The sequence below is a fragment of the Pseudomonas sp. PDM24 genome, assembly GCF_019218905.1.
GTDB lineage: Bacteria > Pseudomonadota > Gammaproteobacteria > Pseudomonadales > Pseudomonadaceae > Aquipseudomonas.
Genome location: NZ_JAHUWR010000005.1, coordinates 344,044 through 398,806 on the forward strand (window position 1 = coordinate 344,044; position 54,763 = coordinate 398,806).

The 54,763-nt window shown below is 58.8% G+C and carries 59 protein-coding genes (2 of these 59 running past the window's edge); 25 read left to right on the forward strand and 34 right to left on the reverse strand.

Features of this window, described 5'->3' with window-relative positions; translation table 11 throughout:
• Nucleotides 1-306: the end of an MBL fold metallo-hydrolase gene (locus tag KW837_RS18605; RefSeq protein ID WP_218397825.1), read on the forward strand. The gene continues 420 nt to the left of window position 1, outside the view; the window shows 306 of its 726 coding nt (coding positions 421-726); the start codon falls outside the window, past its left edge; the stop codon is at nucleotides 304-306.
• Between the two features lie 55 nt (nucleotides 307-361).
• Nucleotides 362-613, forward strand: a complete 252-nt coding sequence (locus KW837_RS18610) for an acyl carrier protein (protein ID WP_218397827.1) — start codon at nucleotides 362-364, stop codon at nucleotides 611-613.
• Nucleotides 614-799: 186 nt separating this feature from the next.
• On the opposite strand, the gene KW837_RS28830 is transcribed toward KW837_RS18610, so the two are convergent.
• Both KW837_RS28830 and KW837_RS18615 read right to left on the reverse strand, forming a co-directional pair.
• On the reverse strand, nucleotides 800-931 hold the full coding sequence (locus KW837_RS28830; protein ID WP_256348862.1) for a PA1414 family protein: 132 nt from the start codon (nucleotides 929-931) through the stop codon (nucleotides 800-802).
• A 139-nt stretch (nucleotides 932-1,070) separates the two neighbouring features.
• Complete coding sequence (locus KW837_RS18615) at nucleotides 1,071-1,964, reverse strand: LysR family transcriptional regulator (RefSeq protein ID WP_192343938.1); 894 nt, start codon at nucleotides 1,962-1,964, stop codon at nucleotides 1,071-1,073.
• Between the two features lie 104 nt (nucleotides 1,965-2,068).
• Between KW837_RS18615 and KW837_RS18620 the strand changes: the two genes are divergently transcribed.
• Entirely contained in the window at nucleotides 2,069-3,259 is a 1,191-nt protein-coding gene (locus tag KW837_RS18620; protein WP_218397829.1) for an MFS transporter, read from the forward strand.
• Here KW837_RS18620 and KW837_RS18625 read toward each other — a convergent pair.
• Nucleotides 3,195-4,127 (reverse strand): DMT family transporter, encoded by a 933-nt coding sequence (locus tag KW837_RS18625; RefSeq protein WP_063341262.1) that lies wholly within the window; start codon nucleotides 4,125-4,127, stop codon nucleotides 3,195-3,197. The genes KW837_RS18620 and KW837_RS18625 overlap by 65 nt on opposite strands.
• A gap of 280 nt (nucleotides 4,128-4,407) precedes the next feature.
• Nucleotides 4,408-5,244 carry a S1 RNA-binding domain-containing protein gene (locus KW837_RS18630; protein WP_030131899.1) on the reverse strand — a complete coding sequence of 279 codons (837 nt, stop codon included), beginning with the start codon at nucleotides 5,242-5,244 and terminating at the stop codon, nucleotides 4,408-4,410.
• Between the two features lie 351 nt (nucleotides 5,245-5,595).
• Here KW837_RS18630 and KW837_RS18635 point away from each other — a divergent pair, with 351 nt between their 5' ends.
• The 3 genes from KW837_RS18635 (at nucleotide 5,596) to KW837_RS18645 (ending at nucleotide 7,657) form a co-directional block, all read left to right on the forward strand.
• Nucleotides 5,596-5,784: a hypothetical protein gene (locus tag KW837_RS18635; RefSeq protein WP_017337097.1), complete on the forward strand. Its 189-nt coding sequence runs from the start codon at nucleotides 5,596-5,598 to the stop codon at nucleotides 5,782-5,784.
• Nucleotides 5,785-5,994: 210 nt separating this feature from the next.
• Nucleotides 5,995-6,711 carry a TorF family putative porin gene (locus KW837_RS18640; protein ID WP_123494648.1) on the forward strand — a complete coding sequence of 239 codons (717 nt, stop codon included), beginning with the start codon at nucleotides 5,995-5,997 and terminating at the stop codon, nucleotides 6,709-6,711.
• Nucleotides 6,712-6,787: 76 nt separating this feature from the next.
• Nucleotides 6,788-7,657, forward strand: a complete 870-nt coding sequence (locus KW837_RS18645; protein WP_218397831.1) for a DUF6279 family lipoprotein — start codon at nucleotides 6,788-6,790, stop codon at nucleotides 7,655-7,657.
• 125 nt (nucleotides 7,658-7,782) lie between these two features.
• Here KW837_RS18645 and KW837_RS18650 read toward each other — a convergent pair whose 3' ends face one another.
• On the reverse strand, nucleotides 7,783-8,175 hold the full coding sequence (locus tag KW837_RS18650; RefSeq protein WP_218397834.1) for a transcriptional regulator: 393 nt from the start codon (nucleotides 8,173-8,175) through the stop codon (nucleotides 7,783-7,785).
• Between the two features lie 201 nt (nucleotides 8,176-8,376).
• Here KW837_RS18650 and KW837_RS18655 point away from each other — a divergent pair, with 201 nt between their 5' ends.
• The 3 genes from KW837_RS18655 (at nucleotide 8,377) to KW837_RS18665 (ending at nucleotide 10,282) form a co-directional block, all read left to right on the forward strand.
• A complete protein-coding gene (locus KW837_RS18655; RefSeq protein WP_218397836.1) occupies nucleotides 8,377-9,111 on the forward strand; it encodes a thioredoxin family protein in 735 nt (244 codons plus the stop codon).
• Nucleotides 9,112-9,627: 516 nt separating this feature from the next.
• On the forward strand, nucleotides 9,628-9,900 hold the full coding sequence (locus KW837_RS18660) for a hypothetical protein (protein WP_008076699.1): 273 nt from the start codon (nucleotides 9,628-9,630) through the stop codon (nucleotides 9,898-9,900).
• Between the two features lie 106 nt (nucleotides 9,901-10,006).
• Nucleotides 10,007-10,282, forward strand: coding sequence for a hypothetical protein (locus tag KW837_RS18665; RefSeq protein WP_218397838.1), 276 nt, complete (start codon nucleotides 10,007-10,009; stop codon nucleotides 10,280-10,282).
• Nucleotides 10,283-10,412: 130 nt separating this feature from the next.
• On the opposite strand, the gene KW837_RS18670 is transcribed toward KW837_RS18665, so the two are convergent.
• Nucleotides 10,413-11,759, reverse strand: coding sequence for a DEAD/DEAH box helicase (locus KW837_RS18670; RefSeq protein ID WP_008153197.1), 1,347 nt, complete (start codon nucleotides 11,757-11,759; stop codon nucleotides 10,413-10,415).
• A gap of 193 nt (nucleotides 11,760-11,952) precedes the next feature.
• On the opposite strand from KW837_RS18670, the gene KW837_RS18675 reads away from it, so the two are divergent.
• The gene (locus KW837_RS18675; protein WP_218397840.1) at nucleotides 11,953-13,251 is read left to right on the forward strand and encodes a mechanosensitive ion channel family protein; all 1,299 of its coding nucleotides are present in this window, start codon (nucleotides 11,953-11,955) and stop codon (nucleotides 13,249-13,251) included.
• 101 nt (nucleotides 13,252-13,352) lie between these two features.
• On the opposite strand, the gene KW837_RS18680 is transcribed toward KW837_RS18675, so the two are convergent.
• The 3 genes from KW837_RS18680 to KW837_RS18690 all read right to left on the reverse strand — a co-directional run bounded on the left by KW837_RS18680 (nucleotide 13,353) and on the right by KW837_RS18690 (nucleotide 15,726).
• Entirely contained in the window at nucleotides 13,353-14,222 is an 870-nt protein-coding gene (locus KW837_RS18680; protein WP_218397842.1) for a carboxylate/amino acid/amine transporter, read from the reverse strand.
• 345 nt (nucleotides 14,223-14,567) lie between these two features.
• The gene (locus KW837_RS18685; RefSeq protein WP_218397843.1) at nucleotides 14,568-15,167 is read right to left on the reverse strand and encodes an FMN-dependent NADH-azoreductase; all 600 of its coding nucleotides are present in this window, start codon (nucleotides 15,165-15,167) and stop codon (nucleotides 14,568-14,570) included.
• A 229-nt stretch (nucleotides 15,168-15,396) separates the two neighbouring features.
• Nucleotides 15,397-15,726 (reverse strand): 3-phosphoglycerate kinase, encoded by a 330-nt coding sequence (locus KW837_RS18690; RefSeq protein WP_218397845.1) that lies wholly within the window; start codon nucleotides 15,724-15,726, stop codon nucleotides 15,397-15,399.
• Between the two features lie 49 nt (nucleotides 15,727-15,775).
• Here KW837_RS18690 and KW837_RS18695 point away from each other — a divergent pair, with 49 nt between their 5' ends.
• From KW837_RS18695 to KW837_RS18710, 4 genes are all read left to right on the forward strand, one after another.
• Complete coding sequence (locus KW837_RS18695) at nucleotides 15,776-16,699, forward strand: LysR family transcriptional regulator (RefSeq protein WP_192343917.1); 924 nt, start codon at nucleotides 15,776-15,778, stop codon at nucleotides 16,697-16,699.
• 14 nt (nucleotides 16,700-16,713) lie between these two features.
• Nucleotides 16,714-17,517 carry an alpha/beta fold hydrolase gene (locus KW837_RS18700; RefSeq protein ID WP_218397847.1) on the forward strand — a complete coding sequence of 268 codons (804 nt, stop codon included), beginning with the start codon at nucleotides 16,714-16,716 and terminating at the stop codon, nucleotides 17,515-17,517.
• 3 nt (nucleotides 17,518-17,520) lie between these two features.
• A complete protein-coding gene (locus tag KW837_RS18705) occupies nucleotides 17,521-18,078 on the forward strand; it encodes a peptidylprolyl isomerase (RefSeq protein ID WP_218397849.1) in 558 nt (185 codons plus the stop codon).
• An 85-nt stretch (nucleotides 18,079-18,163) separates the two neighbouring features.
• Nucleotides 18,164-19,996: an ABC transporter ATP-binding protein gene (locus KW837_RS18710; protein ID WP_218397851.1), complete on the forward strand. Its 1,833-nt coding sequence runs from the start codon at nucleotides 18,164-18,166 to the stop codon at nucleotides 19,994-19,996.
• A gap of 45 nt (nucleotides 19,997-20,041) precedes the next feature.
• Here KW837_RS18710 and KW837_RS18715 read toward each other — a convergent pair whose 3' ends face one another.
• The 3 genes from KW837_RS18715 to KW837_RS18725 form a co-directional block, all read right to left on the reverse strand.
• Nucleotides 20,042-20,530 (reverse strand): GNAT family N-acetyltransferase, encoded by a 489-nt coding sequence (locus tag KW837_RS18715; protein ID WP_218397853.1) that lies wholly within the window; start codon nucleotides 20,528-20,530, stop codon nucleotides 20,042-20,044.
• Nucleotides 20,531-20,626: 96 nt separating this feature from the next.
• A complete protein-coding gene (locus tag KW837_RS18720) occupies nucleotides 20,627-21,112 on the reverse strand; it encodes a GyrI-like domain-containing protein (RefSeq protein WP_218397855.1) in 486 nt (161 codons plus the stop codon).
• A gap of 66 nt (nucleotides 21,113-21,178) precedes the next feature.
• On the reverse strand, nucleotides 21,179-21,841 hold the full coding sequence (locus KW837_RS18725) for a LysE family translocator (RefSeq protein WP_218397857.1): 663 nt from the start codon (nucleotides 21,839-21,841) through the stop codon (nucleotides 21,179-21,181).
• A gap of 138 nt (nucleotides 21,842-21,979) precedes the next feature.
• On the opposite strand from KW837_RS18725, the gene alaC reads away from it, so the two are divergent.
• A complete protein-coding gene (alaC, locus tag KW837_RS18730) occupies nucleotides 21,980-23,200 on the forward strand; it encodes an alanine transaminase (protein ID WP_218397859.1) in 1,221 nt (406 codons plus the stop codon).
• A gap of 75 nt (nucleotides 23,201-23,275) precedes the next feature.
• Here alaC and KW837_RS18735 read toward each other — a convergent pair whose 3' ends face one another.
• Nucleotides 23,276-24,628, reverse strand: a complete 1,353-nt coding sequence (locus tag KW837_RS18735) for a GntP family permease (protein WP_218397862.1) — start codon at nucleotides 24,626-24,628, stop codon at nucleotides 23,276-23,278.
• 83 nt (nucleotides 24,629-24,711) lie between these two features.
• A complete protein-coding gene (locus tag KW837_RS18740) occupies nucleotides 24,712-25,245 on the reverse strand; it encodes a gluconokinase (RefSeq protein ID WP_007902444.1) in 534 nt (177 codons plus the stop codon).
• A 215-nt stretch (nucleotides 25,246-25,460) separates the two neighbouring features.
• Between KW837_RS18740 and KW837_RS18745 the strand changes: the two genes are divergently transcribed.
• From KW837_RS18745 to KW837_RS18755, 3 genes are all read left to right on the forward strand, one after another.
• A complete protein-coding gene (locus KW837_RS18745; RefSeq protein WP_218397864.1) occupies nucleotides 25,461-26,492 on the forward strand; it encodes a LacI family DNA-binding transcriptional regulator in 1,032 nt (343 codons plus the stop codon).
• A gap of 67 nt (nucleotides 26,493-26,559) precedes the next feature.
• Nucleotides 26,560-27,192, forward strand: coding sequence for a glutathione S-transferase family protein (locus KW837_RS18750; RefSeq protein WP_192343907.1), 633 nt, complete (start codon nucleotides 26,560-26,562; stop codon nucleotides 27,190-27,192).
• 43 nt (nucleotides 27,193-27,235) lie between these two features.
• Nucleotides 27,236-27,979 carry an NAD(P)-dependent oxidoreductase gene (locus tag KW837_RS18755; RefSeq protein WP_218397866.1) on the forward strand — a complete coding sequence of 248 codons (744 nt, stop codon included), beginning with the start codon at nucleotides 27,236-27,238 and terminating at the stop codon, nucleotides 27,977-27,979.
• Between the two features lie 251 nt (nucleotides 27,980-28,230).
• On the opposite strand, the gene KW837_RS18760 is transcribed toward KW837_RS18755, so the two are convergent.
• The 4 genes from KW837_RS18760 to KW837_RS18775 form a co-directional block, all read right to left on the reverse strand.
• A complete protein-coding gene (locus tag KW837_RS18760; RefSeq protein WP_218397867.1) occupies nucleotides 28,231-29,244 on the reverse strand; it encodes an ABC transporter substrate-binding protein in 1,014 nt (337 codons plus the stop codon).
• Nucleotides 29,241-29,789, reverse strand: a complete 549-nt coding sequence (locus tag KW837_RS18765; RefSeq protein ID WP_218397869.1) for a sigma-70 family RNA polymerase sigma factor — start codon at nucleotides 29,787-29,789, stop codon at nucleotides 29,241-29,243. Before KW837_RS18765 ends, KW837_RS18760 begins: the two co-directional genes overlap by 4 nt.
• 239 nt (nucleotides 29,790-30,028) lie before the next feature.
• Nucleotides 30,029-30,820 carry a phosphate/phosphite/phosphonate ABC transporter substrate-binding protein gene (locus tag KW837_RS18770; RefSeq protein WP_218397871.1) on the reverse strand — a complete coding sequence of 264 codons (792 nt, stop codon included), beginning with the start codon at nucleotides 30,818-30,820 and terminating at the stop codon, nucleotides 30,029-30,031.
• Nucleotides 30,821-30,956: 136 nt separating this feature from the next.
• Nucleotides 30,957-31,898, reverse strand: a complete 942-nt coding sequence (locus KW837_RS18775; RefSeq protein ID WP_218397873.1) for a fatty acid desaturase — start codon at nucleotides 31,896-31,898, stop codon at nucleotides 30,957-30,959.
• A gap of 342 nt (nucleotides 31,899-32,240) precedes the next feature.
• On the opposite strand from KW837_RS18775, the gene KW837_RS18780 reads away from it, so the two are divergent.
• The gene (locus KW837_RS18780; protein ID WP_218397876.1) at nucleotides 32,241-32,657 is read left to right on the forward strand and encodes a GNAT family N-acetyltransferase; all 417 of its coding nucleotides are present in this window, start codon (nucleotides 32,241-32,243) and stop codon (nucleotides 32,655-32,657) included.
• A 138-nt stretch (nucleotides 32,658-32,795) separates the two neighbouring features.
• Here KW837_RS18780 and def read toward each other — a convergent pair whose 3' ends face one another.
• The 3 genes from def to KW837_RS18795 form a co-directional block, all read right to left on the reverse strand.
• Nucleotides 32,796-33,335, reverse strand: coding sequence for a peptide deformylase (def, locus tag KW837_RS18785; protein ID WP_008069131.1), 540 nt, complete (start codon nucleotides 33,333-33,335; stop codon nucleotides 32,796-32,798).
• A complete protein-coding gene (locus KW837_RS18790) occupies nucleotides 33,332-34,276 on the reverse strand; it encodes a YihY/virulence factor BrkB family protein (protein ID WP_218397878.1) in 945 nt (314 codons plus the stop codon). Before KW837_RS18790 ends, def begins: the two co-directional genes overlap by 4 nt.
• Before the next feature lie 172 nt (nucleotides 34,277-34,448).
• A complete protein-coding gene (locus tag KW837_RS18795) occupies nucleotides 34,449-34,640 on the reverse strand; it encodes a CsbD family protein (protein WP_192343900.1) in 192 nt (63 codons plus the stop codon).
• Between the two features lie 191 nt (nucleotides 34,641-34,831).
• Here KW837_RS18795 and KW837_RS18800 point away from each other — a divergent pair, with 191 nt between their 5' ends.
• Nucleotides 34,832-35,209, forward strand: coding sequence for a hypothetical protein (locus KW837_RS18800; protein ID WP_192343899.1), 378 nt, complete (start codon nucleotides 34,832-34,834; stop codon nucleotides 35,207-35,209).
• Between the two features lie 171 nt (nucleotides 35,210-35,380).
• Here the strand turns inward: KW837_RS18800 and fadD1 are convergent, their stop codons facing one another.
• Together fadD1 and fadD2 are read right to left on the reverse strand one after the other, a co-directional pair.
• On the reverse strand, nucleotides 35,381-37,081 hold the full coding sequence (fadD1, locus tag KW837_RS18805) for a long-chain-fatty-acid--CoA ligase FadD1 (protein WP_218397880.1): 1,701 nt from the start codon (nucleotides 37,079-37,081) through the stop codon (nucleotides 35,381-35,383).
• 370 nt (nucleotides 37,082-37,451) lie between these two features.
• Nucleotides 37,452-39,140, reverse strand: a complete 1,689-nt coding sequence (fadD2, locus tag KW837_RS18810; protein ID WP_218397882.1) for a long-chain-fatty-acid--CoA ligase FadD2 — start codon at nucleotides 39,138-39,140, stop codon at nucleotides 37,452-37,454.
• A 257-nt stretch (nucleotides 39,141-39,397) separates the two neighbouring features.
• On the opposite strand from fadD2, the gene KW837_RS18815 reads away from it, so the two are divergent.
• Both KW837_RS18815 and KW837_RS18820 read left to right on the forward strand, forming a co-directional pair.
• Entirely contained in the window at nucleotides 39,398-40,342 is a 945-nt protein-coding gene (locus KW837_RS18815) for an alpha/beta hydrolase (protein ID WP_218397884.1), read from the forward strand.
• Between the two features lie 45 nt (nucleotides 40,343-40,387).
• Nucleotides 40,388-40,858, forward strand: coding sequence for a MaoC family dehydratase (locus KW837_RS18820; protein WP_071553717.1), 471 nt, complete (start codon nucleotides 40,388-40,390; stop codon nucleotides 40,856-40,858).
• A gap of 201 nt (nucleotides 40,859-41,059) precedes the next feature.
• On the opposite strand, the gene KW837_RS18825 is transcribed toward KW837_RS18820, so the two are convergent.
• The 4 genes from KW837_RS18825 to KW837_RS18840 all read right to left on the reverse strand — a co-directional run bounded on the left by KW837_RS18825 (nucleotide 41,060) and on the right by KW837_RS18840 (nucleotide 44,741).
• Nucleotides 41,060-41,923, reverse strand: a complete 864-nt coding sequence (locus KW837_RS18825) for an HlyD family secretion protein (protein ID WP_008069141.1) — start codon at nucleotides 41,921-41,923, stop codon at nucleotides 41,060-41,062.
• An 11-nt stretch (nucleotides 41,924-41,934) separates the two neighbouring features.
• Nucleotides 41,935-42,141 carry a DUF1656 domain-containing protein gene (locus KW837_RS18830; protein ID WP_008069143.1) on the reverse strand — a complete coding sequence of 69 codons (207 nt, stop codon included), beginning with the start codon at nucleotides 42,139-42,141 and terminating at the stop codon, nucleotides 41,935-41,937.
• Nucleotides 42,128-44,116 (reverse strand): FUSC family protein, encoded by a 1,989-nt coding sequence (locus KW837_RS18835; protein ID WP_192343895.1) that lies wholly within the window; start codon nucleotides 44,114-44,116, stop codon nucleotides 42,128-42,130. The genes KW837_RS18830 and KW837_RS18835 overlap by 14 nt, the downstream gene beginning before the upstream one ends.
• Nucleotides 44,117-44,273: 157 nt before the next feature.
• Nucleotides 44,274-44,741 (reverse strand): PA2169 family four-helix-bundle protein, encoded by a 468-nt coding sequence (locus tag KW837_RS18840; RefSeq protein ID WP_192343894.1) that lies wholly within the window; start codon nucleotides 44,739-44,741, stop codon nucleotides 44,274-44,276.
• A gap of 204 nt (nucleotides 44,742-44,945) precedes the next feature.
• On the opposite strand from KW837_RS18840, the gene KW837_RS18845 reads away from it, so the two are divergent.
• Complete coding sequence (locus KW837_RS18845; protein WP_007949456.1) at nucleotides 44,946-45,182, forward strand: DUF3820 family protein; 237 nt, start codon at nucleotides 44,946-44,948, stop codon at nucleotides 45,180-45,182.
• Between the two features lie 25 nt (nucleotides 45,183-45,207).
• Nucleotides 45,208-46,389, forward strand: coding sequence for an aminotransferase class V-fold PLP-dependent enzyme (locus tag KW837_RS18850; RefSeq protein ID WP_218397885.1), 1,182 nt, complete (start codon nucleotides 45,208-45,210; stop codon nucleotides 46,387-46,389).
• Nucleotides 46,390-46,391: 2 nt separating this feature from the next.
• Here KW837_RS18850 and KW837_RS18855 read toward each other — a convergent pair whose 3' ends face one another.
• The 4 genes from KW837_RS18855 to zwf form a co-directional block, all read right to left on the reverse strand.
• Nucleotides 46,392-47,117: an intradiol ring-cleavage dioxygenase gene (locus KW837_RS18855; protein WP_218397886.1), complete on the reverse strand. Its 726-nt coding sequence runs from the start codon at nucleotides 47,115-47,117 to the stop codon at nucleotides 46,392-46,394.
• Between the two features lie 306 nt (nucleotides 47,118-47,423).
• Complete coding sequence (locus tag KW837_RS18860) at nucleotides 47,424-48,089, reverse strand: bifunctional 4-hydroxy-2-oxoglutarate aldolase/2-dehydro-3-deoxy-phosphogluconate aldolase (protein WP_008072964.1); 666 nt, start codon at nucleotides 48,087-48,089, stop codon at nucleotides 47,424-47,426.
• Nucleotides 48,090-48,106: 17 nt separating this feature from the next.
• Entirely contained in the window at nucleotides 48,107-48,820 is a 714-nt protein-coding gene (pgl, locus tag KW837_RS18865) for a 6-phosphogluconolactonase (protein WP_218397888.1), read from the reverse strand.
• Complete coding sequence (zwf, locus tag KW837_RS18870; RefSeq protein ID WP_008072962.1) at nucleotides 48,807-50,276, reverse strand: glucose-6-phosphate dehydrogenase; 1,470 nt, start codon at nucleotides 50,274-50,276, stop codon at nucleotides 48,807-48,809. The genes pgl and zwf overlap by 14 nt, the downstream gene beginning before the upstream one ends.
• Before the next feature lie 228 nt (nucleotides 50,277-50,504).
• On the opposite strand from zwf, the gene KW837_RS18875 reads away from it, so the two are divergent.
• Complete coding sequence (locus KW837_RS18875) at nucleotides 50,505-51,365, forward strand: MurR/RpiR family transcriptional regulator (RefSeq protein ID WP_173667542.1); 861 nt, start codon at nucleotides 50,505-50,507, stop codon at nucleotides 51,363-51,365.
• A 160-nt stretch (nucleotides 51,366-51,525) separates the two neighbouring features.
• Here the strand turns inward: KW837_RS18875 and KW837_RS18880 are convergent, their stop codons facing one another.
• The 3 genes from KW837_RS18880 to KW837_RS18890 all read right to left on the reverse strand — a co-directional run.
• Entirely contained in the window at nucleotides 51,526-52,380 is an 855-nt protein-coding gene (locus tag KW837_RS18880; RefSeq protein ID WP_008009461.1) for a D-hexose-6-phosphate mutarotase, read from the reverse strand.
• A 311-nt stretch (nucleotides 52,381-52,691) separates the two neighbouring features.
• A complete protein-coding gene (locus KW837_RS18885) occupies nucleotides 52,692-54,038 on the reverse strand; it encodes a carbohydrate porin (protein ID WP_218397890.1) in 1,347 nt (448 codons plus the stop codon).
• Between the two features lie 191 nt (nucleotides 54,039-54,229).
• Nucleotides 54,230-54,763 carry the end of an ABC transporter ATP-binding protein gene (locus tag KW837_RS18890; protein WP_218397892.1) on the reverse strand. The gene runs 627 nt beyond the window's last position, so the window shows 534 of its 1,161 coding nt (coding positions 628-1,161); its start codon lies off the right edge, out of view — the gene reads right to left on this strand; the stop codon is at nucleotides 54,230-54,232.

Genomic DNA, 54,763 nt, shown 5'->3' on the forward strand with positions numbered 1-54,763 from the left:
TTGATTGAAGAAGGTGACGTGCTCGATCTCGGTGATCGGGTCTTGCAAGTGCTGCACACACCGGGTCATTCACCGGGCGGCATCAGCCTGTTTGAAGCGGCGACCGAAACCCTGTTCAGCGGCGACATCATTTACGACGGGCCACTGATCGAAGACGCCTATCACTCCAACCTCGACGACTACGCCCGCAGCCTGCAACGCTTGCGTGCGCTGCCGATCCGCACCGTGCATGGCGGGCATTTCGGGAGTTTTTCCGGGGAGTATTTGCGCACGATGATTGACGAGTGGCAGCGCCGACACGCCTGAAGCCTGCTGTACTCAGCACCAGGGACAACAACAATAACGCCCTCGAAGAACAATCATGACAAGAGACGCCGTTCATACAGCCGTGCACCGCTTCATCAGCCGCCTGCTCGAGGGCCGGGATGACTTCGACGACAACACCCCTCTGGTGCAGTTGGGACTGGATAAAGAAGACATTGAAGATCTGATTTTCCATCTGGAAGATCAGCTGGGACTGACAGCGTTTACCGCCGAAGAAGACCGGATGCTCAAGACTGCGACGACCGTCGACGACTTGAGCCGGTTTTTGATTGAGATCGGGCGGTATTGAGACGGGTTGTCAGATACCACCGATATGACGAATGAACCTCTGTGGCGAGGGAGCTTGCTCCCGCTCGATTGCGCAGCAATCGCAAGCTGCATCCGTGCTCGACCTGATCCACCTCTGTGGCGATGAATGGGGCCGCTGCGCGCCCCAGCGGGAGCAAGCTCCCTCGCCACAGGTGATTTGCCAGAATTACCGGCGGCGCTGCTGCTGGCGGCGACGTTGTTCGTCGTCAGTGCGAATGGGTATGGGTTGCAGAGGCGGTTCGATCAAACCGAGTGCGACACCCAGGTCATGCAGCCAGTTTTGGATTTTCTCTTTCATGGTGCCCCCTTCAGGGTAGTGCCGAGCGGCTGAAGTTCTGTAGCCCCTTCGCACTGATAATAGTCCGAAGTCCTACGCAATGCTCGCCCAAGATCGCAATGATCTGTTACTAAATTGATCCAAATCCCAGACCGCCCGTTCAAGCAATTGCCTGGGTCTGAATCGCTGCCGACGGATACACCGCCTGCTGCTGCTCGATCCATGCATTCAGGTTGGCCCCGACCATGCCTTTGCGCCACATCAGCCACGTGGTCGCGCTGGCGAACGGCTCGGCCAACGGGTGCACCGCCACACTTTCGCGCCCCGGCAGACTAGCGAGCATCGACTCCGACATCAGCGCTACGCCGGAGCCGGCAATCACGCAGGCAAGCATTCCCGGATAAGACTCGATCTCCATCGCCCGGCCCATGGCTGCATGGTCATGGGCAAACCAGGCTTCCAGACGCATCCGATAGGAACAGCCCTGCCGAAACGTGAACACCGAACGTCCTTCGACATCCAGTGCACTGCGTACCGGCGGATGATCGGCCTCGCTGATCAATACCAGCCGTTCGTGGCATAACGGCACGCCGTCGAGCCCGGCCAGTTCCAGCGGACCGTCCACCAGCGCCGCATCGAGGCGCCCGGTGAGCAGACCTTCGAGCAATTCGCCGCTGGGGCCCGATTGCACTTGCAGGTTCACCGCCGGATAGCTGCGGTGATAACGCGCCAACAGCTCTGGCAGGTGAATTGCGGCGGTGCTGTACATGGTGCCCAGTACGAAGTCCCCGGCCGGTTGCCCGCCCTGCACTGCCGCGTGGGCTTCGTCGTGCAAGGCGAACAGCTTGGCGGTGTAGTCCAAGAGGACTTTTCCCGCAGGTGACAACTGCAAACGCTGACGCTCACGTACGAACAGTTCGACACCGAGTTGCTCTTCGAGCTGCTTGAGCCGGGTCGACAGGTTGGACGGCACGCGATGCAATCGTTCAGCAGCGCGGGTAATGGAGCCCTCCTGCGCCACCGCCTGGAAAATCCGCAATTGGCTGAATTCCACGCAATTCTCCAAATCAGAACAAGTTTCTCACTATTATTCATTTTTAAAGAAAGTCAATCAGTCCTAGCCTGACGGTCATTGATCCTCGAAACGGAACTCAGACCATGTCCCCTCTGATTCGCTTAACCGCCAGCTTCATCGCCCTGATGATGGCCATGGGCATCGGGCGTTTCGCCCTGACCCCGCAACTGCCGCACTTGCTCAGCGAAGGCCAGATCGACCTGACTGCCGCCGGTCTGATTGCCGCCGCCAACTACCTCGGCTACTTCGTCGGCGCGGTGGACACGATGTTCGCTAGTCGCCCCGACCAGGTTCGTCGACGCCTGCTCGGCGGTTTGTGGCTCTGTGTGCTGCTGACTCTGGCCTCGTTCTGGGCCAACGGGTTCTGGTCGCATCTGGCATTGCGTTTCGGCACAGGCGTGGCCAGTGCGTGGGTGTTAGTGATGATTACTGCATTGAGTCAACCGTTGGCAGCGGCGGCCGGTCGTCCGCGGCTTGGCGCCTTGGTCTTTGCCGGGCCGGGTCTGGGGATTTTTCTGACAGGGTTGTTGGCCTTGGGCTCGAACCTGCTGGGGCAGACGTCCGCAGTCTTGTGGCTGGTGTATGCCGGAGTCGGGGTGGTGATGCTGTTGGGGATTCTGCCGTTCCTGCCGCAACCGGCCGCTCTTTCTACGGCGTCCCCATCTGCCGTCACATCGGGTGCCCAAGGTGTCGGACGTTTACCGGTGATCTATGGGTTATACGGTTTGGGCTACATCATCCCGGCCACTTTCCTCTCGCAAATGGCCAGCGCACAGTTCCATGGGCAATGGCAAGCCGATCTGTTCTGGCCATGCTTCGGTCTGGCGGCGGCAATCGGGGTGGTGTTGGTGAGCCTGCGTCGGCACAACCCGAATGCCACTCGCCATTGGCTGATGGCAACATTGTGGTTGCAAGCGGCCGGGGTCTTCGCCTGCCTGTTGGGTAGCGGTGCCGGCCTGGCGTTGGGGGTGATCTTGTGTGGCGGGCCGTTCCTGGCCTGCATGCAACTGGTGATGCAGCGCTCCCGGGAACTGGCGCCCCATGCCACCCAGCGCAACGCCGGGCTGCTGACCGCGTGCTTCGCCGTGGGTCAGCTCAGCGGGCCGTTGCTGGCCGCGCTGAGCAGTCATTTCAGCGGTGGATTGCAACCCGCGCTGGTGATCGCCGGCAGCGGTTTGCTCATCGCAGGAGGTTTGTTGCTGCGCCCGGTCAGGGTTGCCCAAGTGCTTTGCGCAAACGACGGCGGACCCACTGCTCTGCGCTCACAAAAGTGATCCCGAGCAGCACCAGCACCGCGCCGATCACAAAGTTCAGGCTCAGTTCTTCGCCCAGCAGCACCACGCCGAATGTGACGCCGAACAGCGGCGTCATGAACGAAAACACCGCCAGGTTCGCCGCCAGATAACGACGCAGCAGCCAGAACCAGGTCAGGTAACTGAAGAACGACACCACCAACCCTTGGAATAACACACTGGCCACGGCAACAGTGGTCAGGCTGACATGAGTGACCTGCCCGCTGAGGATCGCGATCAACAGCAGGCCGACGAAGCCGACGATCAGTTGATAAAACAGCGTCAGCGTCACCGGCGCTTCCGACAGGCGCGAGGCGCGCACCACCACGGTGGTCGCGCCCCACGACGCGCCAGCCAGCACGCCCAACGCATCGCCCATCAGCATGCGGTGGTCGAGGTTGTCCCACGACACGCCACCGGCAAACGCAATGGCAATGCCGATGAAGGCGAGAACAATCCCCAGCCACTGCACCGGTCTTAAACGTTCACTGGGCAGCAGCCAATGCACGCCCAATGCGGTGAAGATCGGCGCGGTATAAAGGAACACCGACATGTGCGCGGCCGTGGTCAATTGCAGGCCTTCGGAAATGAAGAAAAACTCCAGGCCAAACAACGCACCCGCCAGCAAGCCGCCGCGCCAGGTAGTGCCAACCTGATCCCAACCGCCCTTCCAGCAGATCAACAATCCTACGAGCAATGCGGAAATACCCGACCGCCCCGCCGCTTGCATGACCGGCGCGATGTCGGGCGCGGCCCACTTGATCATCACCTGCTGCACGCCCCAGATCAGACACAACCCGACCATCACTTGCAGGGCAAATCCATCGGCGCTACGCCGGGTGGCGCTCACCGGAACACCTCGACAACACAATCCATGGCAGTGACTCGACAGTAAAAGCAAAGCCCCGACCTTCTGGCTGAGCAGAGTGCCGGGGCGAAAAATTATGCCGTCGATTATTAACCAGATGGACAGAAAAAGGTGTCTGCAAAAGACCTTTAAATCGTTGCTTGCGTCATATGGCGGTCGCGGCCTCCCTGTAGGAGCTACCGCAGGCTGCGATCTTTTGATCTTGATCTTTTACAGTCAAAAGATCGCAGCCTGCGGCAGCTCCTACGGGGGCGGCGTTGGGTCAGCTGAGTTCGATACGATCAGCGTGAATGACGATCTGGCCGTTCTTGTACAACGCACCAATGGCCTTTTTGAAGTTGCCCTTGCTGACGCCGAACATACTGCTGATCAGCGTCGGGTCGCTCTTGTCGCTGACTGGCAGAGTGCCGTTGTTGTCGCGCAACTTGGCAAGAATCTTCGAGTTCAGGCTAGTGGCAGCTTCCTCGCCCACCGGTTGCAGGCTCAGGCTGATCTTGCCGTCAGCGCGGACTTCTTTGATAAAGCCCTTCTCTTCTTTACCGGCGCGCATGAACTTGAAGATTTCGTTCTTGTGGATCAGGCCCCAGTGCTTGTTGTTGATGATTGCCTTGAAGCCCATATCGGTCGCTTCGGCCACCAGCAAATCAACTTCCTGACCCGGGGTGTAATTGGCCGGGGTCTTGTCCAGGTAGCGGTCCAGACGCGCCGTCGCGGTGATGCGGCGCGTGTGTTTGTCGAGATAAACGTGCACCACGACATACTCGCCGGCCGTCATCTGGCGCTTTTCTTCGGAATACGGCAGCAGCAGGTCCTTCGGCAAACCCCAATCCAGGAACACACCGATGCTGTTGACTTCAACAACTTTCAAACTGGCGAATTCACCGACTTGAACTTTCGGCTTTTCGGTCGTTGCGATAAGTTTGTCATCGCTGTCCAGATAAATAAAAACGTTGAGCCAGTCTTCATCTTCGCTGGGAATATCTTTGGGGATATAACGGTTAGGCAGAAGGATTTCGCCATCCGCGCCACCGTCCAGATATAAACCGAAGTTAGTGTGTTTAACCACTTGCAAACTGTTGTAGCGCCCGACTAAAGCCATGTCCAATACCCTCATTGCGTGGGCGGCATTCTACCCGGTTTTGCGGGCCGCGTTCGGCGGCCGGTCCGGTGGCACAAGAAAATCCGTCGAAGGCCTTAATTTTCCTGGGTTTTACCCGGTGCGCTTGCCCGCTCGTCAGACCATTTGGGTGCCTCGCTCCCTGGTCTGCCCATCCGAAAAACGCTTTTTCTTCACTTGGGTTCTTAGTTAAAACAGCAGCTTACGGGAACATTGCGAATAATAACTTGCGATAAATTGCGTTGCTCCAAGGTGTATTTCGGGAGGATATTTACCAAGCAATTGTCAAGTATTTCCTGTACGATGCCTGGCCAAGTTAATTTCTACAGGTTAATGGCCGCCATGCGTGTAAAAGCATCCAACAGCAAAGCAAAGCCAGCTCCAGCCGTTGAAACCAGCGAATCGATCAACAACCAGATCGCTGCGTTCCTCAAGTCCGGCGGAGAGATCCAGCAAATTGCCAAAGGCGTCAGCGGCCAGACGTTCGGCCCGTCCAAGCAGATCACGCTGGGCAAGAAGTAATTTCCCCCGCGTTAACTGGTCCCTAAGCGCTTTGAGCTTCGAAGCGCTTGGACTGGAACCCTCCCGCAATACCCCATAAAACAAATCAATATTTCAAAAATCGACGAACGGCCCTCGATGCCGAACATTCGCCGGTATGCTTGCACGTGTCTGGATCAAGCGTTTCAGCAGGTTTTCAGGACCTGCTCCTCGCTGTTCATGGAGTGACGCATGCTCAAGCCCTCTCTTTTTCTGCTCGGCAGCCTGCTGTGGTATTCGGTCGCCCAAGCACAAGTCTTCCAACGCGAACTGGGCGATTTCGATCTCAAACTCGCGACCACCCCCAGCCGCAGCATGGCCCAAGGGCTGGTCAAACCCTCGACGACCGGCTCGTTCCACGGTGGCCTCGACCTGAGCCACGACAGCGGCTTCTATGTAGGTCAATGGTCCCCCAGCATGGGACTCAGCCCGTCGAGCAACCTTGAAGTCGATTCCTACATGGGCTTTAAACAGCCTTTCGATCACTCCCTCGGCTACGAAGTGGGCATGATCCAATACAGCTACCCGAAAGTGGACACCCTCGACAGCCAGGAGCTGTTCGGCGGCCTGACCCTGCTGGGCAGCCGCTTCGGCGCGGCCTTCAGCAACGACCCCGACAAACAGAACAGCACCCTGTTCGCCGACCTCAGCGGCAACCAGCCGTTCGGCATCGGGATCAGCCTGAAATACACCACCCACCAACTCAACACACCGGTGTCCGTCGACGATGGGTATGTAGGCAGTTTTACCGACTGGTCAGTGAAATTGTCCCGGCCATTCATGGGCATCGATCTGGACTTGATCTACAGTGATTCAAGCCTGAGCGGCAGCGATTGTTCCGCTTATTCTGGCCACAATAGCCAGTGCGACGGCCTGGTGACGCTCAAGGCTGCGCACAGCTTCTATTAATTGGCTGAACTGCCGGGCTTATCCCGCGATCACACAAGAGAACCCTTAAGAAACCAGGTCTTCGCAAGGACTCGCCATGTCGCACTGGTGGAAACAGCTCGGCGTCATCATCACCCTCAGCCTCACTGTCGCCGCGTGCAGCCGCGTGGGCCTGGCTTACCGCAATCTCGACGTGATCATTCCCTGGACGCTCAGCGACTACCTGGAAATGAACCACGAACAAAAAGACTGGTTCAACGAGCGCCTCAAAGAACACCTGAGCTGGCACTGCACCACGCAATTGCCCGGCTACCTCGACTGGCTCGATCGCTTACAGGCCATGGTCGAGGCCAACCAGATCACCGACTCCGCATTGCAAACCCGCACCCAGGAAGCCAAACAGGCCATCGCCGATACCGCCCGGGAAATCACCCCGTCGGCCATCGAGCTGTTGCAGGGCCTTGATGACAAGCAAGTCGCGGAAATGAACGACGCCTTCACCAAAGACCAACGCAAACGCCAGGAGGCCTACCTCAAGCCGTCTCTGGAGCAACAGATCAAAGAGCGGAGCAAGCGCATGGAGAAACGCCTGAATGACTGGCTCGGCCCGCTCAACCCAAGCCAACAGCAACGGGTCGTGGCCTGGTCGAATGCCTTGGGTGATCAGAACAAGCAATGGATTGCCAACCGCGTCCATTGGCAACAGCAATTCAGCGCGGCAGTCGCGCAGCGGCAGAGCCCAGAATTCCCACAGCGAATCGAGACACTTCTGGTGAATCGCGAGAGTTTGTGGACGCCGGCTTACCGCGAGGCCTACGCCAACACCGAAGCCCAGGCTCGGGCGTTGCTGGTGGACGTGATGGCCGAGAGCACACCGGTTCAACGTGAACGGTTGCTGCAAAAGATTGAAGGCGTGCGCAAGGATTTCGCTGATTTGAAATGCCTGAAAGCGGCGCGGCAGGATTAAACGGACCACCACAATCCAATGTGGGAGCGGGCTTGCTCGCGAATGCGGTTCAACATTCAAATCTATGTCGACTGTCACACCGCATTCGCGAGCAAGCCCGCTCCCACAGGGGGTAAACGCGATCTTCAGGCAATCTGCGCCTTCGACGCCACCTCATCAAACGTCAATTCCTCCAGCGCATCTTCCTGTTCATCCAGCACCTGCCGCGGATGCTCATTACCCGGAATGCTGCTGTCGATCAAGCTCAACAAACTCGAACCTCTGGGCGTCAAAATGTAATTCTCGCCATTACCACCCTGGTCCTCGGGCCGAGGCTCGATATAACCCCGCAGCAGCAGTAACTTTTCGTACTCGCCAGCCACGGTTTTCAGGTGATCCAGGTTCTCAAACGGCTCACCTTCCGACGCTTTCTCCGCCGCATACTGCTCGGCGTAGGGCCGTGGGGTGAAACTGTGGCCAGCGCCGTTCTGCACTTCATGCAGCAAGCGTTCAATCAAATCCCAGTTATAAGTCGTCATCCTGATCAACCTCCAGAGCCCGTGAGTGAAATGGCCTTCATAGGTTGTGACCGACAGGCAGGGCGGCCGTTCAGCCTGGTTATTTCGCCCTACCGACCAGCGGTATGTCGAATAGGGCACAGGCCAAACGACTAGGCTGTGTAAGACGGTTTACCCCTCTGCGCGGATCGACTTTCGCCACAGCATGCAGGAGAAATCACCATGAACATTCAGAACCATCCGGTCGTGTCCCGGGAAGAATGGCTCGCTGCCCGCAAACAACACTTGGCCCACGAAAAAGCCTTCACCAAGGAACGAGACAAACTCAGCGCCGAACGCCGCGCTTTGCCCTGGGTGAAAATCGACAAACCCTACCGCTTTCAGGGCCCCAACGGCGAACTGAGCCTGGCCGACCTGTTCGGCGGTCGCAGCCAATTGATCATCTACCACTTCATGTTCGCCGCAGGCTGGGACGAAGGCTGCCCAGGCTGCTCGTTCCTGTCCGACCACATCGACGGCGCCAACCAACACCTGGCCCATCACGACGTGGCTGTGGTCGCGGTTTCCCACGCACCGTTCGCCGAATTCCAACCGTTCAAGCAGCGCATGGGCTGGAAATTCGACTGGGTCTCGTCCGAAGGCTGCGACTTCAACTATGACTTTGGCGTCTCAGCCCGGGCCGAAGACGTCGCCGCTGGAAAAGCTACCTACAACTACGAAAAATCCGACGGGGCTGAAGAAGAACTCCCAGGGCTCAGCGTGTTTTATCGCAATGAAGCGGGGGAGATTTTTCACACCTATTCAACGTATGCCCGAGGTTTGGATTTGCTGGTGGGTGCCTATAACTATCTGGACCTCACGCCCAAGGGGCGTAATGAAGAGGAGATTATGGACTGGGTGCGGCATCACGATCGGTATGAAGACAAGGCCTCGGCCAGTTGCTGCCATGGGGGGTAGACCCTCAGGGATCGAGGCTCAGCCATCGGGGCATTGGCCCGGATTAGACACAGTCCCCATAAACACCACAAATCCCCTGTGGGAGCGAGCCTGCTCGCGATGACTAACATTCAACATTGATGTCGACTGATACACCGCTTTCGCGAGCAGGCTCGCTCCCACAAGGTTGCGTGGTGTTCTGTAGGTTGCATCCGCTTGCCTGACTGCCACCAGGTAGATGCCCTACAACAACCTCGGAATCTGGCACCTTGCACCGCTGGAACCATGAAGCTTATAGTCCGCCCGTCGTCCACATGGCGACCGGGTTTGGCGACCTGACGAACGAGTGCGAGAGCTGTCTGCTTATTTGCAGGCGCCTCCGCATCCGCAAAACTGTTTTTATGGCAGTTGTGCGCGGGAGACCTTCGGGTCTGCCGGTTACTCGTTTCCGGTTCGCCAACCTGCGTACAGCTGCCACCCCATTTCGTTTGGCGACGATCTGCTGGCAGTCTCAGCAAACTAAACGAGGCTTCAACTATGGATAGATACATGCCCTTAACCGGAATCGACCTGATCCCGGCCTCCCTGCTCATCGACACCCAAGCCCCGCTCGACGTCCTGCAAGCCATGGCCGACTACCGCATTCGCACCGTCACCCAAGTGCTGGAAAACATCGCCTTTCGCGCCGAGATCGGTTGCGACACGGTGGTGCTTTCCGACTTCTCCAAACTGCTGGCCATTCCGTTACGCGATGGTTGTGATTTGATGGATGTCATTGGCAGACGGCTGCGGGCGCAGGCTGCGGAGTGAATGAAAACGGGCGACCTGTGGGTCGCCCGTTTCTGTCACTGAACTTTTTTCGCCCTTCAGCCCTCAACCGGATAACCCGCCTTAACCGGAACCGAGGCCTGACTTTATGAAAACCCTGCTCAAACTCACCTTCGCCGCCACCCTAGTCTGTGCCCTCCCCGTTTGGGCCTGCCCGCCCGACGAAGCCACCGCCAAGCGTGAACAACTGGCCAAGGAGGTCGCCAAGATCACGGAGCAGAACCCGGCTAAGGCCAAGGAGATCAATGATGAGTTGCAGAAAATGGATTTGGAGACGGCCAGCAAGGATCTGCCGGATAAGTGCCAGTTGATCGATCAGCGTCTCAAGGAGTTGCAGTCGGCAGAGAAAAAGGCTGAGAGCTAACGGGCAAGATCAAAGATCGCAGCCTTCGGCAGCTCCTGGTTTGAGCGTGCAGCTGTAAGAACTGCTGCGATTTTTTGACGTAAAAAAACCCGGACACTGTCCGGGTTTTTTATGGGAACGCTACAGCGCTTTACTCAGCCGCCGGCGCTTCCGGCTTGCGGCGTTTCAAAGGCGCCATGCCGTCCTTGCTGACCAGCGACAGGGCGTCGGTCTTCGGGCGGTTGGCGATCTTGCGCTTGGTCGGGGCCTTGGCGCCGGTTTTCTTCTTGTCGCCTTTGGCGTCGACCTTTTTCTTCTTCACGCCAACGGCTTTGCCCGAGGCCTTGACCTTTTTCGGTCCGCCGTAGGTGCCTTTGACTTCCTTGATGGTGCGGCGCTCGAAGCTCTGCTTGAGGTAGCGCTCGACGCTCGACATCAGGTTCCAGTCGCCGTGGCAGATCAGCGAGATGGCCAGGCCATCATTGCCGGCGCGGCCGGTGCGACCGATGCGGTGAACGTATTCGTCGCCGCTGCGCGGCATGTCGAAGTTGATCACCAGGTCCAGGCCTTCCACGTCGAGGCCACGGGCGGCTACGTCGGTGGCCACGAGGATTTTCACGCCGCCTTGCTTCAGACGGTCGATGGCCAGCTTGCGGTCTTTCTGGTCTTTGTCACCGTGCAGCACGAACGCTTTGTATTCCTGCGCCACCAGACGGCCATAAATACGGTCGGCCATGGCACGGGTGTTGGTGAACACGATGGCCTTCTGATAGGTCTCGTTGGCCAGCAGCCAGTTCACGATCTGTTCTTTGTGCTGATTGTGGTCGGCGGTGATGATCTGTTGACGAGTGGTGGCGTTCAGATCGCTGACGTTGTTCAGCTGCAAGTGTTCAGGGTTGTTCAGAACCTTGGCGACCATCTCGCGCAGGCCCGAACCGCCGGTGGTGGCGGAGAACAGCATGGTCTGCTGACGGTTGGTGCACTCTTCCACCAGACGCTGCACGTCTTCGGCAAAGCCCATGTCGAGCATGCGGTCGGCTTCGTCGAGCACCAGCACTTCGACTTCTTTGAGGTCGAGGTTGCCGGCGTTCAGTTGCTCGATCATCCGGCCCGGCGTACCGATCAGGATGTCCGGCACCTTGCGCAGCATGGCGGCCTGGACCTTGAAGTCTTCACCGCCGGTGATCAGGCCGGACTTGATGAAGGTGAACTGAGCGAAGCGCTCGACTTCCTTGATGGTCTGCTGGGCCAGCTCGCGGGTCGGCAGCAGGATCAGGGTCTTGATGCTGACGCGGACTTTGGCCGGGCCGATCAAGCGGTTGAGGATCGGCAAAACGAATGCAGCGGTTTTGCCGCTACCGGTTTGCGCCGTCACCCGCAGGTCACGCCCTTGGAGCGCCAGCGGAATAGCCGCTGCTTGCACAGGCGTTGGCTCGACAAATTTAAGCTCGGCCACGGCTTTGAGCAGGCGTTCGTGCAGGGCGAATTGGGAAAACACGGGTGCTACCTCGAAGAAATACAAAAAAACAGCTGCATAGGGTAACGGTTTCGAGCGCGAAGGCCGAGTTTCTTTATACAAACGGCTGCAAACAGTGGTTTTTTTGTTGCCTGTTTTGTCTCAAAACGTCATCCGGAACGTCTTAAATGCTCTAATCGCCCCGTCGCGTCCTACAGAAGAACCGTTTTCACCCATGGATATCAAACAGCTCTGGCTCAACGCCCAAGACCTCTGGGGTGCTCTCGATCAGCACCCGCTCCTGCATTCCACGCTCGCGCTGATGTTGCTGCTGGTGGTGGCGCTGGTGCTCGGACGAGTGGCGCGTTACCTCATTCTTCATGCGACCAAAATGCTCGGCCGCCAGCCGTCGCTGCACTGGATCACCGATTTTCGCCACAACAAAGTGTTTCATCGCCTGGCGCAGATGACGCCCTCGCTGGTGATCCAGTTCGGCCTGCACCTGGTGCCGGAGTTGGGCAAGACCAGCCTTAACTTCCTTGGCAATGTGGCGCTGTCGTTCACCATTCTGTTCCTGGTGCTGGCCGTCAGCGCATTGCTCAATGCCCTGCTGGACATCTATGCCCGCACCGAACATGCCCGCACCCGCTCGATCAAAGGCTACGTGCAACTGGCGAAAATGGTGCTGTTCGTGTTTGGCGCGATCATCATCGTCGCCACGCTGATCGACCGGTCGCCGCTGTTGCTGCTGTCGGGTCTGGGCGCCATGTCGGCGGTGATCCTGTTGGTCTACAAAGACACCCTGCTGTCGTTCGTCGCCAGCGTGCAACTGACCAGCAACGACATGCTGCGGGTCGGCGACTGGATCGAGATGCCACAAGTCGGTGCCGACGGTGACGTGGTGGACATCACCTTGCACACGGTCAAGGTGCAGAATTTCGACAAGACCATCGTTTCGATTCCAACCTGGCGCCTGATGTCCGAGTCGTTCAAGAACTGGCGCGGCATGCAGCAGTCCGGTGGCCGCCGGATCAAGCGCAGCTTGTTCATCGACGCCAGCGGCGTGCGGTTCATTCGCGATGACGAAGAGCTGAAGCTGTCCCAGGTGCATCTGCTGACCGACTACATCAACCGCAAACAGGCCGAACTCAAGGCCTGGAACGAAGCTCAGGGCAACGTCGCAGCGATGTCGGCCAACCGTCGACGGATGACCAACATCGGCACCTTTCGCGCCTATGCGCTGGCCTACCTGAAGAGTCACACGGAAATCCAGCCGAACATGACCTGCATGGTTCGCCAGATGCAGACCACCGCTCAGGGCATTCCGCTGGAAATCTACTGCTTCACCCGCACCACCGTGTGGGCCGATTACGAGCGGATTCAGGGGGATATTTTCGATTACCTGCTGGCGGTGCTGCCGGAGTTTGGCTTGAGCCTTTATCAGCAGCCGAGCGGCGGGGATTTGCGGTCGGGGTTACTCCCGGCGGTGTTGGGCGCGAGCCACATTCCCGAGCCGGAAAAACACATTATGTAACCCCGCATATCCCCTGTAGGAGCGAGGCTCGCCCGCGAAGGCGGTGTGTCAGGCAACATTGATGTCGGCTGATACACCGCCTTCGCGGGCAAGCCTCGCTCCTACGAAGAGCGGATTGCGGTTGGCCTGACACCCAACCGACTAATCCACACCGCCATCAGAATCACCGCCCCACCAAACAACAACCGCCCCAGCTCTTCATGCTGATTCCAGATCAGCAAGTTGATCAGCAACCCCACTGGCACATGCAGGTTGTTCATCACCGCCAGCGTCCCGCCGTTCACCAGGCACGCGCCCTTGTTCCACCAATACAGACCCAGCGCGGTCGAAACCAGGCCGAGGAACAGCAGCACGCCCCATTGCAGCGGCGCTTCGGGCAGGAAGTTCTGTTTGCCGAACAGCAGAAACGCCGGCAACGCCACCGCCAACGCGCCCAGATAGAAGTAGCCGAAGCGTCGGTAATGCGGCAGATCACTCGGATGGCGGGCCACCAGATGTTTGTAGAGCACCTGCCCGGCGGCGTAGGTGAAGTTGGCGAGTTGCAGCAGCAGGAAACCCATGAAGAAATCCGGATTGATCCGGTCAAAGCGAATCACTGCCGCCCCGAGTACCGCCACCAATGCCGCGATCAAGGCCCACGGATTGAAGCGCCGGTTCAGCGCATCTTCGATCAGGGTCACGTGCAAAGGTGTGAGGATGGTGAACAGCAACACCTCCGGCACCGTCAGCACCCGGAAGCTCAAATACAAACAAACGTAAGTCACGCCGAACTGCAACGCGCCGATCAGCAACATCCCGCGCATGAACGCGGGCTCGACCTGACGCCAGCGCGTCAGCGGAATGAACACCAGCCCCGCCAGCAACACCCGCACCAGCACCGCGAAGTAACTGTCGACATGCCCGGCCAGGTATTCACCGATCAAGCTGAAGGAAAACGCCTGGATCAGCGTGACAAAAAGTAGATAGCCCATGATCGCCTCATTTCGAATGGCGGCGACGATAGCGGGTTTTGCCCGTCATCGCGACAGTCAGCCAACACACAAAATCCTGTGGGAGCGGGCTTGCTCGCGAATGCGGTGGGTCAGGCAACATTAATGTCGACTGACACGCCCTCTTCGCGAGCAAGCCCGCTCCCACAGGGGTTGTGTGCTCATTCATTAAATCGCAGGCAAAAAAAAGCCCGATCTCGCTAATGCGTTCAATCGGGCTAGAGCACTCAGGAGCAACAAGTGCAAAGGGAGGTTCGATGCGCGTGCAGGCTTGAAGGGTTGCGCCAGGTCACTAGACCATCCAGCGATTATCTGGCGATTAACGGCTCAGGCGACCTGGGAAAGCTTGGCGTTGGCCTGGTTCAGGCCTTTCTCCTGGAAGTCACCGCCCAGGTTCATGCCTTCGGCGTGAATGAATGTGACGTCGTGGATGCCGATGAAGGCCATGACCTGGCGCAGGTACGGTTCCTGGTGATCGGCGGTGCTGCCGGCGTAGATCCCGCCGCGAGCGGTGAGTACATAAGCGCGCTTGCCGCTGAGCAAACCTTGTGGGCCGGTTTCGGTGTACTTGAAGGTCACACCGGCACGCAGCACGTGGTCGAGCCAGGCTTTGAGGGTGCTCGGAATGGCGAAGTTGTACATGGGAGCCGCCATCACCAGCACGTCGGCGGCCAGCAGCTCGTCGGTCAGCAGGTTGGAGCGCTCCAGCGAGGCCTGCTCGATGTCGTTGCGTTGTTCGGCAGGTTTCATCCAGCCGCCCAGCAGATTGATGTCCAGGTGCGGCACCGGGGTGGTGGCCAGGTCACGGACGGTGATCTGGTCGGCCGGGTGTGCGGCTTTCCATTGGCTGATGAAGGTCTGGGTCAGCTGGCGGGAAACCGAGTCTTGCTGACGGGCGCTGCTTTCGATGATCAGAACGCGGGACATGGGATGTAGCCTCCATCTGAGAATGCTGTAGGTCGATGGAGTGAAGGTTAAACAGAGTCATATCGATGAAAAAGCGCAAATAATTGCTATAAAGCATCGATAAATTCGTTTATAAGCGGAGCATGTCCTGTGGGAGCGGGCTTGCTCGCGAAGGCATTGTGTCAGTCGAAACCACTGTTGGCTGACACAATGCCTTCGCGAGCAAGCCCGCTCCCACAGGATTGCAAAGTCATTTCGGGGTGCAGGTCAGGTTGATACGCATCTTGATGATGGTGCGGGTGAACTTGGCGGTGGCGTTTTTGTGTTTACCGGCAGGCACTTCGATTGTGCGGTTACGCGGCGCTTCCGGGCCATTGTTGAAAACCACCTTGCAGATCGCATCGGTGCTGCCGTAGTTGTTCACCTGAATGGAGGCGATATCGGCATCTGTATCAAAGGCGTTGTAATCGATGCTCAAGCCGTTCAATTGCTTTTGAACGTCGATCGGATAGGCAAACGCAGTCAGCGGCAACATCGCCAACGCCGCACAACCCGCCATCACACAACAAAGTTTTTTCATTCAGCAGCCTCCAATAAGGACTGCCAGCTTAGGACAAGAGGAGCTCAACATGAAAGCGCCCCGCGTGACCCTTGATCAATGGCGAACATTACAGGCCGTGGTCGATCACGGCGGTTTCGCCCAGGCCGCCGAAGCGCTGCACCGCTCGCAATCGTCGGTCAGCTACACCGTAGCGCGCATGCAGGACCAACTCGGTGTGCCATTGCTACGCATCGACGGCCGCAAAGCGGTACTCACCGAAGCCGGCGGCGTGCTGCTGCGCCGTTCCCGGCAACTGGTGAAACAGGCCAGCCAACTGGAAGACCTGGCCCATCACATGGAGCAAGGCTGGGAAGCGGAAGTGCGGCTGGTGGTCGACGCCGCTTACCCCAGCGCCCGCCTCGTTCGCGCCCTGACCGCGTTCATGCCGCAAAGCCGTGGCTGCCGGGTGCGTCTGCGCGAAGAAGTATTGTCGGGTGTCGAGGAAGTGTTGCTTGAAGGCGTGGCCGATCTGGCCATCACCGGGTTCAGTATTCCCGGTTATCTGGGCGCAGAATTGAGCGACGTCGAATTCATCGCGGTCGCCCACCCCGAGCATTCCTTGCATCGCTTGAACCGCGAACTGAGCTTCCAGGACCTGGAAAGCCAGATGCAAGTGGTGATCCGCGACTCCGGCCGTCAGCAACCGCGAGACGTCGGCTGGCTCGGCGCCGAACAGCGCTGGACCGTCGGCAGCCTGGCCACCGCCGCGACTTTCGTCAGCAGCGGCCTGGGTTTCGCGTGGCTGCCTCGGCACATGATCGAGCGCGAACTCAAGGAAGGCACGCTCAAAGTGCTACCGTTGGATCAGGGTGGCAGCCGCAACCCGAGCTTCTATCTGTATTCGAACAAGGACAAACCCTTGGGCCCGGCGACGCAGATTCTCATCGAACTGCTGCGCACCTTCGATACCGCGCCGCTGGATGCGCCTTTCGCCGCCCCTGAACAAGCCTGACATGGAGTGTACGTATGGCCTATTTCGAACATGAAGGTTGCAACCTGCACTATGAGGAATATGGCCACGGCACGCCGTTGCTATTGGTTCACGGGTTGGGCTCCAGCACCCTGGACTGGGAAATGCAGATCCCGGCGCTGTCAGCCCGCTACCGGGTGATCGTCCCGGACGTACGCGGCCACGGGCGCTCCGATAAACCCCGTGAGCGTTACAGCATCGCCGGATTCAGCGCCGACCTGATCGCTCTCATTGAACACTTGCACCTCGGCCCGACACATTATGTAGGGCTTTCCATGGGTGGCATAATCGGCTTTCAACTGGCGGTGGATCAGCCGCAATTGCTCAAAAGTCTGTGCATCGTCAATAGCCAGCCGCAAGTCAAAATGCAAAAGCCCAGTGACTACTGGTGGCTAATCAAACGCTGGAGCATGGCCCGACTGCTGAGCATGGAAACAATCGGCAAAGCCTTGGGGCGCATGCTGTTTCCCAAACCCGACCAAGCCGATTTGCGGCAAAAAATTGCCGTGCGCTGGGCAAAGAACCACAAACATGCTTATCTCGCCAGCTTCGATGCCCTCATAGGCTGGGGGGTTCAGGAACGACTTTCGCGAGTCACCTGTCCAACCCTCATCGTTAGCGCAGACCACGATTACACTCCGGTCTCGGTGAAGGAAACTTACGTAAAACTGCTGCCCGATGCGCGGCTGGTGGTGATCGCCGACTCGCGCCACGCCACCCCGCTGGATCAACCGGAACGCTTCAACCAAACACTGCTCGAGTTTCTCACCGCAGTCGACACCACTACTCAGGATCACTGACTTATGCTGAAAAAAATCGCCCTCGTCGCCGGCTCCGTTCTGTTTGCCGCCAACCTGATGGCCGCCACGCCCGCCAAGGCGCCGCACGTGCTGCTGGAAACCACCAATGGCCAGATCGAAATCGAACTGGACCCGGTCAAGGCGCCGATCAGTACCAAGAACTTCCTTGAGTACGTCGACAGCGGCTTCTACAACAACACGATTTTTCACCGTGTGATTCCTGGCTTCATGGTCCAGGGCGGCGGTTTCACTCAACAGATGCAGCAAAAAGAAACCAAGGCGCCGATCAAGAACGAATCCATGAACGGCCTGCATAACGTGCGTGGCACGCTGTCCATGGCTCGTACGTCCGTCCCGGATTCGGCCACCAGCCAGTTTTTCATCAACGTCAAAGACAACGACTTTCTCGACCAGGGCGACGGCTATGCCGTGTTCGGTAAAGTCGTTAAAGGGATGGACGTCGTCGATGTCATCGTGAACTCCCAGACCACCACCAAAAGTGGGATGAAAGACGTGCCGACCGACCCGGTCTTCATCAAGTCGGCCAAACGCATAGACTAATCTGCACAGGAGTGCTTGAGCGGCTGTCGGTCTCCGGCGCCGCTCATATCGTTTAAAGGAGAGCCCGTGCGCGGGCGGAGAACTGATGCTTTATCGCCGTTTTGAAAAACTGATCGACATTTTCCGCGATGCACCGACGGCGGCTCCGCCGGATCGGGTTCTCCCCTTCTACACCTATTACCTGAAGCAGGTCTGGCCGAGTTTCGCCGTCCTGCTGATCGTCGGCCTGTTCGGCGCGCTGATCGAAGTGGCGCTGTTCAGCTACCTGAGCCGCATCATCGACCTCGCCCAAGGCACGCCCAACGTCGATTTTTTCAAGGACCACGGCATCGAACTGGCCTGGATGGCAGTGGTGGCGTTGGTCCTGCGCCCGATATTCGTCGGCTTGCATGACTTGCTGGTGCACCAGACCTTGAGCCCCAGCCTGACCAGCCTGATCCGCTGGCAAAACCACAGTTATGTGCTCAAACAGAGCCTCAACTTCTTCCAGAACGACTTCGCCGGGCGCATCGCCCAACGCATCATGCAGACCGGCAACTCGTTGCGCGATTCGGCTGTGCAAGCGGTGGACGCGCTATGGCATGTGCTGATCTACGCGATCAGTTCACTGGTGCTGTTCGCCGAAGCCGACTGGCGCCTGATGATCCCGCTGCTGACCTGGATCGCCGCCTTCATCGGCGCCCTCTACTACTTCGTGCCACGGGTCAAGGAACGCTCGGTGGTGTCGTCCGATGCGCGCTCCAAACTCATGGGACGGATCGTCGATGGCTACACCAACATCACCACCCTGAAGCTGTTCGCCCACACCAACTTCGAACAGCAATACGCCCGCGAAGCGATCAAGGAACAAACCGAAAAAGCCCAACTGGCTGGCCGTGTGGTGACCAGCATGGACGTGGCCATCACCAGCATGAACGGCCTGCTGATCGTCAGCACCACCGGCCTCGCGCTGTGGCTGTGGACGCAGTCGTTGATCTCAGTGGGTGCAATTGCCTTGGCCACGGGCCTGGTGATCCGCATCGTCAACATGTCTGGCTGGATCATGTGGGTGGTGACGGGCATTTTCGAAAACATCGGCATGGTTCAGGACGGTTTGCAGACCATTTCCCAGCCAGTCAGCATCACCGACCGCGAGCAGGCCAAGCCTTTGAAGGTGGCGCGTGGCGAGGTGCGTTTCGATCACGTCGATTTCCACTACGGCAAGAAAAGCGGGATCATCAGCGACCTCAACCTGACGATCAAACCCGGCGAGAAAATCGGCCTGATCGGCCCGTCCGGTGCCGGCAAATCGACGTTGGTCAATCTGCTGCTGCGCCTCTATGACGTGCAGGGTGGGCGGATTCTCATTGATGGCCAGAACATCGCCGAAGTTGGCCAGGAAAGCCTGCGTGAACGCATCGGCATGATCACCCAGGACACCTCGCTGCTGCACCGTTCGATCCGCGACAATTTGCTGTACGGCAAACCCGACGCCACCGATGCCGAACTCTGGGAAGCGGTGCACAAGGCCCGGGCCGACGAGTTCATCCCGTTGCTGTCGGACTCTGAAGGTCGCACCGGTTTCGATGCTCATGTCGGTGAACGCGGTGTGAAGCTCTCCGGTGGCCAGCGTCAGCGGATTGCCATCGCCCGGGTGCTGCTCAAGGACGCGCCGATCCTGATCATGGACGAAGCCACCTCGGCACTGGACTCGGAAGTCGAAGCAGCGATCCAGGAAAGCCTCGAAACCCTGATGCAGGGCAAGACCGTGATCGCCATCGCCCACCGCCTCTCGACCATCGCGCGGATGGACCGTTTGGTGGTGCTGGAAAACGGCAAAATTGCCGAAACCGGCAGCCACGCCGAACTGCTGGCCCATGGCGGCTTGTATGCGCGGTTGTGGCAGCACCAGACCGGCGGGTTTGTCGGGATCGATTGAGGCAACACGACCCTGTGGGAGCGGGCTTGCTCGCTCCCACACGGGTTACAGCGTCAACACCATCTCATGCCACGCCATCCCGCCATGGTCCGACGTCGAGGGCTTGATGTAGGCAAAACCAAACCCGGCATAGAGCGCAATGTGCCGCTCTTTGCACATCAGGTGGATGCTGGACTTGTTCAGTGCACGCATGCGCTGGATAAACTCACTCATCAAGCGTTTCGCCAGCCCCTGCCCCTGATAGTCCGGATGCACCACCACCGACATGATCACCACGTGCGGGCCGGCCGGGTCATGGCCGATCAGCTCCTTGAACGCTTCGTCCGACATCTCCACCTGAAATGCCGCACCTGAATTGATGAAACCGGCTACAACGCCATTCACTTCAGCAACGATGAAGCCCTCGGGCCAGGTGGCGATGCGGGTGGCGATTTTCTCGCGGGTAGCGGCTTCATCACCTTCGTAGGCAACGGTTTCGATGGCATAGCAACGGTCCAGGTCAGCGGGGCTGACGTGGCGGATGACGGTGTTCATGGCAGCTCGGAATCAGCGTGGGAAAGGTTGGGATCATAAATCAGCATCAATACGACATCGAGAGGCGAATCACCGATCCGCCGCTCGACCCGCTCATTACGCCTTGAGCGGCAGCCAGATTTCCAGCACGCCGGTATTGAGCTTCGGGTTGAAATCGTCGCTGTAGCGTTCGAACTCCGGAGCGTCCGCCGCTTCATGACCGGACTTCGGCAGCCAGGTTTTCCAGATGTATTGAAAGGTCTGGGGCAAGGCATCCAGAGAGCCCTTGTGTTCGAAGACTGCATACTTCTGAGGCTGAACTTCGATCCAGCGGTACTTCTCGGGCAGGTCGTCGAGCTTGCTGATTTCGACACCGGCGATGTACTCGAAACCACCCTTGCCATCCGGATTGCAGCAGATGCCGTAGGTTACTTCGCTTTTCTGACCGGGAATTTTACCCATCTCGGGAATGAATTTCTCCCATAGATCGGGGATCGCTTTGGTCGTCTCCGCCGTAAATCGTCCACCAAGCCCCGCTATGAGCATGAAGTGCCCGTTTTCAAAGCGTGGCTCGGCCTTCTCGGCGCTTGTTTGCTCATCCATGACTCAACTCCTGGTACAAAAGGTGGGTTCGGCTGGGAGTATAGAAGCCAAACCCGATTCGCCCAGTTACAGTGCGTGCAACTGTTCGAGGGCGCCCGGACCGATGAACTCGTTGTAACCCGATAGGATCACGTAGACTGCGAAATAGCAGAAGATCGCCGCCGATGCCATGTAGGAATAACGCAGCAGTTTGTCCCCGAGCAATTTACCGCCGTGGCTCGCAGCGAAGCACAGACCAACACACCAGAGCACACCGGCGCACAAGAAACCGCCGAGAAACAGCGCCGAACTGAGCGCGCCACCACCGCCGGAACGGGCAATCAGTGTTCCGCCTACCGCGGCGAACCAGAGAATGGCGCTGGGGGACGACATGGCGAGGAAAATCCCGCGAAAGAACTCCTTGCGGTGGGAGTTGTGACCGACTTCAGCGGTCTGCGCCAACAGCGCTTCATGGTGAATCGCCGAGTAAATCATCTTCGCCGCGAAATACAGCAGCAGCGCCGATCCGCCAATCCACAACACCCATCGCACGGCTTCGTATTGCAGCAATACGGTCATCCCGGCCAATGCCAGCACGGCGTAAATCAGGTCGCCGACACACGTCCCCAGCCCCAGGGCAAAGCCTTGGAAATAGCCGCGCTGCATCGCCAACGTGATCATCGCGATATTGGCCACACCGATGTCCAGGCACAGCGAAAGGCTCAGCAAAAAGCCGCTGGTAAATTCCATCAACCGATTTCCTTCGCAAAAATTGTTTACATAGACGCTGGACAGTCTGCCACAGCTGCCCTTACATTCCGCCACAGGCCACCGCAGTGGCCAGCGTCGCTCGGACGGTTCCGGGCGCTTACGTTATCCGAGGCAACAATGGCCGAACAAGGTTCGCCGCGCCGCTTTGCGCGCATAGATCGACTCCCCCCTTACGTTTTCAACATCACTGCCGAGCTGAAGATGGCCGCCCGTCGTCGTGGCGAAGACATCATCGACTTGAGCATGGGCAACCCCGACGGCGCCACGCCGCCGCACATTGTCGAAAAACTCGTCACTGTTGCCCAGCGTGAAGACACCCACGGCTATTCCACATCCAAAGGGATTCCGCGCCTGCGCCGGGCGATCTCCAATTGGTACAAGGATCGCTACGAAGTCGACATCGACCCGGAAACCGAAGCCATCGTCACCATCGGTTCCAAGGAGGGTCTGGCGCATTTGATGCTGGCCACCCTCGATCAGGGCGACACCGTGCTGGTGCCGAACCCGAGCTACCCGATTCACATCTACGGTGCCGTGATTGCCGGTGCCCAGGTGCGTTCGGTGCCGCTGATTCCTGGCGTGGATTTCTTCGCCGAGCTGGAACGGGCGATTCGCGGCTCGATCCCGAAACCGAAGATGATGATCCTCGGCTTCCCGTCCAACCCCACCGCCCAGTGCGTGGAGCTGGATTTCTTCGAGCGGGTGATCGCCCTCGCCAAGCAGTACGACGTTTTGGTGGTGCACGACCTGGCCTACGCCGACATCGTCTACGACGGCTGGAAAGCCCCGTCGATCATGCAAGTGCCCGGCGCCAAGGACATCGCGGTGGAATTTTTCACCCTGTCCAAGAGCTACAACATGGCCGGCTGGCGTATCGGCTTCATGGTCGGCAACCCGGAATTGGTCAACGCCCTGGCGCGGATCAAGAGCTACCACGATTACGGCACGTTCACCCCGCTGCAGGTCGCGGCCATCGCGGCGCTGGAAGGCGATCAGCAATGCGTCAAAGACATTGCCGATCAGTATCGGCAGCGTCGCAACGTGCTGGTCAAAGGCTTGCATGAACTGGGCTGGATGGTCGAAAACCCGAAAGCGTCGATGTATGTCTGGGCCAAGATTCCCGAGGCTTACGCACACATGGGTTCGCTGGAATTCGCCAAGAAACTGCTGGCCGAAGCCAAGGTCTGTGTCTCGCCGGGTGTGGGATTTGGCGAGTATGGGGATGATCATGTGCGCTTCGCGCTGATCGAAAACCAGGACCGGATTCGTCAGGCCGTGCGCGGGATTCGCGGGATGTTTCGGGCGGATGGGTTGGTTCAGAAAACCAGCTCCAGTTAAATCGCCTTCGCGGGCAAGCCTCGCTCCTACAGGTTCATACCATTCCTGTAGGAGCGAGGCTTGCCCGCGAAGCTTTTAAACGAACAACGACAACAGCAGGATGAAGCCCAGGCCCACCACGGACAGGATGGTTTCCATCGCGGTCCAGGTCTTGAAGGTTTCCGCCACGGTCATGTTGAAGTACTGCTTCACCAGCCAGAAACCGGCGTCGTTGACGTGGGACAGGATCAACGAACCGGCACCGGTAGCCAGTACCAGCAGCTCACGGTTCACGCCCGGAATCATCCCCACCACCGGCACCACGATGCCCGCGCCAGTAATGGTCGCCACGGTCGCTGAACCGGTGGCGATGCGAATCACCGCCGCCACCAGCCAGGCCAGCAGGATCGGCGAGATCTGTGCGTTCACCGCCATGTGGCCGATCACATCACCCACACCGCTGGTCACCAGCATCTGCTTGAAGCCACCACCGGCACCGATGATCAGAATGATCGCGGCGGTCGGCGCAAGGCTGGCATCCAGCCATTTCATCATTTGACTGGAACCGATGCCCTGCTTGTAGCCGAAGGTATACAGCGACAGCAGCAATGCCAGCAGCAACGCCGAAATCGGGTGACCGATCAGGTCCATGAAAGCGCGGAAGATGTTGCCATCGGGCAGCACCACGTCGGCAAATGTCTTGAGCAGCATCAGGAACACCGGCAGCAGCACGGTCACCAGAGTGATGCCGAAGCTCGGCAATTCAGCCGAATCCGTTTCGCGCGCCAGTTGATCCACCAGCTCCTGGTTCGGATGACCGGGAATGTGCTTGGCAATGAACGTGCCGTAGATCGGGCCAGCGATGATGGCCGTTGGCAGCGCAACGATCAGGCCGTACAGAATGGTTTTACCGATGTCGGCACCGAACACACCGATGGCCAGCAGCGGACCCGGGTGCGGCGGCACCAGGCCGTGTACCGCGGACAGACCAGCCAGCAGCGGGATACCGATCTTGATGATCGACACGCCAGTGCGACGGGCCACGATGAACACCAGCGGAATCAGCAGCACGAAGCCGATTTCGAAGAACAGCGGAATGCCGACCAGGAACGCGGCGAACATCATCGCCCACTGCACCTTGTCCTTGCCGAAGGCGCGGATCAACGTCTGCGCAATCTGATCCGCACCGCCTGATTCGGCCATCATTTTGCCGAGCATGGTGCCCAACGCCAGGATGATGCCGACGAAACCGAGTACCCCACCGAAGCCATCCTGGAACGCCTTGATGATGGTGCCGATCGGCATGCCGGACGTCAGCCCGAGGAAGGCGGCGGCGATGATCAGTGCGAGGAATGGGTGCAACTTGAATTTGGTGATCAGGACGATAAGCCCGATCACTGTGACCACTGCGTCTAGCAGCAGGAATGACTCGTGGGACATGCCAAACATGGGGGGTGTCTCCGTTGTTTGTTGTTGTTATGAAAGCAATTATTCAAATGCCGTCAGGACAGCGCTATCTCTTGGAGCAAAACTCAACTGGCGAGTTTCAAGCCATGATCGAGCCACCATGCATGAGCCTGCTTCGCCAATTCATCGACGCTGTGGCTGGACGCATCCAGAGCCAGGGTCAGGGGCTCACCAACGGGCGATTCAAGTGTGGCGAACTGGCTGTCGATCAAGGTCGACGGCATGAAGTGGCCCGGCCGATGAGACACACGATCGGCGGCGACTTCGGGGGTCAGCTCAAGAAAAACGAAGCCCAGGCCCGGCAAGGCACTGCGCAAGCGTTCACGGTAACTGTGTTTGAGGGCCGAACAGGTCAGCACCGGGCGCTCGCCTTTGGCATCGACGCGGCGCAGTTCATCGCACAGGCTGTCGAGCCAGCCGGCACGGTCTTCATCGTTAAGAGGGATACCCGCGCTCATCTTTTCGATATTGGCGGCAGGGTGGAAAGTGTCGCCTTCAATGGCGGTCGCGCCGCTAAGCTGGCACAGGGACTGGCTGACGCAGGTCTTGCCGCAACCGGCAACGCCCATGATGACCAGGGCGGTGATGGGATGATTCATGTAACACCTCAGCGCGCAGACAGCGCTACCTTTGCGACGTAAGACTCAAGTGCAAAAGCAGAAGTTGCCGACGCCTTCTTGTCATTTTTGTGGGTTGCAGCATGTTCGTTCTCGAGGCCAAAAAGCGAGGATCAGGCAAACCTCGTTCACGCATTTGCAGCTGCATCGAGACAGCGCTACCTTAGTGCCTTGAATTTTGTTTGGCAAGCCGTCCGATGAATACCCCTAAAAACGATAAAAATACTCGCACCACTGGCCGCCCTACCCTCAACGAAGTCGCGCGCCTGGCCGGTGTCAGCCCGATTACCGCCTCCCGCGCCCTGCGCGGCGTCAGCACGGTGGCCACCGAACTGGTGGAAAAAGTCCAGAAGGCCGCCCTCGACCTGAACTACGTGGTCAACCCCGCCGCCCGCGCCCTGGCCTCGGCCCAGAGCCATTCCGTGGTGGTTTTGGTGCCGTCATTGTCCAACCTGCTGTTCATCGACACGCTGGAAGCCATTCATCAGGTTTTGCGACCAAAGGGCTTCGAAGTGCTGATCGGCAACTTCCATTACTCGCGTGATGAAGAAGAAAACCTGCTGCGCAATTACATGGCTTATCAGCCTCGCGGCTTGTTGCTGACCGGTTTCGACCGCACCGAAAGTTCGCGGCGGATGATCGAGGCCAGCAACATTCCCTGCGTCTACATGATGGAACTGGACAGCGCGGCCGGGCTCAATTGCGTCGGCTTTTCGCAAGTCGCTGCCGGCGAAACCGCTGCCGGGCATTTGCTGTCACGCGGTCGCAAACGCCTGGCCTACATCGGCGCGCAACTCGATCAACGCACGCTACTGCGTGGCGAAGGTTTCCGTCGCGCGCTGCAAAAGGCCGGTTTGTATGATCCCGCCCTGGAAGTGCTGACACCACGAGCCTCGTCGGTGGGTCTGGGCGGCGAATTGTTCCTGCAACTGCTCGCTGCCCATCCAGACGTCGATGCGATCTTCTTCGGTAACGACGACTTGGCTCAGGGCGCGTTGCTCGAAGCGCTGCGCAATGGAATCAAGATCCCCGAACGCGTGGCGATCCTCGGCTTCAACGACCTGCCGGCATCTGAGCACATGGTTCCGCGCCTGAGCAGCATCAGCACCCCACGAGAAGCCATTGGCCGTCGCTCCGCAGAGCTGATGCTGACCTTGCTGGCCGGCAATTCAGTGACCAGACCGGTGCAGGATATGGGGTTTGAATTGAAGGTGCGCGAGAGCACCTGAAGCGCGACCATTCCCACGCTCCGCGTGCTAGATTCCCGAGACCTGGAACAGCAAACGGAGAAGCTCAATGGGACATACGCTGAAGATTTTGGGTCGGGCCTCGTCAATCAACGTCAGAAAAGTCCTGTGGACCTGCGACGAACTGGGCGTTTCATACGAACGCGAAGACTGGGGCAGCGGTTTCGCATCGACCCAGAGCCCGGAGTTTCTCCAGCTCAACCCCAATGCACAAGTGCCGGTCCTCATCGACGAAGCCGGCGTGCTGTGGGAATCCAATACCATTTGCCGGTACCTGGCCGGCAAACACCAAAACACTGACCTGTTGCCCATCGAACCAGCGGCCCGCGCTCGCGTGGAGCAGTGGATGGACTGGCAAGCCACCGAACTCAACCCGTCTTGGGGCTACGCTTTTTTTGCGCTGGTCAGGCAATTGCCGAACTTCCAGGACTCGCAGCGGATTGCCGATGGCGTTCGCGGCTGGAACGCGAAAATGGGCATCCTCGAACAGCAACTCGCGGCGACCGGAGCATATGTCGCCGGACCGCAATTCACACTGGCCGATATCCTCATCGGATTGTCGGTCAACCGCTGGCGGATGACCCCGATGGAACGCCCGGACTATCCCGCCGTCGACGCCTATTGCCAACGACTGGCGTTGCGGCCGGGGTTTATGGAACACGCCTGCAATGGCGTGCCATAACGCCAAATCCGCCCCCTCTGCCCTTCCATAAAAAGAGAACCCCATGAACGGACTCAACGTACTGCTGACCGGCGCCTGCGGCAGAATCGGCAGAACCTTTTTCGAAGCTTCGCAGGACCGCTACACCTTCGTGCTGACGGATCGCATCGAGCCCGACTTCAATGTCGATGCACCGCATCGCTTTGTACGCCAGGACCTGTCCGACCTCACCGCCATAAGCGAAGTGCTGAAGGGAATCGACGTCATCGTGCATCTGGCTGGCATCCCTCACGCCACCGCCTCTTTCGATGAGTTACTGCCCAACAATATTCTGGCCACCACTTACCTGTTCGAAGCCGCCGTGGCGGCGGGTTGTAAACGGTTGGTGTTCGCCAGCAGCGCGCAGACCATAGAGGGTTATCCGGTGGACCGGCAGATCACACCGGGCATGCAGGTGATGCCGGCCAATCTGTATGGCGTCAGCAAGTGTTATGGCGAAGCCTTGTGTGCGTTCTACGCTGCCAAACACAACCTCTCGAGCATCGCCATACGCATCGGCGCTTTCGAGTTTGCGGACCGTCACGAATTGACCAACGCTCGCGACCTGAGCGCCTGGCTGAGCCCTCGTGATGCGGTGCAGTTACTGCAACTCTCGGTAGAGGTCAAAGGTGTGCAACACCTGATCGCCCACGGTATTTCCAATAACCGTTTCAAACGCCTGGACCTCAGTGAAACTACCCGGGTGTTGGGTTATAGGCCGGTGGATGATGCGTTTCAGGAGTTCGACATTCCCATCGGGTTTCCTTGACTGTGCTTTTTCAGAATCCGGACAACGTGGTTCTTGCGCTGGGGGAACGGACTTGCTCCCAGCGGTGTTCCAACGAAAGCGGTGTATTAGACGACATCAATGTTGATTGTGCCGCCGTCTTCGCGAGCAAGCCCGCTCCCACATTTTGATTGTCGGTGTTCACCAATAGTGTGTTCACAACAAATTTACTGTGGGAGCGGGCTTGCTCGCGAAGGCGGCAGTTCAAACACTACAGAAACATAAGACAAAAACTACAAACTCTCACTCACCTTCGTAGCCACCTCCCCCGGCACCCAGGCCTTCCACACCTGCGGCTGATCGCGCAAAAACGCTTCGGCGACCTGACGCGGTGGCTGGCGTTTTTCGCTCATCTGCCCGAGGGTCTGGTTCAGCAGATTGATCGGCAAATCGACCTTTTCGAAGAACGCCACCAGGTCCGGGTACTGCGCCTTGAACGGTGCCGACACACCGATTGCCAGGCTGGCCGGCATCGAACGTGTGCCCTTGGGGTTCGGGTTGTTGGCATCGGCCAGGGTCTTCCAGGCTTGCGCATCGAACGGCGGCTCTTCGAGTTTCACCAGTTTGAATCGACCCAGCAGTGGCGTCGGCGACCAGTAGTAAAACAGTACCGGTTTGCCACGGCGGATCGATGAAGCGACCTCGGCATCCAGCGCCGCGCCGGAACCGGTGCGGAAGTTGACGTAGCTCGCAGTCAGGTCATAGGCCTTGAGTTTCTGGCTGTTGACGATCTCCGACGTCCAGCCGGTCGGGCTGTTGAGGAAGCGTCCGCGGCTTGGGTCTTCGGGGTCGCGGAACACGTCCTTGTAGCGCGCCAGGTCGGCGACGGATTTCAGCTCCGGCGCCAAAGGTTTAATGCCGCGTTCCGGGTCGCCCTTGATCACGTATTCCGGCACCCACCAACCTTCGGTGGCGCCTTTGACCGTGTCGCCCAAACCAAACACTTTGCCCTCCGATGCCGCCTTGACCCAGGCCGGACTGCGCCCGGCCCACTCTTCGCCGATCACTTGAATATCGTTCCTCGCCAAGGCTGCTTCGAGGCTGACAGTACTGCCCGGCAAGGTGTCAGTCGGGTAGCCATAACCTTTCTCGACGATCAACCGCAGGATCTCGGTGATCAGGCTGCCACTTTCCCAGGTGATGTCACCGAAGTGGATGGGCGTGGTTTTTTCTGCAGCCGGAACGTGTCCAGCCACAAGGCTCAGGGCCAGCAGCGAACTGCCGAGCAGGGTTTTGATCGATCTCATGCGGACCTCTGGGTCAGGGGTGGTCGGTTCAAGGGTTCGTTGGCGCTGTGCTGGGTGCACAATGCCTGGGAGCGGGTCATGTAGACGCTGACCGAGCGCAGGGAAATGCCCAGTTCGGCGGCGATTTGGGGGTAGGTCAGGCCGTCGATTCGCGACAACAGAAACGTTGCCCTGACCTTGCCCGGCAGGCGGTCGAGGGTCCGTTCAAGGCGCGTCAGGGTCTGGGAAAACTGCGCCAGATCTTCAGGCGATGGTCCGCCGAACGGGTAAATCGGCGATAGCTGATCGAGGTGCTGGCGTTCCAGATCGCGACGACGCCACAGCTGATAAATCAACCGATGGGCAATGGTGGTGAGTAAGGCGCGAGGTTCGCGAATTGGCGTCAGACCTGGCGATTCGAGCAACTGCACGAAGGTCTCGGCGGCGATGTCTTCGACGCTGGGACTGGCCCCCAGGTAATGGCGTAGCCGTGTGCACAGCCAGGCATAGTGGGCGCGGAACAATCCGCCCACGTCGTTGCGATGAGAAAGGTCGGCGCCGGACATAGAGGCTCCATGAGTTAGGGGTCGCTGAATGTCCGGTGATCCGGTGGCGCGATCCTAGCAAGGAGCCTTATTCATTAATAATATTTAAAATGAATTTTTATATTCCATAAATGAATTTAAATAAGCGGCGCCTGATACATCGCTATCGCGGGCAAGCCACGCTCCCACAAGTCCACCGAAATCCAGTGGGAGCGTGGCTTGCCCGCGATTGACGGAACTGTCGGCACAAGCCTCAAGCCTCATCGCAACCGCCCGTACCCCAGCGCTTCGGCCTCCTGCTGATAATCGAGAATGACTTGATAGTCGCTTTCGGTGGTCGGCAGCACTTCCTGCAGGCCGAGGATTTCCGCGACTTCGGGCAGTTCCTTCAACGTCTGATTCATCACCCATCGAAGCTGTTCAGCCTGCTCATCGGTGGTGCCAGCGGCCGCGATGTAGGGCAACGTCGGACTAAACGCCGTGCGCGCCAACACGCGTAGGCCTTCGACTTCTGCCTGGGCATGCTGCGCCAGATAGGCGAAGGTCACGCTGTCGATGGCGGCCAGGTCTGCCAGGTCATCACGCAGCCAACGCAGGCTTTCGCGGTGGCTGCCGCTAATGGCCACACTGGCAAAAAACTGCCCGTCGCGGTGCAGTGGCGCCAATCGGTGACGCAACAGGTTCATGCCACTGTTAGAGTCTTCGCCGTTGATCACACCGCGACTGCCCCGCAAGGCCGACAAAGTCCATCGAGGATCGTCGGCGCGAGTCAATAACAGGCTGCAATGGTTACCGCCATTGCTGTCTGGAAGTTCGTAACGAGGACGACCGATAACCCGGACACGACCGCGTAAAGCCGTCATCAAGGGATAGCCGCAAGTCTGGGTCAACAGCAGGTGCGGGGACAGCCAGAGGTCCATCAGCGACAGCCCTTCGGCATCGAGGCGAGTGCTGCCGAGTTGTTCGACGATCTGCGCCAGCCAACGCTCATTCGCTCGGCGGATCGGCTCGGGGGCGACGTACATCAGTAGTTCAGCGAGGTGTTGTGTCATTGAATCTTCCCATGCAACAAAAATCCCCTGTGGGAGCGGGCTTGCTCGCGAAGGGGTCATGTCAGTCAATATTGATGTTGCATGACACACCGCCTTCGCGAGCAAGCCCGCTCCCACAGGGGGAACTCATTCGCAATCAGTGAAACGGATGCCGCGCGCTGTCGATCGCCCTCACCCCATGCTCGCGTATCAACTGAACATAACCCTGCACCAGAAACCCGCCACTACGCGTCAGCCATTGCTCGCGACGCGTGCGATAGGCCCGCGGCAGGTCGTACCAGGGCAGGCTGGGCAAATCGTGATGCACCAGGTGCAGGTTGAGGTTCAGGAACAGCCAGCGCCACGGCCATGCCGCTTCATTGATGACGGTGCGTTGCTCGGGTTGCACGTGGGGACGGTGTTCATAGTAAGAGCGGATCATCGCAATCGACAGCGCCGGCACGCTGATCAGCAACAGGTAATGCCAGACCGGCAGCACGCTATAGCGGGCGATGAACGTCAGCATCAGCAGCGTCAGCGCACCGTGGGTAAGCCACATCAACCAGGCTTGGCGCTCACCCGCTTTTAGCCGTTGCAACTCTTCCCGGGCCAGCGCGAGCAAGGCCAGTGGCGCACCGAGGACAAAGCGCCCGAGCACGGTTTTGTTCAGCCAGAGCAGGCCTTGTTCGAATGGTGAACGGCGCTGCCATTGTTCTGCGCTCAGGTAACGGCTTTCCGGATCGCGACCGGGGACGGTCAGGTCTTCATCGCGGTGATGCAGCAAATGACTGTCGCGGTACAGGGTGTAGGGATACCAGACCGCGAACGGCGCATAACCGAGGACTTTGTTCAGCGTTTGCCAACAGGTGGGATGGCCGTGCAGCAATTCATGCTGCACCGACAACCACAACACCATCAGTGGAATCAGCAACAAGGTGCTCCACCAAAGCCCCAATCGGGCGCTGCCCAGGACAATGCTGAACCAGCCGACGTATACGCCGATCAACAGCAGCCAGGTCGGCCACTCGGTGCGAGCGGTCAGGCGTTGGCGCAGGGTTTCGATTTCTTCACGGTGGGCAGCATCGAAGTAATGGGGCATGGCTTTGCTCAGAACGGGAACCAGTCCCCCTCTGTGCAACGGCGCAGGGATTTCTTGCAGATTATCTGGTTATTTCGATAGGCCTGAAAAACAAGGAGCCCGAGGACTCGGGCTCCGTTGACGCGGGATCAGTGGCCGAACACGCCCACCTTCTTGGCCTTCTTGTCCGCACGTTTTTCATCGGCGGTTTTAGCCGGTTTCTTCTTTGCCGCTTTCTTTGAATCCATGCCTTTGGCCATGATACATACTCCACTCATACGGGACGTGAGATCAGGTATACACCTATCGCGGCGCCCGCGTTCTTTTATAATCACCCGCTTTGCGCACTGACAGTCCAGGCCCATGCCCAACACCCAGTACACCTTGCTCGACGAGCCGTTATGGCCGTTGATGAACAAGTTTTACCGCGCCCACCAATCGTCGATGAAAGCAGTCCGCGACGCTCGCCTGTGGGTCGCGAAACGCGATGAGATCATTGCGGCGTTATGTTTGCGGCCAGTGGCCGGCGGGCATTGGCTGACCGGGTTGTTCGTCGACCCGCGCTGTCGCGAGCAAGGGATCGCCGCGACGTTGATCGCCCACGCCATCAAGCACCTCGAAGAACCCGTCTGGTTGTTCTGCCATCCGGATTTGCGTGGCTTTTATGAGCGCCGCGGCTTTACCTTCGACCCACCCATGCCCTATGCCATGGCTGAACGGTTGAGCCGTTATGCGCGGAGCAAACCGATGATTGCGATGGGGCTGGAACCGAAGCACTAGAGACTTGTAAAGATTAAATGTGGGAGCGGGCTTGCTCGCGAAAGCGGTGTGTCAGTCGACAGAGATGTCGGATGTGCCGGCCCCTTCGCGAGCAAGCCCGCTCCCACATTGATTTTGTGTTGGATTCGAAGGACGATCTCAGTCGTCCGCCGCTGGGTCCAGATCCGGGAACATCACCTCGGTAAAGCCGAATTTGCTGAAATCACTGATGCGCGACGGGTATAACCGGCCGATCAGGTGATCGCATTCATGCTGCACCACCCGCGCATGAAATCCCGAGGCAATGCGCACGATCGGCTCGCCCTTGGGATCGAAGCCTTCATAACGAATCTGCTGATAACGATCCACCGCACCCCGCAGGCCCGGCACCGACAGGCAGCCTTCGAAACCTTCTTCGAGGGTCGGGCTCAATGGCGTGATCAGCGGATTGATCAGAATCGTCTGCGGCACCGCTTCGGCGTCCGGGTAGCGTTCGCTGTGTTCGAAACCAAAGATCACCAGTTGCAGGTCGACACCGATCTGGGGCGCGGCCAGGCCGACTCCGCCGACACTTTCCATGGTCTGGAACATGTCGTCGATCAATTGCCACAACTCAGGGCTGTCGAACATTTCTGTCGGCACCGGTGGGGCAATGCGCAGCAGGCGTTCATCGCCCATTTTCAGAATTTCACGGATCATTTCAGGGCTTCGTCAGTGGTCGGCTTGATTGAGTGGTCCCGTCCCAGTCCCGAAACGTGGTGTTTGGGTTCGTCGGGCACGTTTTCGCCGTGTTTCTTGCTTTCGGATGACATGTGCTCGATCACCGCGTTCATTTCCGCGCCGAGCAACAGCACGGCAGCGGAAATATAGAAGTACAGCAGCAACACGATGATCGCGCCGATACTGCCATACATGGCGTTGTAATTGGCGAAGGTTTTGACATAGAGACCAAAGCCCAGCGAAGCGATGATCCAGACCACCACGGACAACACCGCACCCGGGGTGATAAAGCGAAACTCTTGTTTGACGTCAGGCATGACGTAGTAAATCAGCGCCACCGCCATCATCAACAGAACCACGATCACCGGCCAGCGAACGATGGTCCACAGGGTCACGATAAAATCTTCGAGGCCCACTTGCGAGGCAATCCAACCCATCACCTGCGGCCCGAGCACCATCAGGGCGGCAGCAATCAGCAACATGCCGGCGATGCCGATGGTGTAGAAAATCGACAGTGGAAAACGTTTCCAGACCGGACGGCCTTCAACCACGTCATACGCGGCGTTCATCGCGCTCATCATCAGCCGCACACCGGCGGACGCGGTCCACAGGGCGATCACGATACCCACCGAGAGCAAGCCGCCCTTGGATTGCTGGAGCTGGTCGATCACCGGGTTCACCTGCTCCAGCGCCTGGGGTGGCAGAACCAGCTCTGATTGCAGGCGCAGCCAGGAAAAGAAGTCCGGCAAATGCAGAAAACCGATCAGGGCGATCAGAAACAGGATAAAAGGGAACAGCGAGAACAGCATTTGATAGGCCAGCGCCGAGGCATAGGTCGACATCTCGTCGTCGACGAATTCGGTGACCGTACGCATCATCACCCGATGCAGGGGCAAACCTTTCATGGTCGGAAAAAACATTAGCGTCTCCTTTCGCCGCAAAAAGGTTGAAGTCATGGCGACTCAGGGGCCGTTTTCTACAACAAAGTAGCCTACTTGGCGACTTTGAAACAATCACAGGGTATATCTCGCCTATCCAACACAAAAACGGCCATCTTCGGATGGCCGTTTCTGTTACTCGTCAAATGCCGGATTACGCCTTATCGATGCCTTTTTTGAGAGCATCCTTGGCTTTGCCGATCGCTTGCTGGGTTTCGCCTTTCCTCTCCTGCGCCACGCCTTCGGAGCGCAGTTTTTCGTTGCCGGTGGCCTTGCCGACGCCTTGCTTGACGTTGCCGGCCGCTTCGTTTGCCATGCCTTTAACTTTATCGCCAGTGCTGCCCATGGTATTTCTCCTGCGAACATTTCAATGGGGAAAGTAGTTACACAAGGATTGACCGGGGGCCTTTGCCCGGAGTTTCATTTATTTATTAACCGGACATTTCGCAGGTTGGGCTTTATGTTTGCAGCCTTTGCCCCGAGAATGCGCAACGTATTCAGGCCATGGCGCTGAAGATCCAATCCCGTAGGAACGTTATGAAACTCGATAAAAAGCAGGCCATTGCCCGCAGAAACCAGGAACTCGGCGGTGCTGTGCTTGGCGTCAACAATTGCCATTTCACCGAATTGAACCGCAACCGCAATATCTTCTGGTTCGATATTCCGGTCGCGCGCCTGGCCGTTGGTCAGTACGAATGGATTCACTTGCTGATGCACACCCCGGATACCGACGAACTGCTGCACCTTAAAGTGCCGACGGTGTTCCTGCGCGAGAAACTCGAAGGCCTGGTGGTGCGCAACCAAGGCAAGCGCAAGGCAGCCCTGAGCCTGGAACTGAGCGCCGACAAGGACTCCTACCTGCAGGACATGCGCCCGGCCGGTACCAACGTTGATTTCGCGCAGTTCCGCCAGTAACAGCAAAAGCTAAAAGCTTCGCGAGCAAGCCCGCTCCCACATTTAACCGAGTTCCTTCAGAAGGAATGCGATCAAATGTGGGAGCGGGCTTGCTCGCGAAGGCGGCCTGACAGGCGCTGAAAATGTCCCGGCCAGAACAAGAAGCCCCGCATCTGCGGGGCTTTTGTCTGACTAGGCGCTGACTTTCTTCACGCCCAGCTTCTTCAGCTCTTCGTCGCGCAGTTCGCGGCGCAGGATCTTGCCGACGTTGGTGGTCGGCAGCGCGTCGCGAAATTCCACGGCTTTGGGCACTTTGTAGCCGGTGACGTTGGCGCGCATGTGCTCCATCACCTGGTCCTTGGTCAGGGTCACACCCGGTTTGGCGACGATAAAGATCTTGATCGCCTCGCCCGACTTCTCGTCCGGCACACCAATGGCCGCGCATTGCAGCACGCCCGGCAGAGTCGCCAGCACGTCTTCAAGCTCATTGGGATACACGTTGAAACCAGACACCAGGATCATGTCTTTCTTGCGATCGACAATGCGCATGTAACCATCGGGCTGGATCAGCGCGATGTCACCGGTCTTCAACCAGCCTTCGCTGTCGAGTATTTCATCGGTGGCGTCCTGACGCTGCCAGTAGCCCTTCATGACTTGCGGACCTTTCACACACAGTTCACCGATGGCGCCCAACGGCTGTTCAACACCGGCATCGTCGATGACTTTGCACAGCGTCGATGGCACCGGAATACCGATGGTGCCGATCTGGATGTTCTGGCTCGGGTTTACCGTGGCCACCGGGCTGGTTTCGGTCATGCCGTAACCTTCGCAGATCGGGCAACCGGTAACCTCTTTCCAGCGTTCGGCCGCGGCCAGTTGCAAGGCCATGCCGCCGGACAGGGTGATTTTCAGGCTGGAGAAATCCAGCTTGCGGAACGCTTCGTTGTTGCACAGCGCGACGAACAGCGTGTTCAGGCCGACGAAACCGCTGAACTTCCACTTCGACAGTTCCTTGACCATCGCCGTCAGGTCGCGCGGGTTGCTGATCAGAATGTTGTGGTTGCCGATCAGCATCATCGCCATGCAATGAAAGGTGAACGCATAGATGTGGTACAGCGGCAGCGGGGTGATCAGGATCTCGCAACCTTCATTGAGGTTGGAACCCATCAGCGCTTTGCACTGCAGCATGTTCGCCACCAGATTGCGATGGGTCAGCATCGCACCCTTGGCCACGCCGGTAGTGCCACCGGTGTATTGCAGCACGGCAACGTCGCTGCTGGCCGGGTTGGCTTCCGCCACTGGCTGGCCATGGCCCTTGCGCAGCACGTCATTGAATTTGATGGCCTTGGGCAAATGATACGCCGGAACCATCTTCTTCACGTACTTGATGACGCTGTTGACCAGCAGACGCTTGAGCGGCGGCAGCAGGTCGGCCACTTCAGTGACGATCACATGCTTGACGCCGGTTTTCGGCACGACGGTCTGGGCCAGATGCGCCATGTTGGCCAGGCAGATTAGGGCTTTGGCACCGGAGTCGTTGAATTGGTGTTCCATTTCCCGCGCGGTGTACAACGGGTTGGTATTAACCACGATCAGCCCGGCACGGATGGCACCGAAAACGGCGACCGGGTACTGGAGCACGTTGGGGAGTTGCACGGCGATTCGATCGCCTGGTTGCAAATCGGTATGCTGTTGCAGGTAAGCGGCAAAGGCACCGGACAATTCGTACAGCTCACCGTAGGTGATTGTCTTGCCCAGATTGCTGAATGCCGGTTTGTCAGCGAAGCGTTGGCAGGATTGCTTCAACACTGCCTGAATATTCGGATACTCGTCTGGATTGATCTCGGCAGCAATTCCAGCTGGGTACTTATCCTTCCAAAAGTCTTCGATCATGGAAGCCCACTCCTCAGCAACGCGAATTCAAATACCGCATTTGATGCGATTATTATTGGTGTTTGATTATTGGTGAGTCTGGCTTTTAACAAGGCCGAGAAGTCACAAAGCGCGCCGAGAGTAGCAGCTTTGCCAAGGGCCGACTAGAGCCAAAAACGGCCTCTATAGTCACATTTTTGACTCTTGACTAATCAATAGTCACTTTTAGAGCAAAAATTCTATAGCACCTTGAAAGCCTTTGAAATAGGGGCTTCAGCCCCTTAAAAGCTTCGCGGGCAAGCCTCGCTCTTACAGGGTTCGTGTCGTTCAGACCATTGAACCTGTAGGAGCGAGGCTTGCCCGCGAACGCGCGAAGCGCTCCATTCAACGATCAGGCGATCTCTCGCAACTCCCGCCGCAGAATCTTGCCCACCGGCGTCATCGGCAACGACTCTCGCAAGACGATGTGCTTGGGGACTTTGTACGCCGTGAAGTTTTCCTTGCAGTAGGCCTTCAGCTCTTCAAGGCTGACACCTGATTCACGGGCCACCACAAACAACTTCACCGCCTCCCCCGAACGCTCGTCCGGCACGCCGATCACCGCACAGTTGGCGACTTTCGGGTGAGCCATCACCACGTCTTCGATCTCGTTCGGGTACACGTTGAAGCCCGAGACGATGATCATGTCTTTCTTGCGATCGACGATGCGCACGAAACCGTCCGGGTCGATCACCGCAATGTCGCCGGACTTGAACCAGCCGTCGGCGTCCAGCACTTCGGCGGTGGCTTCGGGTTTCTGCCAGTAACCCTTCATGATCTGCGGGCCCTTGATGCACAGTTCGCCACGCTCGCCCAGCGATTGCTCGACGCCTTCATCGTTGATCACTTTCAGGGTTGTGCCTGGCACCGGCAGGCCGACCGTGCCGATGCGCGACTTGTCGCCATAAGGGTTGGTGCAGGCCACCGGCGAGGTTTCGGTCAGGCCGTAACCTTCGGTGATGCGGCAACCGGTGAGCTGCTCCCAGCGCTCGGCCGTGGCCTTGACCAGCGCGGTGCCGCCGGAGTTGGTGAGCTTGAGGCTGGAGAAATCCAGGGTCTTGAAGTCGGGGTGGTCCATCAGCGCGACGAACAGCGTGTTGAGCCCCAGCAGCGCCGAAAACCGCCAGTTCTTCAGTTCCTTGATGAAGTTACCAATGTCCCGTGGATTGGTGATCAGCACGTTGTGGTTGCCGGTCACCATCATGCACATGCAGTTCGCCGTGAAGGCATAGATATGGTACAGCGGCAGCGGCGCAATCATCACTTCCTGCCCTTCGCGCAGCAGCGGCTGACCGTCGGCGCCGAATTGCCCCAGACACGCCCGCGCCTGCTGCATGTTCGCCACCAGGTTGCCGTGGCTCAGCATGGCGCCCTTGGCCAGCCCGGTGGTGCCGCCGGTGTATTGCAGCACGGCGATGTCGTCGAGGCCGACCTTCAGCGGTTTGATGCCCAGGCCCCGGCCCAGACGCAGCGCGCTCTTGAAGGAAATCGCCTGCGGCAAGGAATAGTTCGGGACCATTTTCTTGACTTTGCTCACCAGGGTATTGACCAGCCAACCCTTGGCGGTGGGCATCAAGTCGCCCATCTTCGCTTCGATCAGGTACTGAATGTCGGTGTCGGGCAGCACTTCCTGGACCTTCTGTCCGAACACGTTCAGGTAAACCAGCGCCCGGGCACCGGAGTCCTTGAACTGATGACGCATCTCCCGCGCAGTGTACAGCGGGTTGGTATTGACCACGATCAGCCCGGCGCGCAAGGCACCGAACACGGCAATCGGGTAATGCAGGACGTTGGGCATCTGCACCGCGATGCGATCCCCCGGCACCAGGTCGGTGTGGGCTTGCAGGTACCCGGCAAACGCGGCGCTGTAGCGTTCCAGTTCGGCGTAGGTCAGGGTCACGCCCATGTTGCTGAACGCCGGGCGGTCGGCAAATTTCTTGCAGGAACGCTCGAACACCTCGATCACCGACTTATAGGCCCCAAGATCAATATCCAGGGGCACGCCGGCCGGGCGCTTGTCATTCCAGAAATCAGGTTGCATTGTTCTTGTCCTCTTTACCTGAGCCTATCCGGGGCCGCTCCGTCCTTTCTCAAAAACAGGAAGCGAAAAAGCGGTGCTTCCCGGACACTAGCAGCTATAACGAATCAGGCAAATATGCGCACGGTCGTCATTGATCGCGTGAATCTTGCTGCCCCGCCGTGGCCTGATCAGACAGTAGGCGACGGGATGCGCTATACAATGCATCGAGGCTGTTTCCCACCCGGCAGCCTCATGCAGCCCAACGCAAAGGAATCGCCATGATCCACGACACTTTCTGGCTGACCGCGAGTGACCGCAGCCGCCTCTTCGTCAACCAGTGGCTGCCGGCCGCGCCGCTCAAGGCGGTGATCCTGCTGGCCCATGGCATGGCGGAACACAGCGGCCGTTACGCCCGTCTGGCGCAAGCATGCTGTGATCAGGATTACGGCGTTTATGCGCCCGACCTGCGTGGACATGGCAAAACTGCCGAAAACGGCACCTTGGGCCATTTCGCCGATGATGATGGCTGGTGCAAAGTGGTCGGCGACCTGGCCAGCCTTAACCAACATATCGGCCAACAGCATCCCGGCGTGCCGATCGTGTTGCTCGGCCACAGCATGGGCAGCTACATCGCCCAGGCCTATTTGCTGCACCACAGCGCCAGCCTGCACGGGGCGATTCTCAGCGGCTCGAACTTCCAGCCCGTAACGCTCTACCGCGCAGCGCGACAGATTGCTCGCCTCGAACGCCTGCGCCAAGGGCCCAAGGGGCTCAGTGCGCTGATCGAATGGCTGTCGTTCGGCTCATTCAACAAGAAATTCAAACCGGCGCGCACGCCGTTCGACTGGCTGAGCCGCGACCCGACTGAAGTCGACAAATACGCCAATGACCCACTCTGCGGCTTTCGCTGCACCAATCAACTGTGGATCGATTTGCTCGGCGGCTTGCAGCAAATCAGCAAAGCGTCCAATCTCGCCCAGATCGATCCGGGCCTGCCGCTGCTGGTGATCGGCGGCGAATGTGATCCGGTGAGCGAAGGCAAACGTCTGAAAGATCTGGCCCACGCCCTGCGCGACGCTGGCTGCCAGAACCTGCAGCTGACTATTTACCCGCAGGCCCGGCATGAACTGTTCAATGAAATCAATCGCGATGAAGTGACTGCCGATGTGCTGAACTGGATCGCCCAGGACTTGAGCGCTCGCCGGCCACCCAGAACCGAATAGTTTTTTTGTGGATTTTTTTTTAATTCGTCACAGGAATCGAGACAGATGACCCAGGTTACCAACACGCCTTACGAAGCCCTTGAAGTCGGCCAGACCGCCAGCTACAGCAAGACCGTCGAAGAGCGCGACATTCAGTTGTTCGCCGCGATGTCCGGCGACCACAACCCGGTGCACCTGGACGCCGAGTTCGCCGCCGCCAGCATGTTCAAGGAGCGTATCGCCCACGGCATGTTCAGCGGCGCGTTGATCAGCGCGGCGGTGGCTTGCGAATTGCCTGGGCCGGGGACTATTTATATCGGTCAGCAGATGAGCTTTCAGAAGCCGGTGAAAATTGGCGACACGCTGACTGTGCGCCTGGAAATTCTCGAGAAACTGCCGAAGTTTCGTGTACGTATCGCCACTCGGGTGTTCAACCAGCGCGATGAGTTGGTCGTGGATGGCGAGGCAGAGATTCTGGCGCCGCGCAAGCAACAGACCGTGACGTTGCCGACGTTGCCGGCGATCAGCATCGGCTGACCTCACCGCTCATCTGTGGCCCGGATGGGCTTTCTGCGGGGGCTTCTTGTGGCGAGGGAGCTTGCTCCCGTTCAGCTGCGAAGCAGTCGTAAAATAGCTGCCACTGCGCCTGATCAGGTGCGTCGAGGCGTCCGATTTGGGGGCGCTTCCGCCCCCCAGCGGGAGCAAGCTCCCTCGCCACAGTGGACCGCCGCGCTGCGATTATTGATGCCCCTCCTGCACCTGCACACTCGCCGTCATCCCCGCGCTCAAACTGATCCCTTCAGGCAACGTGTCGAGCTTGATCCGCACCGGAATCCGCTGCGCCAGGCGTACCCAGTTAAACGTCGGTTCCACCTCGGCCAGCAACTGCCCATCTGGCGTGGTATTGCGGTCGGTAATCCCGCGACTGATGCTTTCGACGTGCCCCTGCAACGCCTCCCCGGCGCTCATGAGCCAGACTTTGACCGGATCGCCGACGCGAATTCGCGGCAGTTTGGTTTCTTCGAAATAGGCCTGCACATAAAAGGTCGAATCGTCGATCAACGCCATCACCGGTTGCCCGGCATTCACGTAATTACCCTGGGCCAGACGCAGGTTGGTGACGTGACCGCTGCGCGGCGCATGCACCTCGCTGCGGGTCAGGTTGAGTTGCGCGACCTTGGCTTCAGCCTGAGCCTCGCGCAGTTCGCCCCGGGCGATGCCGGCATTGATTTGCGCGTTCTCGCGCAGTTCGGCGCTGATCGCCTGCGGCCCGAGACTGGCACGGCGGCTGGCTTCGTGTTCACGCAAACCGAGTTGCTGCTGACGGGTCTGCACCACCGCTTGCGCCTTCTCCAGCGCGGCTTCGAAACGATCACGGTCGATACTCAGCAACACATCGCCAGCCTTGACCTGTTGGTTATCGAAAGCCTTGAGCTCTCGCACCCAGCCAGACACGTCGGGGGCGATGACTACGACGTCGGCGCGGATCCGCGCGTCGCGAGTCCAGGGCGTCAACATGTAGTACTGCCACAGATGGAAGCCGGCAAAAATCGCCAGCGCCGTCAGGCTCAGGGTTATCGCGACACGTACGGATGTACGCATATTCAACTCCTTTATAAAGGCCCGAGTACGACGGTGATCAGAGTCAATACACAGACGTACAAGGCGCAATCAAACAATGCTTCGTGCCAGATCCAGCGGCCGACCGGGGTCAGGCGCAATACCATGCGCAACGCTCCGGTCACCAGCAACGCCAGCAACACATCAATCAGAAACGGACTGAGCAGCACGCCGCCCACCGACCACTCACGCAAGCCCATGGCTTTGCTCCTGTTGGTGACACCAGGCACGCCAGCTGCTTTGCAATTGCAGCACAGCGCCCTGGGCGAGTTTCACCGCGTCGCTGGGCGGTAACGCGTACAAGGTTTTCAATAACGCTTCGCTGGGTTGCGCCAGCGCCTCGGCGCGATTGCCGGCCGGGCCTTGCCCGAGGACTTTTTCCAGTTGCTCGAGATAACGCCGCTGGGGCGCACTGACCGGCACCTGTGCGGCCGCCAGACTCAAGCGCAAATGCAGCAACTCATCGCCGATGTCCAGGCCGAGCAAGCCGTCATCCCAGCGGCTGCGCGCCGGCTCCGGCAACTCGGGATAATGCCGCGCCAGTTGCAGCAAACGGTCAGCCATGCGCCCGCCGAACCAGCTTTCGGCGCCGCGCAGATTGCGTCGGGTGAGGCGCACCAGATCGGCGAGGGTCGCCGCCAGTAAGCGTCGGCCATGCCATGTCGGGTTACGCATGATCAGCAAGTGAAACGCCAATACGGCAGCGCCGACACCGATCAACATGGCCTGAGCGCTATTGAAGAAATTCGCGACATCGAACTTCATCGTGTTCAGCGGCGAAACCAGCACAATAAAGTGCAGACAGAAGGACGTGGCCGTGGCGCCGATCTGCGGTTTGGCCATGCCCAGCGCGCCGAGAAACAGCGGCACGCCCATGCCCATGCACAGCAGCGCAAACCCGCTCCATTGCGGCAGCAGAATCTGCCCGACGATAAACGCCGATGGAATCGCCAGCAGGATGCCGCGCAGAAAGCTCATGCCGATTTGCGCCCCATTCTCGCGGCTGGCAAACAGACTGCACACCACACACGTCAGCACCAGAGCGCCCGACGCCGCAGGCCATGCCGTCGCCAGCCAGAAACCCGACACCACCAGAAACGCCAGTGCACTGCGCGCGCCAAAGACCAGCGCCAATGACAGGTCGCGATGCGGCGTAAGGGTTCTCGGCGGGTCGGCCGTTTCACGCCCCTCCTGCACCGCTTTCAATGCAGTACAGGCCGCCATGGCGGTATCGAGCAACAAAGTGAAACGGGCCAGACAGTAACTTTGCGCAGCACTGATGCGTGCATCGTGGGAGGCGTCGAGCAATCTGGGGCGCAAGGCTTGCAACTGGGCGGTATCACAAGCGCCAATCGCTTCTTGAACCTCGGTCATCCATGGCATCAGTTGCTCGGCTTCGAGCAGTTCCAATTGATTCCATTGACGGCGTACCGAACGGGCGATGCGCAACAGCATCAACAGCTTCTGACTCAAACCGCTGATGGCCCGCGCTCGTTGCCGACCGAGGCTACCTTCAAACCAGGCATGCTCGCGCTGGGCATCGACCGCGACGATTTTCCCGAGTATTTCCAGTAAGCCTTTACGCGCCTGAGCGTCGCCGGCCAATGTCGCACGCGCGGCATTCATGCCGCTTTGCCAGGCAGCTCGCGCCTGGTCCGCCAGTTGCCGTTCGACCCGCAATGGCCAGAGCAACGCACTGGCAGCGGTGGCGCAGAGAATGCCCAGGCAGATTTCCGTGCAGCGCGCCACGGCTTGATCGAACACCGTCAGCGGATGGGCAATGGCCGGCAATGCGATGATCGCCACCGTGTAACCGGCCAACACAAAGGAATAGGACCAGGCGCTGCGCAGCAAGGTCGAACTCGCCGTACACAGCCCGAGCCACAACGCCAACGCCAGCAAAAACAGCCAGGGCGTCTGAGCGAACAGGCCCATGAACACCACCGACATGATCGTCCCGACCAGCGTACCCAACAGCCGTGCCAAACCCTTGTGCACCACCATCCCGGACAACGGTTGGGCGACGATAAATGCCGTCATCAACGCCCACGACGGTTGCTCCAGCCCCCAGCGCAACGCCAGCCACAGTGCCAGGCCGCCGCCGATCAAAGTCTTGATCGCGAACTGCAAGGCGCGGCGGTCAGGCGCGAACAAGGCCTGCAAAGTGATAGGCACGTAGGACACTCTTGAAAGGACGGTTTAACGATAGCCCGGTTAGGCGAGATGATTTGAATGACAAATTATTAGCTAGCTATCTATATCCCGTCCAGTGTTAAATCCCGAACATAAAAAAACGCCAGACTGGCTGGCGTTTTTGACAGATAACGAACGCTTATGAGCGTGCGCGAGCCTGGTTACGCAGGGCTTTCACCTGATCGTGGTTGCGTTGCACGCCGTGATACTGGCGTTCAACGATGTCACGAATGCTCACCAGGTTGTCTTTGTTGATTTTTTCCAGCGCTTCCTTGTACGCCTTCAGCGCGTGGTCTTCACCGCGTTCGGCTTCGTTCAGCACCGCCTCTTCATCCTTGCCGGTGAACATCGCCTTCACATCGACCCAGCGACGGTGCAGATCGCCGCTGACACTGGTGGAGGTTTCCGGATCACCGCCCAGGGAACGCACGGCAGCCTGCAGCTCGGCAGCGGCAGCAGCGCAGTCGGCGGAGCGCTGTATGAACAGGTTTTTAAGTTCTGGATGCTTGATGTCTTCAGCGCAAGTCTTGAACCCTTCCTGACCGTCTTTACTGGTTTCAATCAGGTCGTTGAGTACAGAGATCGCTTCTTTATTAATGTCGGTCATTTTTCAATTCCTTGCGGTTGATGAAAGATGCATTAAGTAGTTGCAGCCTGCATGCCAGCTTTGAATTGATAACTTTTTACTTATATTTCAATTGGTTAGGTTTTAACGAGGAATCTGTATCCGCTTTTTTTGCATGATCTGTCATTTGGCCTGCATGCAGAATGCCTGTATTTTCCAGACTGCCTTGAATCAAGATGACTGATGATGAATCCCGAAAAGCTCGAACTGCTGATTACCCGCGAAATGCCCTTCGGCAAATACAAGGGCCGCATCATCGCTGACCTGCCCGGTCAGTACCTGAACTGGTTCGCTCGCGAAGGTTTTCCCCACGGTGAACTGGGCGGTTTGCTGGCTTTGATGCAGGAAATCGACCACAACGGCTTGTCGGAACTGCTCGAACCCTTGCGCGCCAAACACGGCAAACCCGCGCCTCGCCACTGACCCGCCCTACCTCACCGAGTTGCTCATGCCCGATAACACCCGCCGTACCCGCGATGAAGCCTTTTGGCAGACCTTTGCCGACCGTTACGCGGTCGAACCCGGTCCCCTGAACCTGGAAAACGGTTATTTCGGGCGCATGTCGCGCACCGTGGTCGAGGAGTATCAGCGCAACATCGAACTCATCAACCGCGGCAACTCGGTGCATGTGCGCCAACGCTTCGAACAGGGCGAAAGCGTCAAGATTCGTGAGCAACTGGCCGAGCTGATCGGTGCCCCCGCCGAAGCCGTTGCCTTCACCCGCAACGCCTCGGATGGGCTGCAATCGCTGATCCGCAACTACAATCGCCTGGCACCGGGCGATCAGGTGCTGATAAGCGATCTGGAGTACGACACGGTCAAGGGCGCAATGCGTTGGCTGGCACGTTATCGAGGCGTGGAAGTGATCGAGATCGAACACCGCCACCCCGCCAGTTTCGACAGTTTACTCACCGCTTACCGCGAAGCTTTCGTGCGTTATCCGCGACTGAAGCTGATGGCGCTGACCCACGTCACCCATCGCACCGGACTGGTCATGCCGGTGCAGGCGATTGCCGCTGCCGCCAGGGAACACGGGATCGATGTGATCCTCGACGGCGCCCATGCCCTCGGTCAGATCGAGTTCGATCTCGAGAAACTGGGCATCGCCTTTGCTGGTTACAACTTGCACAAATGGATCGGTGCGCCGCTGACGCTGGGCTTCATTTACATCGCCCCCGAGCGCCTGGCCGATATTGACCCGGACATGGGCGAGATGCATTTCCCGGTCACCGACATTCGCGCCCGCACGCCCTACAGCACGCCCAATATTCCGGCCCTGCTGACCCTGCCGTTGGTGTTCGAAGAACATCACGCCATGGGCGGTTCCGTTGCCAAGGGCATGCGGCTCAATTACCTGCGCAACCGATGGGTCGATGCCGTTCGGGGGTTACCGGGGATCGAAATCATGACCCCCGATGACCCGCGCCTGTATTGCGCCATCACCTCGATGCGCTTTACCCGGCATGCCGATCAGCAGGCGATGGTCGAGCGTCTGCTCAACGACTACAACCTGTTTACCGTGATGCGCAGCGGTGCAGCGTGTGGCCCGTGCATCCGCATTACGCCGGGCCTCACCACCACCGCAGCCGACATGGATCGGTTGGCACGGGCGCTGACTGAATTGCGCTGAGGTCACACGGTGTATTTGTCGAAGTCCTCGGGCTTGATTTGCGATGACACTGCAAACGTGTCGACGCCGATGGTCATGTGCCCGAAAAAGCCGTCGTCGTTCGAGTCTCGACCGATGGCATGGACATTCAAGGTCGAGGCTTCGCCGCCTCGGTGTTTGTAGTGAAAATCTTCATCGTTTGTCAGCGGTGATACGGTGCGCCCGCTGTATTCTCTGGCATTAAGCACCGATCTCGACGCTACGTCCGGGAGGTAGAGTTGGCCAACCCAGGCGACATGGCGTTCTTCGAGATAGTTGTTGCCGGCTGTGATGCGTACCGCGACATGTATGTGCAGCGCTCGGCCGGCATAAAACCCCGGATAGATCGTGGTAAACCGGACGATGCCGTTTTTGTCCGTGAATTGCCCACCACGCAGGTAGGTATCATCATCGGTACGCGGGATAGACCCGATATCACCGACGCTGACTTTCTTGTCCGGGTTGATCTTGCTCCACCCCGAATACGCCCCGCGCGCGTTGCAATGCCAGATATCGACCACCGCCCCGGTGACCGGTTGACCGGTCATCGCATCGATGATCGTCAGCCGCAGCACCAAGGGGATGCCGTCCACGCCTTCGCTGATGTTGCGTCTGATCAGTTTCGGGTTTCGAAAATACGGGCCGGCGATCTGTTCGGGTGACAGTTGGCAAGCCGGAGGTGGGGATGTAATTGCAGTATTGTCGTCCATGACGTTCTCTCTTCCATAAGATGAACGCAGGGTAACGCTGGACGAGCGACGAGATGCGGTAACTATGTATCGCTTTTTTTCTTGTAGGAGCGAGGCTTGCCCGCGAAGGCGTCGGCACATTCAATATTGATGTGGCTGGAAGATCGCCTTCGCGGGCAAGCCTCGCTCCTACAGGTTTTTTTGGCAAAAAAAGGGGTTGCAGCTGCCATAAGGGGTTTATTTCAGGCAAAAAAAAACGGTGCACCGACCAAGCGCACCGTAAAGCCGTAGAACACACAACGAAGTGTTTGGTAAAAATCCGGTAAATCAGTCCAGCAGGGCCAACGCCTCGGCGGTGCACTCCTGGATGCGGGCCCAGTCGCCGTTCTTGATCCACTCGGGGTCAAGCATCCAGCTACCGCCCACGCACATCACGTTTTTCAACGCCATGTAGCTCTTGATGTTGGCCGGGCTGACGCCGCCGGTCGGGCAGAATTTTACTTCGCCGAACGGACCGCCCAGGGCCTTGATGGCCGCGACGCCGCCGCTGACTTCCGCCGGGAACAGCTTGAAGCGGCGATAACCCAGGCTATAGCCTTCCATGATGCCGGAGGCATTGCTGATACCCGGCAACAGCGGGATCGGGCTGCCGACACTGGCTTCAAGCAGGTCACGGGTGATACCCGGTGTGACGATGAATTGCGAACCGGCCGCTTCGGCAGCGGCCAGCATGCTGCGATCCAGTACGGTGCCGGCGCCGGTTACCAGTTCCGGACGCTGCTCGCGCAGGATCTGGATCGCCTTGAGGCCGAACTGCGAACGCAGGGTCACTTCCAGCGCCGTCAGGCCACCGGCCGCCAGGGCGTCGGCCAACGGCAGTACGTCCTGTTCACGGGCGATGGTGATCACCGGCAGAATCCGCGCCTTGGCGCAAAGGCTGTCGATCAGGGCAACTTTGTCCGCCATGGAAACGGTCGGGGATGTGTTTGTCATAGCGGCTGATCCTTGGTTCATGGGCACCAGTAAATCTCTAACGTAGGTTGCAGAAACGCCCGAATCGGCATGGCGGCGACATCGTCACCGGCCAGTGCGGCATTCAGGGTGGTCAGCTTGGACTGACCGGAAATCGATAGAACGGTGTGCTTCGCCGAAGCCAGCAGCGCGCGACTCATGGTCAGGCGTTGATGGGGCACGGTCGGCGCCAGCATCGGCCAGCAACGACGGGTGCCGTCGACTTTCAAGGCATCGACCAGGTTCGGGCTGTTGGGGAACAGCGACGCGGTATGACCATCGTCCCCCATGCCCAGCACCAGCACGTCGATCGGCGGCAATTCGGCGAGCAAGCGATCAGCCTGCTCGGCGGCCTGTTCCAGGTTGGCGGTGGCACTGTAGAGGCTCAGGAACTGAGCCTTGGCCGCCGGGCCTTGCAACAGGTAACGCTTGAGCAGACCGGCATTGCTGTCGGCATGTTCCACCGGCACCCAGCGCTCGTCAGCCAGGCTGACCACCACCTTCGACCAGTCCAGCTTCTGCTTGGCCAGGTGCTGGAAAAACGCCACCGGGCTGCGCCCGCCAGACACCACCAGCGTCGCGGCGCCTTGCGCGGCAATGGCGTCGCTCAATTGCTTGGCCACCGTCAATGCCAGGCCTTCGGCCAGCAGCACCGGGCTCTTGAACTCATGGGCGCTAACGCCCTGAGGCAGTTTCAATTCAGATATCGCCATACCACGACCTCCCGTCCCGCGTAATCAGTGCAATGGAGCTCATCGGCCCCCACGACCCTGCCGCGTACGGCTTGGGCGCATCGCCGGATTTTTTCCACCCGGCGATCAACTGGTCACACCACTTCCACGCGGCTTCGATTTCATCTTTACGGACAAACAAATTCTGATTGCCGCGCATCACTTCCAGCAACAACCGCTCGTAGGCGTCGGGAATCCGCGCGCTGCGATAGGTGTCGGAAAAATTCAGCTGCAACGGACCGCTGCGCAGCTGCATGCCCTTGTCCAGGCCTTGTTCTTTGGTCATCACGCGCAAGGAAATGCCTTCGTCCGGTTGCAGGCGGATGATCAGTTTGTTGCTGATCTGCAAGCGCTGCTCGGGGGCGAAGATGTAGTGCGACGGCTCCTTGAAGTGGATGACGATCTGCGACAACTTTTGCGGCATGCGCTTGCCGGTCCGCAGGTAAAACGGCACGCCGGCCCAGCGCCAGTTACGAATGTCGGCACGCAGGGCGACGAAGGTTTCGGTGTCGCTCTGGGTGTTGGAATTAGGCTCTTCCAGATACCCGGGTACCGATTTGCCCTCGCTGTGCCCGGCGATGTACTGGCCGCGCACCACTTGAGTGGTCAGGCCTTCCGGGCTGATCGGCGCCAGCGCCTTGAGGACTTTGACTTTCTCATCGCGAATGCTGTCGGCGGACAGGTCCGCCGGCGGGTCCATGGCGATCAGGCAGAGCAATTGCAGCAGGTGATTCTGGATCATGTCCCGCAGCTGCCCGGCCTTGTCGAAATAGCCCCAACGGCCTTCGATCCCGACCTTCTCGGCCACGGTGATTTCCACGTGGGAGATGTAATTCTGGTTCCACTGGGTTTCGAACAGACTGTTGGCGAAACGCAGGGCGATCAGGTTTTGTACGGTCTCTTTGCCCAGGTAGTGGTCGATGCGGTAGGTGCGGTTCTCCGGGAAGAACTGCGCCACGGCGTCATTGACCTTGCGCGAGGATTCCAGGTCCGAACCGATGGGTTTTTCCAGCACCACGCGGGTGTTTTCGGTCAGGCCGACCTTCGACAGATTCTCGCAAATAGCGCCATACACCGCCGCCGGGGTGGCGAAGTAGGCAATCACCCGCTGGGCACTGCCGGCCTGCTCGGCCAGGGCGACGTAATCGTCAGCCTTGAGGAAGTCGACGTGCAGGTAGCTCAAACGGGCCAGGAAGCGCTCGACCACCGCTTCATCCAGCTCTTTGGCGCCCACGTAGCGGCGAAGTTCAGTGGCGATGAATGCCAGATGCTGCTGCTCGCTGCCGGGTTCACGGGCCAGCGCGATAATGCGCGTATCCTCATGAAGCAGGCCGGCGCCATCGAGTTGATAAAGGGCAGGAAACAGCTTGCGCAGGGCCAGATCGCCGAGAGCGCCGAACAAGGCAAAGGTGCAAGGTTCAACCGTAATCGAAGGCATGATGTTTGTTCTTTTATCAAGTTAAGCTACAAATACCTTTTTTCAAGGCATCACTCAAGGGAAAATGTAGTAATAACCACAACATTTTCGCAAAATACAGATTCCGAGTGGTGGTCGGTCGGAGCCATCAGTAGGATAGGCCACCGTTATGGGCTGTATCAAAGGCCCAATTTGCATTAGTCGAACGCTTATTTGCGCTGCTGACCTAAGGAACATGAAATGGATCGCGTGCGAAATTTACTGGAACAGATCCAGAATCGCCTTGAAGACCTGAACAAGGCTGAACGCAAAGTCGCCGAAGTGATTCTGCTCAACCCGGAGCAGGCCACCCGGTTCAGCATTGCCGCCCTCGCCCAGGCCTCGAAGGTCAGCGAGCCGACGGTCAACCGTTTCTGCCGCTCGTTCGGCGTCAGCGGCTACCCGGAACTGAAACTGCAGCTGGCCCAGAGCCTTGCCAGTGGCGCGGCGTATGTCAGCCGGGCGGTTGAAGCCGATGACAATCCGGAAGCGTATACGAAAAAGATTTTCGGCAGCGCCATCGCCTCTTTGGACAGTGCGTTGCAGGCGCTTGACCCGAACCTGATCAGCCGCGCCGTCGACCTGTTGATCCAGGCCCGCCAGATCCACTTCTTCGGCCTCGGCGCCTCGGCCCCGGTGGCGCTGGATGCGCAGCACAAGTTCTTCCGCTTCAACCTGGCGGTGACCGCCCATGCCGACGTGCTGATGCAACGCATGATCGCCTCGGTAGCCCATACCGGTGAGTTGTTCGTGATCATTTCCTACACCGGCCGCACCCGGGAACTGGTGGAAGTGGCGCGCATTGCCCGGGAAAATGGCGCTTCGGTGCTGGGCCTGACGGCCGAGGGTTCGCCGCTGGCCAAGGCCAGCACCTTGAGCCTGAACATCCCGTTGCCGGAAGACACTGATATCTATATGCCGATGACGTCACGGATCATTCAGCTGACCGTGCTCGATGTGCTCGCCACCGGCATGACCCTGCGCCGGGGCGTGGATTTCCAGCCGCATTTGCGCAAGATCAAGGAAAGCCTTAATGCCAGTCGGTATCCGATTGGGGATGAGTTCAATTAGTCCGATCTGAGTTCTTTTTGTCGCCTGACAAGCCGCCTTCGCGAGCAAGCGCGCTCCCACAGTAGATTTTCAGTGGACACAGCATTTGTGTTCAAAACAGATCCACTGTGGGAGCGGGCTTGCTCGCGAAGGCGATACCCGCAACACCATGGATCTTGAGCTAAGCCCCAACCCGCGCCTGCAAACTCAAATGCGCCCGCTCACCCGGTGCCAGGCTCAAGCTGTCGGTCCCGCCGCTGGCCGCTTCCACACACACAAACTCTAAAATCTCGTTCCAGCTCACGCCCAGCAACGGCCGCGAGCCCGGATGCCAGACCACCGTGTCTGCATGGTCACCGGTGTCGATGCACAATTGCCGCTGCCAGGCGTGATCCTTGAGCTGCAATTCGCCGTCATGCTGGAACACTCGCTGACAACCGCCGTCGACCCGCAACTCGCCTTCCTGCTGACAAACCTGGCGGCTCAACTGGTCGTAACCTTGCGCGCCATCGAGCCCAGACAGCGCTACCTCACCCACGTCACCAATACGCCAATAGGCGTGCAACGCCTGGCTCAACTGGCACGGCATGTCGTCCTGATGCTCGGTGCTCAGGTGCAAATCCATGCGTTCGCCCAGATGCGCGTGCAAGTCCACTTGCCAGTCGCACAGCTGTAACTGCCAGTGCAGGTGCACGCCATCGTCATCACTGCTGCTGTCGAGCAGTTTCCAGTCGAGCAAACGCGCCCAGCCATGGGACGGCCAGGCGTTTTCGCTCGGATGACGGCCGTACCACGGCCAGCACACCGGCACACCGCCGCGAATCGCACCGACATGCGGCCACTTCGCCGCGCACCACAGCCAGGGTTTCTGCCCCTTTGGCTGGAAGTGCAGCAACTGCGCGCCCTGCCGACTGAACACCGCCTGACACAGCGGATGGTCGATCACCAGCACATCGCGCATCTGATAGCGCTCCCACGCAAACACCGGACGTTCGCGCAAGGATTTGAAGAAGCGTTGTAGCGGATGCTCAAGCATGTGCCGCGGTCCTGAAAATCATGGGTGTACTCACCATCTCTGAAAACAACAGCGCTTTTGTAGCCAGTGAATGTCTCTGTGGCGAGGGAGCTTGCTCCCGCTGGGCTGCGAAGCGGCCCTAAAACCATTCACTGCGGCGCTTCAGGCAAACCGCATTCGCCGCGTTTACGACTGCTTCGCAGCCGAGCGGGAGCAAGCTCCCTCGCCACAATGCAATCGTCAGCCGCCTGGCGGATCAGCCCCAAAAAAAAGCGGACAGCCATGGCCGTCCGCAAAAATGCGCACATAGAGAGGAGCTTATCGCAACAGCGTTAGAACACCGACTGAATTTTCAGACCAGCCACCAGAGCGTTGTCGACTTCATCCACACCGCCCGGGTGAGTGATGTATTGCAGGTTAGGACGGACGGTCAGCCAGTTGGTAACGTGGAAGCCGTAGTTGATCTCGTAGTTGTACTCGGTGGAACGCAACGGCGAGAACAGCGGGTCTTCGTAGTCGGTGACACCATTGGCGGCGTTGACCAACTCGGCGTTTTTCTTCACGTCATCGTTGACATGGATACGGGCGAAACCGATCCCGACATCATCTTTAGGACGCGCATCGAACGGGCCCTTGTACACGAACATCAGCGACTGGTAGTTGTCGACGAAGTTGGTGTCCTTGTCGTGGAAGGTGGCGTTGGCCGCGATGTTCAGACCGCGCGAAGCGTCACCGTTGTGGGTGGTGAGTTGTTGCTGCGCCACGAACCAGTAGCCGTGCTTGCTATCGTGACTGCGATAGGCGTTGCCGCTGGTCGCGGCATCGTCGCCGTTGTCGTCTTTACGTACGTCATCGGCGTTGGCAGTGCTCTTGTAGTAACCGACACGGTATTCGCCCGGCAGGTTGTTGACCTTCGGCGACCAGACCAACTCAACCGGCAAGACCGTGCCCTCGGTACCACTGCCGCTGAGCTTGAAGCCGTTACCGTGCTCAAGTTGCGACGGGTTCTGGTTGTACGCGCCGATCTGCGCATAGAACTCGGGCGTGATGTTGTACTTCACGCGAACCGCTGCCTGCATGACCGGCCAGTTGTACCAGATGTTGGTCGCCCAGTTACCCGCTTGTGAACCGCAGAATGCCAGGTTCTGGAACTCGCAAGGGAAGGTGTTGAAGTCTTCGCCTTCACCGAAGTAACCGGCCTTGACGTCCAGTTTACCGTCGAGAAACTGGTGCTTGATCCACAACTGGGTCAGACGGACCATGTGGCCACGGCCGTAGACTTCCTGGGAGGAACTCAAAGTGCCGGCACGCGGGTCGCCGACACGGTCATTGGAGATGTTCTGACCGTTACGGTTGGTGAGCTGAATCTTCGCCTGGGTGTTATCCCAGCCCCACAGTTTTTCCAGGTCCAGCGCCACGCCCAAGCCAAACTGGTCGGCATAACGCGCCGTCTTGTCGTCGTTGTAGCCGCCATGCAGGTTGGCGCCCACTTCACCGACGTAGTCGGCCTTGATGTCGATACCTTGTTCGATCAGCCTGGTCCGCTCGCCGCCCCAATCCCCGGTCATCCACTGCGAGTCGGCACTGAACGCGTCAGCCGCGTGTGCGCTACCGGCCATAGTCATCATCGCAAGAGCTGACAATTGGCAGATAAGCTGAGCGTTGTTCTTCTTCTTCATCCCTACATCCTCGTCTTTATTGTTATTAACTGTTTTTATCTAACGCGGTTTACATCGATTGCGACGGATGTCCCCACCCGCCGCAGATCCCCCTGTGGGAGCGGGCTTGCTCGCGAAGGCGGTGTATCAGTCGACATCACTGTTGAATGTCAGACCGCTTTCGCGAGCAAGCCCGCTCCCACATTTGATCTTTATCTGCCTTTGAATTTGGCCACGTTGGCGCTGTGAGCTTCGGTTTTTGGCAGGCCGGCCACCCCCAGGCGTTCACCGGTCTTGGCATCGAACAGCAGCACTTTCGATGGATCGAATTGCAGGGTCAGGGTCTCGCCCACGGCCGGCGCGACGTCTGGTGCCAGGCGGCAGCAGACTTTGGTGTCGTTGAGATTGACGAACACCAGGGTGTCGGGACCGGTCGGTTCGGTGACCTGCACTTCGGCACGAATGGTCGGCAAACCATTCGGCTCGCCGTTCGCCAGCACGATCTGCTCCGGGCGCATGCCGAGGATCACTTCACGGTCTTCGAGACCGGCATCCTGCATGCCCAACGGCAACTCGCAGCGCGCCTGACCGCTGTCGAGCAGCGCTACCAACCGACCTTCCTTACGCTGCAACCGCAGAGGAATGAAGTTCATCGGCGGCGAACCGATGAAGCTCGCCACGAACAGGTTGGCCGGGTTGTTGTAGATGTCTTTCGGCGTGCCGAACTGCTGAATGATCCCGTCCTT

What these genes read in the sequence shown, in the direction of transcription:
- KW837_RS18790 (WP_218397878.1), bottom strand. Translation starts at nt 34,276, where the DNA reads ATGTTTTTTCCGACCATGAAAGGTTTGCCCCTGCATCGGGTGATGATG.
- KW837_RS18685 (WP_218397843.1), bottom strand. Translation starts at nt 15,167, where the DNA reads ATGTCCCGCGTTCTGATCATCGAAAGCAGCGCCCGTCAGCAAGACTCG.
- KW837_RS18705 (WP_218397849.1), top strand. Translation starts at nt 17,521, where the DNA reads ATGCTGAAAAAAATCGCCCTCGTCGCCGGCTCCGTTCTGTTTGCCGCC.
- KW837_RS18780 (WP_218397876.1), top strand. Translation starts at nt 32,241, where the DNA reads ATGCCCAACACCCAGTACACCTTGCTCGACGAGCCGTTATGGCCGTTG.
- KW837_RS18620 (WP_218397829.1), top strand. Translation starts at nt 2,069, where the DNA reads ATGTCCCCTCTGATTCGCTTAACCGCCAGCTTCATCGCCCTGATGATG.
- KW837_RS18630 (WP_030131899.1), bottom strand. Translation starts at nt 5,244, where the DNA reads ATGGCTTTAGTCGGGCGCTACAACAGTTTGCAAGTGGTTAAACACACT.
- KW837_RS18765 (WP_218397869.1), bottom strand. Translation starts at nt 29,789, where the DNA reads ATGTCCGGCGCCGACCTTTCTCATCGCAACGACGTGGGCGGATTGTTC.
- KW837_RS18635 (WP_017337097.1), top strand. Translation starts at nt 5,596, where the DNA reads ATGGCCGCCATGCGTGTAAAAGCATCCAACAGCAAAGCAAAGCCAGCT.
- KW837_RS18825 (WP_008069141.1), bottom strand. Translation starts at nt 41,923, where the DNA reads ATGCGTACATCCGTACGTGTCGCGATAACCCTGAGCCTGACGGCGCTG.
- KW837_RS18610 (WP_218397827.1), top strand. Translation starts at nt 362, where the DNA reads ATGACAAGAGACGCCGTTCATACAGCCGTGCACCGCTTCATCAGCCGC.
- KW837_RS18855 (WP_218397886.1), bottom strand. Translation starts at nt 47,117, where the DNA reads ATGGACGACAATACTGCAATTACATCCCCACCTCCGGCTTGCCAACTG.
- KW837_RS18700 (WP_218397847.1), top strand. Translation starts at nt 16,714, where the DNA reads ATGGCCTATTTCGAACATGAAGGTTGCAACCTGCACTATGAGGAATAT.
- KW837_RS18675 (WP_218397840.1), top strand. Translation starts at nt 11,953, where the DNA reads ATGGATATCAAACAGCTCTGGCTCAACGCCCAAGACCTCTGGGGTGCT.
- zwf (WP_008072962.1), bottom strand. Translation starts at nt 50,276, where the DNA reads ATGCCTTCGATTACGGTTGAACCTTGCACCTTTGCCTTGTTCGGCGCT.
- KW837_RS18740 (WP_007902444.1), bottom strand. Translation starts at nt 25,245, where the DNA reads ATGAATCATCCCATCACCGCCCTGGTCATCATGGGCGTTGCCGGTTGC.
- KW837_RS18640 (WP_123494648.1), top strand. Translation starts at nt 5,995, where the DNA reads ATGCTCAAGCCCTCTCTTTTTCTGCTCGGCAGCCTGCTGTGGTATTCG.
- alaC (WP_218397859.1), top strand. Translation starts at nt 21,980, where the DNA reads ATGGCCGAACAAGGTTCGCCGCGCCGCTTTGCGCGCATAGATCGACTC.
- KW837_RS18820 (WP_071553717.1), top strand. Translation starts at nt 40,388, where the DNA reads ATGACCCAGGTTACCAACACGCCTTACGAAGCCCTTGAAGTCGGCCAG.
- KW837_RS18880 (WP_008009461.1), bottom strand. Translation starts at nt 52,380, where the DNA reads ATGCTTGAGCATCCGCTACAACGCTTCTTCAAATCCTTGCGCGAACGT.
- KW837_RS18690 (WP_218397845.1), bottom strand. Translation starts at nt 15,726, where the DNA reads ATGAAAAAACTTTGTTGTGTGATGGCGGGTTGTGCGGCGTTGGCGATG.
- KW837_RS18650 (WP_218397834.1), bottom strand. Translation starts at nt 8,175, where the DNA reads ATGACGACTTATAACTGGGATTTGATTGAACGCTTGCTGCATGAAGTG.
- fadD1 (WP_218397880.1), bottom strand. Translation starts at nt 37,081, where the DNA reads ATGATCGAAGACTTTTGGAAGGATAAGTACCCAGCTGGAATTGCTGCC.
- KW837_RS18760 (WP_218397867.1), bottom strand. Translation starts at nt 29,244, where the DNA reads ATGAGATCGATCAAAACCCTGCTCGGCAGTTCGCTGCTGGCCCTGAGC.
- KW837_RS18735 (WP_218397862.1), bottom strand. Translation starts at nt 24,628, where the DNA reads ATGTTTGGCATGTCCCACGAGTCATTCCTGCTGCTAGACGCAGTGGTC.
- KW837_RS18850 (WP_218397885.1), top strand. Translation starts at nt 45,208, where the DNA reads ATGCCCGATAACACCCGCCGTACCCGCGATGAAGCCTTTTGGCAGACC.
- KW837_RS18770 (WP_218397871.1), bottom strand. Translation starts at nt 30,820, where the DNA reads ATGACACAACACCTCGCTGAACTACTGATGTACGTCGCCCCCGAGCCG.
- KW837_RS18860 (WP_008072964.1), bottom strand. Translation starts at nt 48,089, where the DNA reads ATGACAAACACATCCCCGACCGTTTCCATGGCGGACAAAGTTGCCCTG.
- KW837_RS18775 (WP_218397873.1), bottom strand. Translation starts at nt 31,898, where the DNA reads ATGCCCCATTACTTCGATGCTGCCCACCGTGAAGAAATCGAAACCCTG.
- KW837_RS18680 (WP_218397842.1), bottom strand. Translation starts at nt 14,222, where the DNA reads ATGGGCTATCTACTTTTTGTCACGCTGATCCAGGCGTTTTCCTTCAGC.
- KW837_RS18815 (WP_218397884.1), top strand. Translation starts at nt 39,398, where the DNA reads ATGATCCACGACACTTTCTGGCTGACCGCGAGTGACCGCAGCCGCCTC.
- KW837_RS18725 (WP_218397857.1), bottom strand. Translation starts at nt 21,841, where the DNA reads ATGGAATTTACCAGCGGCTTTTTGCTGAGCCTTTCGCTGTGCCTGGAC.
- KW837_RS18695 (WP_192343917.1), top strand. Translation starts at nt 15,776, where the DNA reads ATGAAAGCGCCCCGCGTGACCCTTGATCAATGGCGAACATTACAGGCC.
- KW837_RS18800 (WP_192343899.1), top strand. Translation starts at nt 34,832, where the DNA reads ATGAAACTCGATAAAAAGCAGGCCATTGCCCGCAGAAACCAGGAACTC.
- KW837_RS18710 (WP_218397851.1), top strand. Translation starts at nt 18,164, where the DNA reads ATGCTTTATCGCCGTTTTGAAAAACTGATCGACATTTTCCGCGATGCA.
- pgl (WP_218397888.1), bottom strand. Translation starts at nt 48,820, where the DNA reads ATGGCGATATCTGAATTGAAACTGCCTCAGGGCGTTAGCGCCCATGAG.
- KW837_RS18795 (WP_192343900.1), bottom strand. Translation starts at nt 34,640, where the DNA reads ATGGGCAGCACTGGCGATAAAGTTAAAGGCATGGCAAACGAAGCGGCC.
- KW837_RS28830 (WP_256348862.1), bottom strand. Translation starts at nt 931, where the DNA reads ATGAAAGAGAAAATCCAAAACTGGCTGCATGACCTGGGTGTCGCACTC.
- KW837_RS18750 (WP_192343907.1), top strand. Translation starts at nt 26,560, where the DNA reads ATGGGACATACGCTGAAGATTTTGGGTCGGGCCTCGTCAATCAACGTC.
- KW837_RS18830 (WP_008069143.1), bottom strand. Translation starts at nt 42,141, where the DNA reads ATGGGCTTGCGTGAGTGGTCGGTGGGCGGCGTGCTGCTCAGTCCGTTT.
- KW837_RS18715 (WP_218397853.1), bottom strand. Translation starts at nt 20,530, where the DNA reads ATGAACACCGTCATCCGCCACGTCAGCCCCGCTGACCTGGACCGTTGC.
- KW837_RS18655 (WP_218397836.1), top strand. Translation starts at nt 8,377, where the DNA reads ATGAACATTCAGAACCATCCGGTCGTGTCCCGGGAAGAATGGCTCGCT.
- KW837_RS18745 (WP_218397864.1), top strand. Translation starts at nt 25,461, where the DNA reads ATGAATACCCCTAAAAACGATAAAAATACTCGCACCACTGGCCGCCCT.
- KW837_RS18720 (WP_218397855.1), bottom strand. Translation starts at nt 21,112, where the DNA reads ATGGATGAGCAAACAAGCGCCGAGAAGGCCGAGCCACGCTTTGAAAAC.
- KW837_RS18845 (WP_007949456.1), top strand. Translation starts at nt 44,946, where the DNA reads ATGAATCCCGAAAAGCTCGAACTGCTGATTACCCGCGAAATGCCCTTC.
- KW837_RS18645 (WP_218397831.1), top strand. Translation starts at nt 6,788, where the DNA reads ATGTCGCACTGGTGGAAACAGCTCGGCGTCATCATCACCCTCAGCCTC.
- fadD2 (WP_218397882.1), bottom strand. Translation starts at nt 39,140, where the DNA reads ATGCAACCTGATTTCTGGAATGACAAGCGCCCGGCCGGCGTGCCCCTG.
- KW837_RS18755 (WP_218397866.1), top strand. Translation starts at nt 27,236, where the DNA reads ATGAACGGACTCAACGTACTGCTGACCGGCGCCTGCGGCAGAATCGGC.
- KW837_RS18665 (WP_218397838.1), top strand. Translation starts at nt 10,007, where the DNA reads ATGAAAACCCTGCTCAAACTCACCTTCGCCGCCACCCTAGTCTGTGCC.
- KW837_RS18885 (WP_218397890.1), bottom strand. Translation starts at nt 54,038, where the DNA reads ATGAAGAAGAAGAACAACGCTCAGCTTATCTGCCAATTGTCAGCTCTT.
- KW837_RS18660 (WP_008076699.1), top strand. Translation starts at nt 9,628, where the DNA reads ATGGATAGATACATGCCCTTAACCGGAATCGACCTGATCCCGGCCTCC.
- def (WP_008069131.1), bottom strand. Translation starts at nt 33,335, where the DNA reads ATGATCCGTGAAATTCTGAAAATGGGCGATGAACGCCTGCTGCGCATT.
- KW837_RS18840 (WP_192343894.1), bottom strand. Translation starts at nt 44,741, where the DNA reads ATGACCGACATTAATAAAGAAGCGATCTCTGTACTCAACGACCTGATT.